The organism is Mycobacterium sp. SP-6446 (assembly GCF_001954045.1).
Taxonomy (GTDB): Bacteria; Actinomycetota; Actinomycetes; order Mycobacteriales; family Mycobacteriaceae; genus Mycobacterium.
Genome location: NZ_MBEM01000264.1, coordinates 1 through 48738 on the forward strand (window position 1 = coordinate 1; position 48738 = coordinate 48738).

Below are 48738 nucleotides of genomic sequence, written 5' to 3' on the forward strand. Positions count from 1 at the left end.
GCGGCCCGCAGCGCGCCCCGGGTCCCGAGAGCAATCCGGGTCATCGCATGCGCACCCAGGTGAACAATCCACCGATCCACGCCGCCAGCGGCAGGGCCGCGATGATCGCGGCTATCTCGACCCACTCGGCGATCATCCGCACCAGCGGGGTGAACCGGGTGATCGGCACCAGCAGCGCTGCGAGCAGACCGGCACCGCCGAACGCGGCCAGCACCAGTGCGCCCCACAGCACGGAGTACTCCGATGCGGCGGGCTCGTGCACAACGTATTTGACGACGCCCGCGCACGTCGCGGCCGCGGCGCCACACACCAGGGCGATGGCCTGCCGCTTGTCGGCGAACGCGCGTCCGCGGCTGATGAAGATCACCACGAACAGTCCGGCCAGCACCGCGGCCGCCACGCTCTTACCGCGGCCGGGCATCAACGTGGCCCACACCGCGGCGGGCAGCGTCAGCCCGGCCCCGACGCAAATTCCGGTCAGGACGTTATTCGCGCGCGTCGCCGCCGTCGCGATCAGCGCACCGCGCGGGGTGGTGTCCGGATTCACTTCTTCGTCGGCGCCCTCGTCGACGGGCGCCACCGCATCGACCGGGAGGCCGGCGCTGCGACGGAACAGATCGCGCCCCGTGATCGATCCGAAGTACGGTGGCCGGATCCGCGCCACCCACAGGGCGATCGTCGGGGCCATGGTCAGCAGCAACAGCAAGACGACCAGCGTGCACATGCCAAGCCACTGGGCGGGAATCGGCCACCACATCCGTGCCGCGGCTGCCGCCCCACCGAGGACGAGCACCGTCACCACCGTCGCCGCCACATTGGCGTGGCGCCCCGTGACCGTGGCGATGCCACACGTCAGCACCGCGGCCGCCAGGGCCGCGATGAACACATGCGCCGAGCCAAGGCGGCCGGGCGCCCCGAACGCGACGGCTGCCGAGAGCAACGGCAGCGCGAGCCAACCGAGCCCGTCGACCATGTCGGTGCGATCCGGCCACCAACGCCATACGGCCCAGGCGCCGCCGGAGGTCAGCAGACCGGCGGTGCCGGTCACGATGGCGGGCAGCAAGGAGTCGGTCGAAAGCCGTTGGCGCAGGGCCAATCCCAGCACCGTCAAGCAGGCCATCGCGAGGATGATCAAAGCCACGTGGGCGGCGGTTTGGACGGTGACGGGCTCGAACAATCTCTTGCCCATGCGGGCCAGTCCGGTGGATAACGATTCGTACTGCGGCTCGAAGGACTCACCCTCCACCGCGGGGACCAGTGCCAGGGTGGCGCCGTCCTCGACGCCGAGTTCGTCAAGTGTTTTGGTGACGTCCAGTCGCACGCCGTTGGCTTTGTGCAGTTCGTACCCGATGCCGGGTTCGAGTCCGGTCAGGCCGCGGCGCTTGAGCTCGTCGTTAAGGAGCTCGACGACATTGTCGATGAATACCTCGATCGGCACCGAAGCCGGATATACCTGCGAAACGAGGTGTTCTCCACATACGACCGCAACCGCACAACGCGCCGGAAACGACACTTTCGCCATTAGTGCGGCCTGTCGGCATCTGGAATGTATTTGTCGGCCAATGCTGCGGTGATCTCGAATAGCCGCAATCGTGTTTTCTTGTTCAACTCGTGCTGCGTGTCAATTATCCCGCCTTTCGCGAGATATGGGTCGTACGGCATGAATTCGACGGACGCGCCCGATTGCTCGAATCGCTCGGTGAGGTATGCGCGCGCCTCGCGATCGTATTTATCGCGGCTGTCGTTCAGGATGACCATGCTGCGAGACACCAGTTCGTGGTAACCCATCGACCGCAGCAGGTCGATCGCGCGGGTGACCGGCAGCGAGGTGTCAGCCGTCAACCCGGACACGAAGACCAGCGTGTCGCACGAGTCGAGCACCGCCTTCATCACCGGATGTTCCAGATCATCAGAGGTGTCCACAACGATGACGGTGTGCGTGCGGCGCAGCCGCGCCAGCACCCCGGTGAACATCGAAGCCACCAGCGGCCGCGGCTGGTCCGAAGCCCGGTTCCCGGCAAGCACATCGAGCCCAAGGTTGTTCTGTCCCAAGTGCTCTCGGATGTCCGCATAGCCCTGCACGTCGGTGTCGTTGAGCACGGCCGCATAGTCGCCCGGCGGGTTTTCGTCGATGCGCCCGGCCAGCGTCCCGAAGCCGGGAGCCGCGTCGATGGCCACGACGTTTTCGGGCCGGCATTCGCGGAAGACCGCCCCGATGCAGGCGGTCATCGTGGTCTTTCCGACGCCGCCCTTTCCCGACACCACCCCGATGACGTACTGCTTGCGGATGTGGCGCCGGATCCGCTCCACCAATTCGCGATAATGTCTTTCGGCGGGCGATTCGCCGAAGTTAATGGCTCGGAAAGATGCGCGGTATACAAATTTGCGCCAACCGCTACCCGGCGGAATTTTGCGGGGCGCGACCATATCGGAGATACGTAATGTTCCCGATACTGAGTCCGGGTTTTGGTGGCGAGCGGAGGGTGCTTCTCTCCGAGTCGGTCCGCCCTGTTCAGGTGAATTGGATGAGGCCGTCCACGGATTTGTCACGATGCCGATGCTATCATTTTCGCGATACCTCTCGACTAGACAACTTTTCGGTACGAATACCATTCCCGGTCGGCCGGCAGGCGCCGCACCATTTGGTTGATCGCCGAAGCGATGTGGCTCTTGGTACCCGGGGCGATGATGGTCCACTGCTTGCCCGCGGCGGAGACTTGTTCGACGACCAGCCGTCCTTCCGGCGTATCGATGATAGTCACCCCGCCCTGGTCGATGAAGGTCCGTGTGGGCCGGCCGGTGTCCACTCCGGCCTGGATCGCGACGATCGAGGCCTGGGCTGAACGGGCGGGGTCGGCGGCCAGCTCGAGCATGTGCAATTGATCGGGCTCGAGGTCTTGCTTTCTGCAGAATCTGCGCAACTCGTCCAGGCTGGTCGCGGCGGCGCGCATGGCTTCCGCGTCCAGGGTGACGGGCCGCAGCGACGCGGCTGTATTGGAGCCGCACAGCCGCTCGATCTGCGCGTTGAGTGCCGCGTTGGCGCTGCCTTCACTGCTCGTGATTCCCGCGCCGCTGAGCCGGACGATGTCGGCGGACCGTTCCATCGCGACCCACCATTGCGCGAACCTCGCGAGCAGTACCTTCGGCGGATCGTCGTCGTCGGGCAGGCGGAAGTAGATGATCAGTCCGATGTCGCGGCGGGACACGACGGTCAGCCATTCCAGCACCGTGCTGTCCACGGCACCCGTTTCGTCGATCACCCCGGCGGCGAGCAGTTCGGCGGCCACCGGGTGCTGTAACGCCATGTGCTTGCGCTCGACGCTGGGCAGGTGCGGCCGCAACCCCAGCTCGGGCGCCAGCACCTCTATACCGCTGAGGACCTGAAGGGCCCACAGCCCGTCCAATGTGGTGGTTAACACGGTGTTCCCTTGACGCAGACCCCAGGGGCGCACGCTCCGCGTACGCCCCCAGCAACTGCGCGGCTAACTGCTGAAGAAGCCGCCTATGCGAGGTTGAAGAAGCTGCCTATGTGCTGATCGGCGCCGATCGCGTCGTTATGCACGTTGGTCACGGTCTGGCCGTGCAGGCTGACGGTCTGGATGAGGCCTTCGAGCCCGTGCAGCATCTGTTGCTGCGCGTCGAAGAAGGACGTCGCACCGTGGCCCTGGAAGAAATCGGCGAGCGCCTGGGTGAGATGGAGGACATCGTCGTGGATCTCCATCAGCTGGGCAGCCTGGGTCCCGATGTCGCCGGCCAGGCCGCTGACTGCGGCGTGGTTGTAGACGATGTGATCTGTCATGTCGGTACTTCCTTACTTGAAAAGCGCCTGGAGATAGGGGCGATCGAGGGTGGACTTAGGTTGACTGCGCGCCCGCACCGAACAGGCCCGCGAGGTTGTGCGCCGAATCGGCTTCGTGGCTTTCCATGAACGTCGCGGACTGGCCGAGGCCGTGCGCCAACCGGTTACCGCCGTTCATCGCCTGCTGCAGATCGTGGCTGATCTGACCGGCGGTGTTCAGGGAAGTCGATCCGGCCTGCCCGGACCACCCCGTGGCGCTGACGATGTTCTCGTGGCCGCTTAAGTACTGATTGACAATGGCGGCTGCCTCTTGCAGTCGCGATTCGATTCGTTGCTGTGTGCTACGCAGGAGCTCCGGCGTAACAATGAGGCTGCTTGGCATGCGTTTCTCCCTCGATGTTCTATGCTCCCGAGCCGGGATATGGGTAGAAGTTTAGACAGGTATGGGCCGCTGTCACTTCAGTTCGTTTAATTCATCCACAGGTTCTGAGCTGGGCGTTTGCCCAAACGCCAGTAACGCCATGTCAGAAGCGGCGAGCAGATAGCTTTGCCGCGCTGCCAATGATCGTCAAAGGCCAGTGGCCCCGTCGGCCCGGCCGTCGGCATCCGAATCGGTCAGCCGGACGTTCCAGTGTCCGTCGCCGTCGGTGTCCACATACCCCGTAGCGCCGTTCTCGCCGGCGCACAGCACGCGATCCGCGACACCGTTTCCGTCGGTATCGAGTAATCGATCGTCGGGGCGCCCGTGCCCGTCGAAATCGACCAGCGGACCACCGGTGTGTTCCACGCCGTCGAGCGAGTACCAACGCAGCTGGCCGCCACGGTCTACGGCTACCGCCCACGTCCCCGATCCGTCGTCGGTGAAGTAACTCTCCGGGACACCGTCGTTGTCGACGTCGAGGACGGCGTGATCGGCGATCCCGTCGCCGTCGAAATCGGCCAACGCGTCGTCGCGCATCCCGTCACCGTCGAAATCCAGGCCAAAGGCATCGAGGCGACCGTCGCTGTCGAGGTCGAGGTCGGGCTGGCCGTGCCAGATGGCCGCTGCGCCCTGATCTCCGGCTAGGCAATAATCCATGCCTTGTCGGACGCCCGGCCTGCGCTACGGGTTCCGCCGCGATCGCCACCAGGCCAGCAGCTCGGCGGATGCCTCCTCGGTGGTCAACGGGCCGCGTTCCAGCCGCAGCTCTTTCAGGAACCGCCACGCCTCCCCGACCTGCGGGCCCGCCGGGATGTCGAGCAACTCCATGATCTGATTGCCGTCGAGATCGGGGCGCACCCGCGCGAGGTCCTCCTGGGCCGCCAGCTCGGCGATCCGCGACTCTAGCCGGTCGTAGCTGGCCTGCAGGCGCGCGGCCCGTCGCTTGTTGCGGGTCGTGCAGTCGGCCCGGACGAGCTTGTGCAACCGCGGCAGCAGCGGCCCCGCGTCGGTGACGTAGCGGCGCACCGCGGAGTCCGTCCACTTGCCGTCGCCGTAGCCGTGGAATCGCAGATGCAGATACACCAGCTGCGAAACGTCGTCGACCATCTGTTTGGAGTACTTCAGCGCCCGCAGCCGCTTCCGGGCCATCTTCGCGCCGACCACCTCATGATGATGGAAACTGACGCCACCGTTCGCCTCGTGCCGCCGCGTGGCCGGTTTACCGATGTCATGCAGCAAGGCGGCCCAGCGCAGCACCAGATCCGGGCCGCCCTCGGGGCGTGGGCCTTCCAGTGCGATCGCCTGTTGCAGCACGGTCAACGAATGCTGGTAGACGTCCTTGTGCTGGTGATGTTCGTCGATGGCCATCTGCATGCCGCCGACCTCGGGCAGCACCACCTCGCCCATCCCGGTCTGCACCAGCAGGTCGATACCGCCGACCGGGTCGTCGCCGAGTAGCAGCTTGTCCAACTCGGCGGCGACCCGCTCGGCGCTGATCCGGTCCAGCTGCGGTGCCATCTCTTCGATCGCCGTCCGCACCCGCGGCGCGACGGTGAAGCCGAGTTGCGACACGAACCGCGCGGCGCGCAGCATCCGCAGCGGGTCGTCGCCGAAGGACACCGACGGAGCCGACGGCGTGTCCAGCACGCGAGCGCGCAGCGCCGCCAAACCGCCTAGCGGGTCGAGAAATTCACCCGGCCCGGACGGCGTGACGCGCACGGCCATCGCGTTCACCGTGAAATCGCGGCGCACTAGATCGTCGTCGAGCCGGTCGCCGAACCGCACCTCGGGATTGCGCGACACCTGGTCGTAGCTGTCCGCGCGGAACGTCGTGATCTCGAGGCGATAATCGCCCTTGCCGACTCCGACCGTTCCGAACGCGATGCCGGTGTCCCACACGCTGTCCGCCAACGGCCGCACGATCTGTTCCACCTGTTCCGGACGCGCGTCGGTGGTGAAGTCGAGGTCCGGCGAGCTCAATCGGCCCAGCAACGCGTCCCGCACCGAACCGCCGACCAGATACAACTCGTGGCCCGCGTCGGCGAAGGCCGACCCGAGCTCGCGCAACACGGGGGCGTGCCGGTTCAGCGCGACCGCCGCGGCGGTCAGCAGATCGGCATCGGCTTGGGACACGTTCGATCAGCGTAGTCGGGCCAGAGCCCAGGCCTCGCCCGCGGCGAGTATGTCCGGAGGCCCAGCTCGTGCCAGCTACTATCGCTTGGGTGTCGGATGGCGAACAAGCCAAACCACGTCGGCGCCGGGGACGACGCCGACGCCGCGGCGCTGCCGGCTCGGCCGAGAACCTTACGAACGGCCAAGCGGCCGGTGACGCGCCGGTGACCAAACCACGCCGATCGCGCTCGTCGCGCGGCGTGCCGGACCGGCTGCGCACCGTGCACGAAACATCCGCCGGCGGGTTGGTCATCGACGGCCTCGACGGCCCGCGCGACAGCCAGGTCGCCGCCCTTATCGGTCGCATCGATCGACGCGGACGGATGCTGTGGTCGCTGCCCAAGGGCCACATCGAGCAGGGCGAGACCGCCGAACAGACCGCCATTCGTGAGGTTGCCGAGGAGACGGGAATACGGGGCAGCGTGCTGGCCGCGCTGGGACGCATCGACTACTGGTTCGTCACCGATGGCCGCCGGGTGCACAAGACCGTGCACCACTATTTAATGCGCTTCTCCGGTGGCGAGCTGTCGGACGAGGACCTCGAGGTCGCCGAAGTGGCCTGGGTGCCGATGCGGGAACTGCCGTCGAGGCTGGCCTACGCCGACGAGCGTCGGTTGGCCGAGGTCGCCGACGAACTGATCGACAAGTTGCAGAGCGACGGTCCCGCCGCGCTTCCGCCGCTGCCGCCCAGCTCGCCGCGGCGCCGCCCGCAGACGCATTCGCGCACCCGGCATTCCGACAAACCTGCCGGCCGGAAGAACGGTCACGGGCCGGGGCCGTGATTGTGCCGCGACTCTGCTGGACGGGCCTGGTGCGTATTGCCGCCGTGGTCGGCATGGTGGCCGGTTTTGCGGTACTGCTCAACGGGCCCGTCATCGCGCCGCGCGCGGCCGCCGGCGAACCCGGGTCGACGCCGTTTGTCCGTATCCGCATCGACCAGGTGACCCCGGACGTGGTCACGACGACGAGTCAACCGGTCGTCACGGTCAGCGGCATGGTGATCAATATCGGCGACCGCCCGGTCCGCGACGTCATGGTCCGACTCGAGCACGCCGCGCCCGTCGCCGCCTCGGCGGGCTTACGCACCACCCTGGACGGTGGCACCGACCAATACCAGCCGGCAGCGGATTTCCTGACGGTCGCACCGGAACTACAGCGCGGTCAACAAGCCGCCTTCACCCTGTCCGTCCCGCTGCGGTCGTTGAGCAAGCCATCGTTGGGCATCGATCAGCCTGGGATCTACCCAATCCTGGTCAATGCCAACGGAACTCCTGACTACGGCACCCCCGCCCGGCTCGACAACGCGCGCTTCCTGCTGCCGGTGATCGGTGTGCCGCCCGACCAAGCCGACGACCTGGGCTCAGCCGTTGCGCCCGATACGTCGAAACCCGTGTGGATCACGATGCTGTGGCCGCTGGCCGATCGGCCCCGGTTGGCTCCGGGCGCGCCCGGCGGCACCATTCCGGTCCGGCTCGTCGACGACGACTTGGCCACCTCGCTGGCCACCGGTGGTCGGCTGGACATCCTGCTCTCGGCGGCCGAGGGCGCCACAAGCCACGACGTCGACCCCGACGGCGCGGTCGGACGCGCGCTGTGCTTGGCGGTCGACCCGGATCTGCTGGTCACCGTCAACGCGATGACGAGCGGCTACGTCGTGTCGAACTCGCCCGACCTTGCCGCGCAACAACCCGGTAGCCCCACCCACCCGGGGTCCGGTCAGGCCGCTGCGACGGTGTGGATGAACCGGTTACGCGCGCTGGCCCACCGCACCTGCGTCACCCCGCTGCCCTACGCGCAAGCCGACCTCGACGCCTTGCAGCGCGTCAACGATCAGGGGCTGAGCGGGATCGCCACCAACGGCGTCGGCGACATCGTCGACCACATTCTCGACGTCCCCTCCGCCCGCGGGGCCACCCTGCTGCCCGACGGCCCGCTGACCAACCGAGCGGTCGACTTGCTCAGCGCCAACGACAACACGGTCGCTATCGCGGCGGCCGACCTGGCCGCCCAGGACTCCGCCAGCGACTCGCCCACGACGGCCGACACGAAACCCCGTCGGTTGTCTCCTCAGGTGGTGCTCGCGCCGTTCGACCCGGCCGTCGGCGCCGCGCTGGCCGCGGCGGGGACCGACCCGACCGTGCCTACCTATCTGGACTCGTCGCTGACGGTCCGTCTCGCGCACGACTCGGAGACCGCCCGGCGCCAGGACGCGCTGGGTTCCATGTTCTGGCACTCCTTGCAGCACGACGCCGCGCCGCGCACCCAGATCCTGGTTCCGCCGGCGACATGGCACCTGCAGGCCGACGACGCGCAGGTGATCCTGACCGCGCTGGCTACCACGATCCATTCCGGCCTGGCGATACCGCGACCACTTCCCGCGCTGATTGCCGAGGCCGCGGCCCACAACGAGGCGCCGGCGCCGACGGACGCCTACCTCTCGGCCCGCGGCCGCTTCGGCGACGACGTGACCGCCGACATCGGCCACCAGGTCGGCAGGCTGTGGGGGCTGACATCGGCGCTAACCACCGACGAGCGCAGCGGCCTGACCGGCATCCAGTACACCGCTCCCCTGCGCGAGGACATGCTGCGCGCGCTCAGCGAAGCCGAACCGCCGGACACCCGCAACGGGCTGGCCGCACAGCGCCTAGCGGTGGTGGGCAAAACCATCAACGACCTGTTCGGTGCCGTCACGATCGTCAACCCCGGCGGCTCCTACACCCTCGCCACCGAGCACAGCCCCCTCCCGCTGGCGCTGCACAACGGCCTCGCCGTCCCCATCCGGGTTCGCCTACACGTCGACGCCCCGCCCGGAATGAACGTCTCCGACGTCGGCCAGATCGAACTGCCGCCGGGATACCTGCCGCTGCGGGTGCCCATCGAAGTGAACTTCACCCAGCGGGTCGCCGTCGATGTGGCGCTGCGGACGCCGGACGGCCTGCGGCTGGGCGAGCCGGTGCGCTTGTCCGTGCACTCCAACGCCTACGGGAAGGTGCTGTTCGCGATCACGCTGAGCGCGGCGGCGATCCTGGTGCTGCTGGCCGGGCGCCGGCTGTGGCACCGATTCCGCGGCCAGCCCGACCGCGCCGACCTGGATAGGCCCGACCCTCCCGACCACCGACCCGCCCGTTCGCGAGACGAGGTCCCCGATCGGGTCGATCAAGAGCACCGGGTATGAAACCCGCCTACCGGCGACCCCAGCCGCGGCCGCAACCTCGGCCGGGCACCCGGGGGCCCGCCTCGCCGCCGACCGGGCCACTGCCTCCGGTGCCGGAGCTGGCACGGCGACGACCCGAACTGTCCGACGCCGCCCTGGTGTCGCGCTCCTGGGCGATGGCGTTCGCCACGCTGATCAGCCGGATCACCGGATTCGCCCGCATCGTCCTGCTGGCCGCCATCCTCGGCGCCGCACTGTCCAGTGCCTTCTCGGTGGCCAACCAGCTGCCGAACCTGGTCGCGGCGCTGGTGCTGGAGGCGACGTTCACGGCGATCTTCGTTCCGGTGCTGGCCCGTGCCGAGCAAGACGACCCCGACGGCGGCGCGGCGTTCGTGCGGCGCCTGGTTACGTTGACCACCGCGCTGCTGCTGTTTGCGACGGCGCTGTCGGTGGTCGCCGCACCGCTGCTGGTCCGCCTGATGCTCGGCCGCGCTCCTCAGGTCAACGAACCCCTGACGACCGCCTTCGCCTACCTGCTGCTGCCGCAGGTGCTCGCCTACGGCCTCACCTCGGTATTCATGGCAATCCTCAACACCCGCAACGTGTTTGGGCCGACGGCCTGGGCGCCCGTCGTCAACAACGTTGTCGCGCTCGCAACCCTGGGTGTGTATCTGGCGGTCCCCGGCGAACTTTCGGTCGATCCCGTTCGGATGGGCAACGCCAAGCTGCTGGTGCTCGGCGTCGGCACCACCGCCGGCGTGTTCGCGCAGACGGCGGTCCTGCTGATCGCGCTGCGGCGCGAGCGCGTCAGCCTGCGCCCGCTGTGGGGAATCGACCAGCGGCTCAAGCGATTCGGTGCGATGGCCGCCGCGATGGTGCTCTACGTGCTGATCAGCCAGCTCGGCCTGGTCGTCGGCAACCAAATAGCCAGCACCGCAGCCGCTTCCGGACCGGCGATTTACAACTACACCTGGCTCGTGCTGATGCTGCCGTTCGGCATGATCGGCGTGACGGTGCTGACCGTGGTGACGCCGCGGCTGAGCCGCAACGCCGCCGCCGACGACACCCGGGCGGTGCTGGCCGACCTGTCCCTGGCCACCCGACTGACACTGATCACGCTGATCCCGATCGTGGCATTCATGACCGTCGGCGGGCCGGCGATCGGCAGCGCCCTGTTCGCCTACGGGCATTTCGGCGGGGTCGACGCGGGATACCTGGGGGCCGCGATCGCGTTGTCGGCATTCACGTTAATCCCTTACGGACTGGTGCTTTTGCAGCTGCGCGTGTTCTACGCGCGCGAACAGCCGTGGACACCGATCGTGATCATCCTCGTCATCACGGCCGTCAAGATCGTCGGCTCGGTACTGGCCCCGCACCTCACCGGCGACCCCAAGCTGGTGGCCGGTTTCCTCGGGTTGGCCAACGGCATCGGTTTTCTCGCCGGCGCGGTCGTCGGCTACCACTTGTTGCGGCGCGCGCTGCTGCCCCGCGGCGGCCACCCGGTCGGCGTCCGGGAAGTGCGCACGGTCCTGGTGACGGTTGCCGCGTCGCTGCTGGCCGCGCTGATTGCGCATGTAGCCGACCGGCTGCTGGGGCTGAGCGACCTGACGGCCCGCGGGGGCGCCGCCGGTTCGCTGCTGCGACTACTGGTGCTGGCGACCATCATGTTGCCGATCATGGCCACGGTCATGGTCCGCGCGCAGGTCCCCGAGGCCCAGGCGGCGCTGGGCGCCGTCAGTCGCCGGATCCGGGCCCGCCGCGGGCGCTGGGAGCAACCGCCGGCGCGTCGCACGGCGGCTGTACCGGATCGATCGTCTCACCGTCGGCCGGTCACGTACCCTGAGCAGAGGAATTCGTCCCCGCCGGGGGTAGGTGCGGTCCAGGAGCCGATCCGGCGCAGGCCTCCGGAGCGGGCCGACAGCGTCCGGATAGCGAAAGGACCGGAGGTGACCGACCGCCCAGTAGACAGCGCCGCATCCGGCCCCGCGTCAGGCGGCAAGCTACCGCGTCCTGTTGCCGACGACTTCGAGCCCGACATTCCGGCCGCCGATATTCCGGCCAAGCCCGATTCCGCGGCGCCGCGGCCGTCCGACCAGCGCAACGGCGATCTCAACGGCGAAGCCGCGCGCGGGCCGATCCCCTTCGACGCGCCCCGCGAGCGCGGCGCGGACTCGTCGGCGTCCACCGACGACGTCCACCTGGTGCCCGGCGCTCGCATCGCCGGTGGCCGCTACCGGCTCCTCGTCTTCCACGGCGGGGCGCCGCCCCTGCAGTTCTGGCAGGCGCTCGACACCGCGCTGGACCGGCAGGTGGCGCTCACATTCGTCGATCCAGACGGCGCCCTGCCGCATGACGTGCTGCAGGAGGTCCTCGCCCGCACGCTGCGGCTGAGCCGGATCGACAAGCCCGGTGTCGCCCGAGTGCTCGACGTCGTGCACACCGGATTCGGTGGCTTGGTGGTCGCGGAGTGGATTCGCGGCGGCTCGCTGCAGGAGGTGGCCGACACCGCGCCGTCGCCGATCGGCGCCATCCGGGCGATGCAGTCGCTGGCCGCCGCCGCGGACGCGGCCCACCGCGCCGGGGTCGCCCTGTCGATCGATCACCCCAGCCGGGTGCGCGTCAGCATCGAGGGCGACGTTGTGCTGGCCTACCCGGCCACCATGCCCGACGCCAATCCGCAGGACGACATCCGCGGAATCGGCGCCGCGCTGTACGCCCTGCTGGTCAATCGTTGGCCGCTGCCGGAGCACGGGGTCCGCAGCGGACTGGCCCCGGCCGATCGCGATTCCTCGGGCCTGCCCGTCGAACCCACGGTCATCGACCGCGACATTCCCTTCCAGATCTCGGCGGTCGCGGTTCGCGCGGTTCAGGAAGACGGCGGAATCCGCAGTGCGTCAACACTTTTGAACCTGTTACAGCAGGCGACCGCGGTAGCGGACCGCACCGAGGTGCTCGGGCCCGTCGACGACTCACCCCTAGCGCCGAGCCTCCGCGAACCCGCCGGTCCGCTGGATGAGGCCACGTTTGCGCGGCGACGCCGCAACGTGCTGATCGGGGTGGGCGCCGGCGTCGTGGTCCTGGTGGTGGCGCTGTTGGTGCTGGCGTCGGTGGTGAGCAAGATCTTCGGCAACGTCGGCGGCGGCCTCAACAAGGACGAGCTCGGACTCAACGGGCCGTCGTCGTCGACCAGCTCGTCGGCCCCCAGCTCCGCTCCGGCGGGCGCCGTCGTCAAACCCACCAGGGCGTCCGTCTACTCCCCTGACGGTGATGCCGACAATGCGGGTACGGCCGGGCAGGCGATCGATGGCGACCCCACCACCGCATGGGCTACCGAGGTCTACACCGACGCCGTTCCGTTCCCCAGCTTCAAGCAGGGCGAAGGTTTGATGCTGCAGCTGCCCAGCCCCACCGTCGTCGGGCAAGTCACGATCGACACTCCGAGCAGCGGGACCAAAGTCGAGATCCGGGCGTCGTCCACCCAGACGCCGTCGAAGCTGGAGGACACCACCGTGCTCGCCCCGGCCTTCACGCTCAAACCCGGCCACAACGTCATCCCGGTCAAGGCCGGGTCGCCGACGTCGAATCTGCTGGTTTGGATTTCCACGCTGGGAACCACCAACGGCAAGAGCCAAGCCGGGTTCTTCGAAATCACGGTTCAAGCCGCATCCTGACGGCGCTCACAGATCTGGCGTGCGGTGAAGTGCCGCGCCATCACCGATTGGTTACTGTCCGGCCGTGGGCGTGGGGGGAGAGGTCGAGCGCGAACGCAGCGACGCCGAGCTGCTCGCCGCCCACGTTGCCGGTGACCGCTACGCGTTCAGCGAGCTGTTCCACCGTCACCGTCGCCAGCTGCACCGCCTGGCCCGGCTGACCACCCGCACCCCCGAGGACGCCGAAGACGCGCTGCAGGACGCCATGCTCTCGGCCCATCGCGGCGCAGGTTCGTTCCGGCATGACGCCGCGGTCGGCAGCTGGCTGCATCGCATCGTGGTCAACGCCTGCCTGGACCGGCTGCGGCGCACGAAGACGCAGCGGACCGTGCCGCTCGAGGATGTCTACCCGGTCGCCGATCGCAGCGTGCAGGTCGAAACGGCGATGTTGGTGCAACGCGCCCTGGGCCGGCTCCCGATCGAACAACGGGCCGCGATCGTGGCCGTCGACATGGTGGGCTGCTCGGTCGCCGACACCGCCCGGCTGCTCGGCATCCCCGCGGGCACCGTCAAGAGCCGATGCGCCCGCGGCCGGGTTCGCCTCGCCGAGCTGCTCGGCTACCTCAACACCGGCGCCCACGCCGCACCCGAGGCTCCAGCCGGTCAGGCCTGACGCTTCCGCGGGCCGCGTGTGGCCATCGGTCCGTGCATGACGGACACTGGGACGGATGGGTGAAGCCGAGAACGATCCCGCGGATCATGGTGCGGCGGCAGCAGATCCACCGCTGACGGTCGAGCGGCTCGCCGACTTGCAGGCCGGCCTGCTGGACGACGACGCCGCCGCCCGGGTACGCGGACAAGTCCGCGCCAACCCGGAGGCTGAGAACGTCCTTCGTGCGCTGAATCAGGTGCGCCGCGATGTCGCCGACGCCGGTGCCGACCCGGCGGGGGCGCCCGACGCTCCCCCGGAGGTCGTCGCCAGGATCACCGCGGCGTTGAGGGCGGCCGACCCACGCGGCGCCCCCGCGGCACACTCCGCCCGGCCTCGACCGCGCCCCGGCCGGGTCGCCGCGGGCGTGGCCGGTTTGTGCGCGGTGCTGGCCGCGATCGGCATCGGCACGGCGGCGCTGATCAACGCGCCCACGCCGATACCGAGCACGGCGGTCACCGCCGAGCACATCACGGTGTCGACGCCACCGATGGTGGTGCCGTTGTCGCAGGACGAGATCCTCGGCCTGCTTGACCGCAGACCCGAGTACGGCCCGCTCACCGACCCGTCTCGTCGCGCGTCCTGCCTGAGCGGGCTGGGCTATCCGGCTTCCACCCAGGTGCTGGGCGCGCGACCGATCGACATCAACGCCCGGCCCGGCGTTCTTCTCGTGCTGCCCGGCGATACGCCCAACAACCTGGCGGTCTTCGCGGTGGCACTGAATTGCAGTGCGGCCGATACCGGCCTGCTGGCCAACACGCAAGTCGCCCGCCCTTAGTGTGATGCCACGTGTTGCGCGCCCCAGCGGGAACAGCAATGCCTACGCTGGCGTTCGACACAACGACGCCCTGTATCCCGAAAGGCCCGCATGACCGCCGCCCCGTCCGCTCCTGACCCCATCCACGACGTGATTGTCATCGGTTCCGGTCCCGCCGGGTATACCGCGGCCCTGTATGCCGCCCGCGCGCAGCTGGCACCACTGGTCTTCGAGGGGACCTCGTTCGGCGGCGCGTTGATGACCACCACCGACGTGGAGAACTATCCCGGGTTCCGCGACGGGATCACCGGCCCGGAATTGATGGACGAGATGCGCGAGCAGGCGCTGCGCTTCGGCGCGGACCTGCGGATGGAGGACGTCGAGTCGGTGTCGCTGGAGGGGCCGGTCAAGTCGGTCGTCACGGCGGAGGGGGAAACCCACCGCGCCCGGGCCGTCATTCTGGCGATGGGCGCCGCGGCGCGCTACCTACAGGTGCCCGGCGAGCAGGAGTTGCTGGGCCGCGGGGTGAGTTCCTGTGCCACCTGCGACGGCTTCTTCTTCCGAGACCAGCACATCGCCGTCATCGGTGGCGGCGACTCGGCGATGGAGGAAGCCCTCTTTCTCACCCGGTTCGCCACCAGCGTGACGCTTGTGCACCGCCGCGACGAGTTCCGGGCATCGAAAATCATGCTGAACCGCGCCCGCAACAACGACAAGATCAAGTTCGTCACCAATCACACCGTCGCGGCGGTGGAGGGCGACACCACGGTGACCGGATTGCGGCTGCGCCACACCGTAAGTGGTGAAGAAACCACGCTCCCGGTGACCGGCGTCTTCGTCGCGATCGGCCACGAGCCCCGTTCGGGGTTGGTGCGCGACGTCGTCGACGTCGACCCCGACGGGTACGTGCTCGTCAAGGGGCGCACCACCAGCACGTCACTGGAGGGTGTGTTCGCGGCCGGTGACCTGGTGGACCGCACGTATCGGCAGGCGGTCACCGCCGCCGGTAGCGGTTGCGCCGCGGCGATCGATGCCGAGCGGTGGCTGGCCGAGCACGAAGGGTCAGATGCGGCCGGCGAGACACAGCAGCTGACCGTAGGAACACATTGATGGGAGCATCACGATGACCGAAAACGCCGGCGGCACAATAGAAGTCTCTGACTCGTCCTTCTCCACCGAAGTGTTGTCCAGCAATAAGCCTGTGCTGGTTGACTTTTGGGCAACTTGGTGCGGACCGTGCAAGATGGTCGCGCCCGTCCTCGAAGAGATTGCGGCCGAGCGCGCCGAACACATCACCGTCGCCAAGCTCGACGTCGACGCGAACCCGGAAACGGCTCGCGACTTCCAAGTGGTGTCCATCCCTACGATGATCCTGTTCAAGGACGGTCAGCCGGTCAAACGTATCGTCGGCGCTAAGGGCAAGGCCGCCTTGCTGCGTGAGCTTTCCGACGCGGTTCCCAACCTCGCCTGAACCCCTATCCATCTCGCGGCACGAGGCCGCCGCTCAGCCTGGGGTTTTCCGGAAATCGAGAAGGATCTGCGACAATACCGGTTAGCTCTAACCCGTATTTCCAGCCTGTCAGTCCGTCCCGGAGGGCCCTTGGTATGCCGAGTCCGCGCCGCGAAAACGGCGACGCGCTGCGCTGTGGTGACCGCAGCGCTGCTGTGACCGAAATCCGGGCGGCGCTGGCTGCGCTGAACCTGCTGGACAACTCCGAGGAAGACCTGACCACCGGCAGGCATGTGGCCCTCGAACTGTTCGATTCCGAGCTCGACCAGGCCGTACGTGCCTTCCAGCAGCACCGCGGACTGCTGGTGGACGGCATTGTCGGCGAGGCCACCTATCGGGCGTTGAAAGAGGCGTCCTACCGGCTCGGCGCGCGGACGCTGTACCACCAATTCGGCGCCCCCCTCTACGGGGACGATGTCGCGACCCTGCAGGCTCGGCTACAGGACCTCGGCTTCTATACCGGCCTGGTCGACGGCTACTTCGGTTTGCAGACGCACAACGCGTTGATGTCGTACCAACGCGAGTACGGGCTCGCCGCCGACGGCATCTGCGGTCCGGAAACGTTACGCTCCTTGTACTTTCTAAGTTCCCGGGTCAGCGGCGGCTCGCCCCACGCGATTCGCGAGGAAGAGCTGGTGCGCCGATCGGGACCCAAACTCTCGGGCAAGCGCATCATCATCGATCCGGGCCGCGGCGGCGCGGATCACGGCCTGATCTGCCATGGTCCGAACGGGCCTATCAGCGAAGCAGATGTGTTGTGGGACTTGGCAAGCCGGCTTGAGGGCCGGATGACCGCCATCGGCATGGAGACCTTCCTGTCCCGGCCGACCAATCGCAGCCCGTCGGATGCCGAACGTGCCGCGACGGCCAACAGCGTCGGCGCGGACCTGATGATCAGCCTGCGCTGCGAGGCCCAGCGCAGCCCTTCCGCCAACGGCGTCGCGTCGTTTCATTTCGGCAACTCGCATGGCTCTGTCTCGACCATCGGCCGCAATCTCGCCGACTTCATTCAGCGAGAAGTGGTGGCCCGCACCGGTTTACGGGATTGCCGCACACATGGCCGGACATGGGATCTGCTCCGGCTGACCCGGATGCCGACCGTTCAGGTCGACGTCGGCTACATCACCAATCCACGAGACCGGGACATGCTGGTCTCGACGCACACTCGCGACGCGATCGCCGAAGGTATCCTCGCCGCGGTCAAGCGGCTGTATCTGCTGGGCAAGAACGATAGGCCCACCGGCACATTCACCTTCGCCGAGCTGCTGGCTCACGAATTGTCGGTGGAACGCACGACCCGGCTCGGCGGTTCCTAACCGTTCCGGGACGCCCGCTACGTATTCGTAGCCGTCGACCCGGCCCCGACCGGCTGCTCCAGCTGCGCATTCGCCAGCAGGCGCTCCAGCGCCGCCTCCACCTCGGCCTTCCAACCCAGGCCCTTGTCGAGCTCGAGCCGCAACCGGGGGAAGTACGTATGTGGTGCGACCACAACGAAACCCACGTCTTTCAAGAACTCCGCGTCGATGATGCAGTGCTCGACGGTGCAGTCACCGAGGGCTTCCAGCACTGGACGCACACCGGGATCGACCGTGCGCGGGTCCTGTAACTCCGATGCCGCCGGAGTGCGGCCAAAAGCTTCCAGCGCCCGTACTCCGCGGCGCACCAGCTCGTCGATGACGCGGGCCAACAGGCTGTGCGGCAGGTCGTTTGCGGCCTGCCCGGGTTCGATCCCCATGGACGTCAGCAACACCGCGTCCGCCGATACCGGAGCGGTGGGAAACCGCTGTGCCCGCGGAACCGCTCGCGGCGGTGCGTAGAGGACATAGCCGAGGCATGGCGGCTCGGCGTGGCTGCGTTCGTCGGGGACCGCCGTCGCGACCTGACCGCACGAGCCCCACTCCAGCATCACCATCGACAACCAGGCTTCCTTTTCGAATTCCGGATCGGCGAGGTGGTCCTGGTTACCGAGAGTGGCGGGGTCGACCTCCCAGAAGACGCAGCGGCGCGCATGCTTCGGAAGATGCTCGAAGGCTTCGAGCCGCAGCGGTGTGATTCGAGCAGACACTAGCCTCCTGGCTACCGTGCGTACCGCAAGCCCGGATATCCCCAGGCTGACATGCACCGGCAACCCCTCCAGGATAGGAGAGTTTGCCGTCGCGGGGCCAGTGTTCGCGCAGCCTCGTGACTGGCGCCGCCGTGGGCGCCGCCCAGCGGGGTGCGTCGGTCCGCTGAATTCCGAAATTCGTTGTGGCCCAGTGGTTCTCCCGCACAGCGCCGGGCCCGCGGCGGCTGGATTCGCGCCGGAAACCCGGCCAGTGTCACAGTGACGTAATTACACCGTATGGCTGATCATGGGCTGGGCGGGGTCATCACGCCGATGATCCGCTGCAGGTCTTCCACCGAGGCGAACTCTACGACGATCCGCCCCTTGCGTTTGCCAAGGCTGACCGTCACGCGCGTATCGAAGGTATTCGACAGCCGGTCAGCAACGTCCTGCAGGCCGGGCATCTGAATGGGTTTGCGCCGCGGGGGCGCGGGCTTATGCCCCTCCCCGCGATTGGCCAGCGTGACCGCTTCCTCGGTGGCGCGCACCGACAGACCCTCCGCGACGATCCGGCTGGCCAGCTCTTCCTGCGCCTCGGGGCCGGCCTCGAGAGACAGCAGCGCCCGGGCATGGCCGGCGGACAGCACCCCGGCCGCCACGCGCCGCTGGACCGCGATCGGCAGTTTGAGCAAGCGGATCATGTTGGTGATCAGCGGCCGCGATCGGCCGATGCGGGTCGCCAGTTCGTCGTGGGTGACATCGAACTCGTCGAGCAGCTGTTGGTAGGCCGCCGCCTCTTCCAAGGGGTTCAGCTGCACCCGATGGATGTTCTCCAGCAAGGCATCGCGCAGCAGGGTGTCATCCGCGGTCTCGCGCACGATGGCCGGGATGGTGGCCAGGCCCGCCTCCTGGGCCGCCCGCCAGCGCCGCTCCCCCATCACGATCTGGTAGCGCGCGCCGCTCGTCGCCCCGGGCACCGCCCGCACGACGATGGGCTGCAAGAGTCCGAACTCACGGATGGAGTGCACGAGTTCGGACAGCGCCTCCTCGTCGAAGACCTGCCGTGGCTGGCGTGGATTGGCCTCGATGTCGGCCGGCGCGATCTCGCGATACACCGCCCCCACTCCGGCGGCGTCCGGCGCCGGTCCGCCGATCAACACGTCGGCGGCCGCATCCCCCATCCGTGGGCCGAGCGTCGCGGGGCCCGAGTCGCCTTCGGCCGGACCGGTGGGAATCAGCGAAGCCAGGCCTCGGCCAAGGCCGCCCTTCCTGCGTAACGGCTGCGTCATGATCGTCCCTTCGCCGATGGTTGTCAGTCGCGTAGCGCGAGTTCGCGACTCGCGTCGAGATAGCTCATCGCCCCGCGCGAGCCGGGGTCGTAGTCGATGATCGTCATGCTGTAGCCGGGCGCCTCCGAGACCTTGACGCTGCGCGGGATCACCGTGCGCAGCACCTTGCTTCCGAAGTACCGGCGCACCTCCTCGGCCACCTGGTCGGCGAGCTTGGTCCGCCCGTCGTACATCGTGAGGATCACGGTGGTCACGTCGAGTCGGGGATTCAAATGGGCCTTCACCATCTCGATGTTGCGCATCAGCTGTGACACACCCTCGAGCGCGTAGTACTCGCACTGAATCGGGATCATCACCTCTGGCGCAGCGACGAGCGCGTTGATGGTCAACAACCCCAGCGATGGCGGGCAGTCGACAAAGACGTAGTCGAAGTCGAACTGGTCGAGCGCGGCCAAAGCGTTACGCAATCGGTTCTCGCGCGCAACCATGCTCACCAATTCAATCTCGGCACCGGCCAGGTCGATCGTGGACGGGACGCAGAACAGGCGCTCGCTGTGCGGGCTGCGGCGCAGCGCGTCGTGCAGGGAGACCTCGCCGAGGAGGACTTCGTACGACGACGGCGTGCCGGCCTGCCGGTCGGTGATTCCGAGCGCCGTGCTCGCATTGCCCTGCGGGTCGAGGTCGATGACAAGTGTCTTGAGCCCCTGCACGGCGAGCGCGGCGGCAAGGTTCACCGCCGTGGTGGTTTTACCGACGCCGCCCTTTTGGTTCGCGACGGTGAAGACCCGCCGGTGATCCGGCCGGCGCAACGGTGGGTAAGTGGTGTGGAGGACCCGCATGGCACGCTCGGCGGCGGCGCCGATCGGGGTGTCGTATTCCTCCGATGTTTCACGTGAAACATGCGGCACCGCGTCCGCCGGGTCGTCGTACTCGGGGGCGCTCGCCTGCCCGGGTGCCACATCCGCCGGGGGCGGGGGCGCGGGCCAGTCTCGCGGAGAACTCATCGATGTCCCCTGTTCCCCATTCGTGCCGACCCCTGCCGCGGCTGGCTTGCGCGTCGCGCCAAGACCACGGTTGCGGGCGGACGCAAATAGTTCGCGCCACATGTGACCACCCTGGCATCAACGGCGCCCGACGCCGCCATCACACGCCGGTGCGCCCGGAGTTCGTCCCGGGCGCGCTCACCCTTGATGGCCACCATCCGGCCGCCCGGCCGTAGCAACGGCATACTCCACTTCGTCAACTTGTCCAGAGCTGCAACCGCTCGCGACACAGCCGCGTCCCTCCCCCCGTACCGTTCCCGCACCCAAGGTTCCTCGGCCCGGCCGCGCACCACCTCGACGGCCAACCCTAGTTCGGCCACCGCCTCATTGAGAAACTCGCTCCGCCGCAGCAGCGGTTCGAGAAGTACGACCTGAAGGTCGGGTCGCGCAATCGCCAACGGGATCCCCGGCAGCCCGGCACCGCTACCGATGTCTACGACGCGCTCTCCCGGATCCAGGAGTTCTCCGACGGCCACACTGTTCAGCAGATGGCGGTCCCACACCCGGTCGACCTCGCGTGGCCCGAGGAGGCCGCGTTCCACCCCTGCGGACGCCAACAGTTCGGCGTACCTCTGCGCAATAGATATATGTGGCCCGAAGATCGCGGCGGCCAGGTCCGGCGTCGGTGTCGATTCGCCAGGGGTCGTCGGCGCGGCAGGATCGAGCATCCGCTCGCAACGGCCGACATGTTTCACGTGAAACATCCCTCTGGTCTTCGTGCCGCCGCGGCCCAAGATGCCGCGGCGAACTACACCGCTGTAACTCCTAGTCGAGCAGCACCACGACGCGGCGCGACGGCTCCGCGCCCTCGCTCTCGCTGTGCACCCCGGGGACCGCCGCGACGGCGTCGTGGACGATCTTCCGCTCGAACGGCGTCATCGGTGCGAGCTCCTCGCGCTCGCCGCTGTCCAGCACGCGCCGCGCGACCTTGTCGCCCAGCGCGGCCAGCTCCTCGCGGCGGCGGCGGCGCCAGCTCGCGATGTCGAGCATGAGTCGGCTCCGCACACCGGTTTTCTGGTGCACCGCCAGCCGGGTGAGCTCCTGCAGGGCGTCGAGCACCTCGCCGGTGCGGCCCACCAACTTGTTTAGGTCGTCGCTCCCGTCGATGCTCACCACCGCGCGGTTGCCCTCGACGTCCAGATCGATGTCGCCGTCGAAGTCCAATAGGTCCAGCAGCTCCTCGAGGTAGTCGCCGGCGATCTCCCCCTCGGCGACCAACCGCTCCTCCAAGTCGTCGCCTTCGTCGGCGGCCCCTTCCGCCGGCGCCCCGTTCTCGTTGACGTCCTCGACCGACGGTTCGACGTCAACGTCGGGCTCGGTGATGTGTGCGTCCGTCATGCCTTTCTCTCCCTCATCCACGGGTCCCGTTAATGGCTCGCCTGTCCGAGCGGTCCCCTCGCGTGTGGCACCCTGGTCAGCGTTTGCGTTTCTTTGGTCGCGCTCCCGGCCGCGGGGTGCGGTTGCCTGGAGCGTTGTTGCGTGCGGCGGGCTTGGGCTTGTCCGCCTGTTCCGTTGTCGCGGTTTGCCGATCTTCGGAGCCGTCAGCGTCCGCCTTCGGCGCGGCCGGTTCCGCGTCGTCATCGCCGACCGTCGCCGAGCCGTTACCCGTCGCCGGGGTCGGCTTCGGATTGCGCTTGGGCTTGGCTCCCGGCGCTGGCGCGTTGGCTGCTCGGCGCTTGATGACTTCCTGCTTCTTGGCCTCGTCCTCTTTCTCGATCATGCCGAACACGTAGTGCTGCTGGCCGAAGGTCCAGATGTTGTTCGAGAACCAATACAGGATGATCGCGAGCGGAAGGAACGGCCCACCGACGACCACGCCGAGCGGAAACACATACAGCGCAAGCTTGTTCATCATCGCGGTCTGCGGGTTGGCCGCCGCCTCGGGGCTCTGGCGCGCGATGGATGCCCGGCTGTTGAAGTAGGTTGCGATGCCGGCGAGGATCATCACCGGGACGCCGACGGCCACCACCGCGGGACGACTGAAATCGGTGAAGGCCTCCATACCGGTGCGCTGTGTCATGGACGCACCGATCGGCGCACCAAACAGGTTGGCGTCCAGGAAGTGCTGCACCTCGAGCGGGCTGAACATGTAGTTGCCGGTAAGCCGGTTCTGGATCACCGACAGGTGCGGCTGACCGAATCCACCCTGAGTTCGGTTGAACGACCGCAGCACGTGATACAGCCCCAGGAACACGGGGATCTGCGCCAGCATCGGCAAGCAGCCCAGGATCGGATTGAAGCCGTGCTCGCGCTGCAGCTTCTGCATCTCGAGCGCCATCCGCTGACGGTCCTTGCCGTACTTCTTTTGCAGCGCCTTGATCTGTGGTTGCAGCTCCTGCATCTGCCGGGTGGTGCGGATCTGACGCACGAACGGCTTGTACAGCAAGGCTCGCAGGGTGAACACCAAGAACATCACCGCCAGGGCCCAGGCGAAGAAATTCGACGGACCCAGCAGCGCCGCGAACAACTTGTACCAAACCCACATGATCCACGACACCGGGTAGTAGATGATGTCGAGGCTGAAAAAATCAAACAAAAGATTCGCTCTCCCCTCGCGCCCCTGGCGCATCCCAGACGTCGCTGGCGTCATCGAAGTTCGCCCGGCATCCGCGGCGCTCCGGTATCGGGTCCCATCCTCCCTGATGCCATGGCCCGCACTTGGCGAGCCTGACCGCCGCCAACCAGCTGCCGCGAATCAAGCCGTACTCGGTGAGTGCATCGACCGCGTACTGGCTACACGTCGGAACGAAACGACAAGTCGGCGGTCGCAGCGGCGAAACCATGTGCCGGTACAGCTGGATGAGAAAGATCAACCCCCGCGCGGCGGCCCTGCCCGAACCGCCGACTACCGCGCGCGCCCGCGCCGTCCGATTCACCGGCGCGTCCCCGCCAGCTCACAACCGCGTCGCAGAGCGCTTCGCAGCTGCTGCTTCAGCCGCGCCGACGACGCGTGCCGACTACTCGGCAGCGCCCGGACCACCACCAGATCGGATTGATCGAGATCGCCCAGCAGGCTTCGGGCGGCATGGCGCAACCGGCGGGCGACGCGGTGGCGGTCCACCGCCGACCCCACCGCCTTGCCGATGATCAGCCCCAGCCGCGGGCCACTATTGCTGTCGGTGCGCCGGAGGTAGACGACGACATCGGACTGCACCAGACGCGCCCCGCATTTGACGGTCGCGTCGAACTCCGTCGACCGCCTCATACGGTTGCGTGCGGGAAGCACCGCCAAAACCTGACGTTGCGATCAGGCAGACAGCGCGCGGCGGCCCTTACGGCGCCGGTTGGACACGATCGAACGCCCCGCACGGGTCCGCATTCGCAAGCGGAAGCCATGCACGCGGGCTCGGCGCCGGTTGTTCGGCTGGAAGGTCCGCTTGCCCTTGGCCACGGCGTTCTCCTCGTTGTGTCTCGCTCAAAGCTTTCCCAGCCATCCGACCGCTCACGATTCGCAACCGCGGGAGTTCGTGTGTCGGTCGAAGCTGGTCTCGCTACTGGCCGGCGCGGTCCCCAGGCAGGTTCGCCTAGGTCGCAGCCGTATCGCCGACTTTCGGGCGACTGTTTGAGGGTACTGATGCGCCTTCGCTGGGTCAAACTTGGCCTGCCCCAACGGACCCACACCCAACCCGCATGAAAACATTCGTTCTCGGCGACCCGGTCCCGACCAAAACCGCACCGGATCGAAGCACGCCCCAAAGAACTTTAAATAACCCGATTGGAATGCAGCAGAACGGTTGGCAGCCGCACGGAAAACTGTTAGCTTCGGGCATGCCGTTTCAGCGTGAGACGGCGCTCGACAACGAAGCGAGGATGGCGGATCAACTAGCTGCCTAGGCGACCTGCGTGGGGTTGCCACCAGCATGGAGATCGCGGGCCGTCGCCGGAAGGCTGTGGCTCGTTTACGCTCATCCTGTCCACACCTGTGTATAACTATGTGGACAGCTGCTTTGTCGCCAAGCTGGCAGTTCCTCGACGTCGGACCAGGGAGATACGTCGTTGACCGATGACCCCGGTTCAACTTTCACGACAGTGTGGAACGCGGTCGTCTCTGAACTCAACGGCGAATCCACCGCCGACGGCGGCGCCGCCAATCGCACGACGCTTGTTGCCCCCTTGACCCCTCAGCAAAGGGCGTGGCTGAATCTGGTCCAACCACTGACCATCGTCGAGGGGTTTGCTCTGCTGTCGGTGCCGAGCAGTTTCGTCCAGAACGAGATCGAACGTCATCTGCGCGAACCCATCACCGACGCCCTGAGTCGCCGGCTCGGCCAGCAAGTCCAACTCGGGGTGCGCATCGCCCCGCCAGCGGAAGACGGCGACGACACCGTCCTCTCTCAAACCGACATCTTCGTCGACGACGCCGACCTCGAAACGTCAACTGACATCGACGAGGCTGACGAAAACGGTGAAGCCGTCATCGACGACGAACAGGGTTGGCCCAACTACTTCACCGAGCGTCCCCACATCATCGACCCGGCCATCGCAGGCGGAACCAGCCTCAACCGCCGGTACACGTTCGACACCTTCGTCATCGGTGCGTCCAACCGCTTCGCGCACGCGGCCGCGCTCGCGATCGCCGAAGCCCCGGCCCGCGCGTACAACCCACTGTTCATCTGGGGCGAATCCGGCCTCGGCAAGACACATCTGCTGCACGCGGCCGGCAATTACGCCCAGCGGTTGTTCCCGGGTATGCGGGTCAAGTACGTCTCCACCGAGGAATTCACCAACGACTTCATCAACTCGCTTCGCGACGACCGCAAGGTCGCGTTCAAGCGCAGCTATCGCGACGTCGACGTGCTGCTCGTCGATGACATCCAGTTCATCGAGGGCAAGGAAGGTATCCAGGAGGAGTTCTTCCACACCTTCAACACGCTGCACAACGCCAACAAGCAGATCGTCATCTCCTCCGACCGACCACCCAAACAACTCGCCACCCTCGAAGACCGGCTGAGGACCCGGTTCGAGTGGGGCCTGATCACCGACGTGCAGCCCCCGGAGCTGGAAACCCGCATCGCAATCCTGCGCAAAAAAGCCCAGATGGAACGCCTCGCGGTGCCCGACGACGTGCTCGAGCTCATCGCCAGCAGCATCGAACGCAACATCCGCGAACTGGAAGGCGCCCTGATCCGGGTGACGGCATTCGCGTCGCTGAACAAGACTCCGATCGACAAGTCACTGGCCGAGATCGTCCTTCGCGACTTGATCGCCGACGCGAGCACCATGCAAATCAGCGCGGCGACCATCATGGCCGCCACCGCCGAATACTTCGACACCACCGTCGAGGAGCTCCGCGGCCCGGGCAAGACCCGAGCGCTGGCTCAATCACGACAAATCGCGATGTATCTATGCCGCGAACTCACCGACCTCTCGTTGCCCAAGATCGGCCAGGCATTCGGCCGCGATCACACCACCGTGATGTATGCCCAGCGAAAGATCTTGTCCGAGATGGCCGAGCGACGCGAGGTGTTCGATCACGTCAAGGAACTCACCACGCGCATCCGTCAGCGGTCCAAGCGCTGATTCCGGCCGCTTCCGGCATCTTTTTTCAAAAAACTTCTCGCACCCCTGTAACACCAGCCACACCCAGGAGTTGTGCGCAGCGCTGTGTACAAACCCGTCAAAGACCGGTAGACCGATGGGGTCTCGGTGCACACCCGTCGTTCATCCCCACCGGCCCAACACACGCCACACAGTTGTCAACGCTGTCATCCACACCCCGGCTCTCGTCCTAGCTGCCTGAAGACCAGGCTGTCCCCAGAATCCACACCCCTTATTACTGTTACTGAGTTATCTCCGTTGTTTCTTCTTTGAAGTACAGCGCTGGGGAGGCTTCGTTACGCTGGGCTCGCAAGGCTCGCGGTGACCGGGCTTGTCGGGCTTTGCGATTAGCTTTCAAGATGGCCTCCGAAGATCTACGGTTGTTCTTCGACTGCTAGCGACGGGCGGCTAGCCAACCTTGGTTTCGAACACTCGGCAGGTGAAGGGACGCTATGGACGCGGCGACGACAACAGCTGGCCTCACCGATCTGAAGTTTCGTGTGGTGCGAGAGTCTTTCGCCGACGCGGTGTCATGGGTGGCGAAGAACCTGCCGACAAGACCTGCCGTGCCGGTACTTTCGGGCGTGTTGTTGACCGGCTCGGATGAGGGCCTGACAATCTCGGGATTCGACTACGAAGTGTCCGCCGAGGCGCAGGTTGCAGCCGAAATAGCTTCTCCTGGAAGCGTTTTGGTGTCTGGGCGGTTGCTGTCTGACATTACCCGGGCGTTGCCGGACAAACCGGTGGACTTCTACGTGGACGGTAATCGCGTCGCGTTGACATGCGGAAATGCCAGGTTTTCGCTGCCGACGATGGCGGTTGAGGATTACCCGACGCTGCCCGCGCTGCCGGACGATACCGGGAGCCTGCCGTCGGAGCTGTTCGCCGAGGCGATCGGTCAGGTTGCCATCGCCGCCGGCCGGGATGACACGCTGCCCATGCTGACGGGGATTCGGGTCGAGATCTCGGGTGAAACTGTAGTTTTGGCCGCGACCGACAGGTTCCGGCTGGCGGTTCGCGAGCTGACGTGGACGGCGTTGTCGCCCGATGTCGAGGCCGCGGTGCTGGTCCCGGCGAGAACGTTGTCCGAGGCCGCCAAAGCCGGCATCGACGGCTCGGACGTTCGCTTGTCGTTGGGTGCCGGGTCGGGCGTCGGAAAAGACGGACTGCTGGGTATCAGCGGTAACGGCAAGCGCAGCACCACCCGCCTGCTGGACGCGGAGTTCCCAAAGTTTCGTCAGCTGTTACCGGCCGAGCACACGGCGGTCGCCACCATCAACGTGGCCGAGCTAACCGAAGCGATCAAGCTGGTCGCGCTGGTCGCTGACCGGGGCGCGCAGGTGCGCATGGAATTCGCCGACGGCATGCTGCGACTTTCCGCGGGCGCCGACGATGTCGGCCGGGCAGAAGAAGACCTCGCCGTCGACTTCGCCGGGGAGCCGTTGACGATTGCGTTCAACCCGACCTACCTGACGGATGGGCTCGGGTCGGTCCATGCCGACCGGGTGTCGTTCGGTTTCACGACGCCAGGCAAGCCGGCGTTGTTGCGGCCGGCGTTCGATGACGACAGCCATCCGACGGGCAACGGTCCCTTCCCCGCCTTGCCGACGGATTACGTGTACCTGTTGATGCCAGTGCGGCTGCCCGGGTAGGTGTACATCCGGCATTTGGGACTGCGTGATTTCCGGTCCTGGGCGCAGGCCGACCTCGAATTGGAACCGGGCCGGACGGTGTTCGTCGGACCCAATGGGTTCGGAAAGACGAATCTCATTGAGGCGCTGTGGTATTCAAGTACGTTGGGTTCGCACCGGGTGGGTACCGACGCGCCGTTGATCCGGGCGGGCAATACGCGCGCGATAGTTTCGACCATCGTCGTCAACGAGGGCCGGGAATGCGCGGTCGATCTGGAAATCGCGGCGGGGCGGGCCAACAAGGCCAGGCTGAACCGCTCCCCCGTGCGCAGCACACGCGAGGTGGTCGGGGTATTGCGGGCGGTGCTTTTCGCCCCGGAAGACCTGGCGTTGGTCCGCGGCGATCCGGCGGACCGCCGGCGCTACCTCGATGATCTGGCGACGGTGCGCCGCCCGGCGATCGCCGCCGTGCGGGCGGACTACGACAAAGTGTTGCGCCAGCGCACGGCGCTGTTGAAGTCGTTGTCCGGCGCACGACATCGCGGGGGCGCGGTGGACACTCTCGATGTGTGGGACGGCCGCTTGGCCGAGCACGGCGCGGAACTGATGGCCGCCCGCATCGAGCTGGTCAATCAGTTGGCGCCCGAGGTGGAAAAGGCCTACCAGTTACTGGCGCCGGGATCGCGGCAAGCCTCGATCGGCTACCGCGCGAGCATGGATGGCGGGGGCGACGAGGGTGCCGACCGCGAGTTCCTGGAAGCCGCGTTGTTGGCTGCGCTGGCGGCACGCCGCGACGCGGAGTTGGAACGCGGAATGTGTCTTGTCGGCCCACATCGCGACGACATGGAGTTGCGACTCGGCGACCAGCCCGCAAAAGGCTTTGCCAGCCACGGGGAGTCGTGGTCGTTCGCCGTTGCGCTGCGCTTGGCGGCCTACGAGTTGCTGCGGGCCGACGGGAGCGAACCGGTGTTGTTGCTCGACGACGTGTTCGCCGAACTCGATGCGACGCGGCGCCGCGCCTTGGCTTCGGTGGCCGAAGCGGCAGAACAAGTATTGGTAACCGCGGCGGTCCTCGAAGATATACCGGCCGAGTGGGACGCTAAGCGGGTGCACATCGATCTGCGCGATGAGGACGGCGGGCGCGTTTCGGTGGTGCAAGGATGACCGGCCCCGGCGGCGGATCGACTCCCGACCGCGGCACACCGCCCGGCGAACTGACCGGCATCGACCTGGTGCGACGAACCCTCGAGGAAGCCCGCGCGGCCGCCCGTGCGCAGGGAAAAGACGCCGGCCGCGGGCGCGGCGCGCTGCCTCCGCCGCGCCGCGTCGCGGGACAGCGGCGAAGCTGGTCGGGCCCCGGGCCCGACGCGCGTGACCCCCAACCGTTGGGCAGGCTGGCGCGCGATCTGGCCAAAAAGAGGGGCTGGTCGACCCACGTCGCCGAGGGCACGGTGCTTGGCCACTGGTCGTCGGTGGTGGGACACCAGATCGCCGACCACGCAACCCCGACCACCCTGAACGACGGGGTGCTCAGCGTGGCGGCGGAATCGACCGCCTGGGCGACCCAATTGCGGATGATCCAGGCGCAGATCCTGGCCAAGATCGCCGCCGCGGTTGGCAACGGCGTAGTGACATCGCTGAAAATCACGGGGCCGGCCGCACCCTCGTGGCGGAAGGGCCCGCGGCACATCGCCGGCCGAGGCCCCCGGGACACCTACGGTTGACCGAACGGGCGACCCGCTTCAGCGCCGCCATGACGGCGGAAACCGGCTTGTCAAGCGTCCTGACGCAGCCTTCAGCGAAAAATTCCGCACACGGCGCAGATAGCTGTGCAGAAACACCCTCACAGAATCGGTCCTGGCGCCCCTTATCGGTAGACTGACGGAGAACCAGCGCAAAGTCCCGGAGACTACCCGCGCGCAACCCCAAGGAGAGCCTTCCGCCCGTGGCTGCCCAAAAGAAGAAACCGAAAGAATACGGCGCCGACTCGATCACCGTCCTGGAAGGGTTGGAAGCAGTCCGCAAACGCCCCGGCATGTACATCGGCTCCACCGGGGAGCGCGGATTGCACCACCTGATCTGGGAGGTCGTCGACAACGCTGTCGATGAGGCGATGGCGGGTTACGCGACGGAAGTCGACGTGAAGATTTTGGAGAACGGCGGCGTCCAGGTCACGGACAACGGCCGCGGTATCCCGGTGGGCATGCACGCCACCGGCATGCCCACGGTCGATGTGGTGATGACTCAACTGCATGCTGGCGGAAAGTTCGGCGGCGACGACAGCGCCTACGCGGTGTCCGGTGGTTTGCACGGCGTGGGTGTGTCGGTGGTCAATGCATTGTCCACCCGACTCGAGGTCGAGATCTGCACCGACGGCTACGAGTGGTTCCAGCATTACGACCGCTCTATCCCCGGCACGCTGAAGCAGGGCGACAAAACCAAGAAGACCGGTACGACGGTCCGCTTCTGGGCCGACCCCGGCATCTTCGAGACGACGGACTACGACTTCGAGACCGTCGCCCGCCGGCTGCAGGAAATGGCGTTCCTCAACAAGGGACTGACCATCCACCTGACCGATGAGCGGGTGAGCAACGAAGAGGTGGTCGACGAAGTCGTCAGCGACACCGCCGAAGCGCCGAAGTCCGCCGAGGAGAAGGCCGCGGAATCCGTTGCGCCGCATAAAGTCAAGCACCGCACCTTTCATTACCCGGGCGGTTTGGTCGACTACGTCAAGCACATCAACCGCACCAAGAACCCGATCCACTCGAGCATCGTCGACTTCTCAGACAAGGGGCCCGGCCACGAGGTCGAAATCGCGATGCAGTGGAACGCCGGTTATTCGGAGTCGGTCCACACCTTCGCCAACACCATCAACACCCACGAGGGCGGTACCCACGAGGAAGGGTTCCGCGCCGCGCTGACGTCGGTGGTGAACAAATACGCCAAAGAGAAGAAACTGCTGAAAGACAAAGACCCCAATCTCACCGGCGACGACATCCGCGAGGGCTTGGCCGCGGTGATCTCGGTCAAGGTCAGCGAACCGCAATTCGAGGGCCAAACCAAGACCAAACTGGGCAACACCGAAGTCAAGTCGTTTGTGCAGAAAGCATGCAACGACAAGCTCTCGCACTGGTTCGAAGCCAACCCCAGTGACGCCAAGACGGTCGTGAACAAGGCGGTGTCTTCGGCGCAAGCTCGCATCGCGGCACGCAAGGCGCGAGAGTTGGTGCGCCGCAAGAGCGCCACGGATCTCGGCGGCCTACCGGGCAAGCTCGCCGACTGCCGCTCCACCGACCCGCGCAAGTCCGAACTGTATGTCGTGGAAGGCGATTCGGCCGGCGGCTCGGCGAAGAGCGGCCGCGACTCGATGTTCCAGGCGATCCTTCCGTTGCGCGGCAAGATCATCAACGTCGAGAAGGCCCGCATCGACCGGGTGCTGAAGAACACCGAAGTCCAGGCGATCATCACCGCGCTGGGTACCGGGATTCACGACGAGTTCGACATCACCAAGCTGCGCTACCACAAGATCGTGCTGATGGCCGACGCCGACGTCGACGGCCAGCACATCTCCACGCTGCTGTTGACCCTGTTGTTCCGGTTCATGCGCCCGCTCATCGAAAACGGGCATGTGTTCCTGGCGCAGCCGCCGTTGTACAAGCTGAAGTGGCAGCGCAGCGATCCCGAGTTCGCCTACTCCGATCGCGAGCGCGACGGCCTGCTCGAGGCGGGGCAGAAGGCCGGCAAGAAGATCAACAAGGACGACGGCATCCAGCGCTACAAGGGTCTGGGTGAAATGGACGCCAAGGAATTGTGGGAGACCACGATGGACCCGACTGTGCGGGTGCTGCGTCAGGTCACCCTGGATGACGCGGCGGCCGCCGATGAGTTGTTCTCCATTCTGATGGGCGAGGACGTCGATGCTCGCCGAAGCTTTATCACCCGCAACGCCAAGGACGTTCGCTTCCTGGATGTCTGACGAATCAGGCACGCCAACTAACACGAGGAACCGATGACTGATACGACGCTGCCACCCGGCGAGGGGCCCGCCGACCGGGTCGAGCCGGTAGACATTCAGCAGGAGATGCAGCGCAGCTACATCGATTACGCGATGAGCGTGATCGTGGGCCGCGCGCTACCCGAGGTGCGCGACGGTCTCAAGCCGGTGCACCGCCGGGTGCTGTACGCGATGTACGACTCGGGGTTCCGCCCGGATCGCAGCCATGCGAAGTCGGCGCGGTCGGTCGCCGAGACGATGGGTAACTATCACCCGCATGGCGACGCCTCGATCTACGACACGCTGGTGCGTATGGCGCAGCCGTGGTCGCTGCGCTATCCGCTGGTCGACGGGCAGGGCAACTTCGGCTCGCCGGGCAACGACCCGCCGGCTGCGATGCGGTACACCGAGGCGCGGCTGACCCCGCTGGCGATGGAGATGCTGCGCGAAATCGACGAGGAGACAGTCGATTTCATTCCAAACTACGACGGCCGGGTGCAGGAGCCGACGGTACTGCCCAGCCGGTTCCCCAACCTGCTGGCCAACGGTTCGGGCGGCATCGCGGTGGGCATGGCGACCAACATTCCGCCGCACAACCTGCGCGAGCTCGCCGACGCCGTGTTCTGGTGCCTGGAGAACCACGAGGCCGACGAAGAGGCGACGCTGGCCGCCGTCATGGAGCGGGTCAAGGGGCCCGACTTCCCGACATCCGGACTGATCGTGGGCTCCCAGGGCATCGCCGACGCGTACAAGACCGGGCGCGGTTCGATCCGGATGCGCGGCGTCGTGGAAGTCGAAGAGGCCAGGGGCCGAACGTCTTTGGTCATCACCGAATTGCCGTATCAGGTCAACCACGACAACTTCATCACCTCGATCGCCGAGCAGGTCCGCGACGGCAAGCTCGCCGGCATCTCCAACATCGAGGACCAATCCAGCGACCGGGTGGGCTTGCGCATCGTCATCGAGCTCAAGCGCGACGCCGTGGCGAAGGTGGTGCTGAACAACCTCTACAAGCACACCCAGCTGCAGACCAGCTTCGGCGCCAACATGCTGGCGATCGTCGACGGCGTGCCGCGCACGCTTCGGCTCGACCAGTTGATCCGCCACTACGTCGCGCACCAACTCGACGTCATCGTGCGGCGCACCACCTACCGGTTGCGCAAGGCCAACGAACGCGCACACATCTTGCGCGGCCTGGTCAAGGCGCTCGACGCGCTGGACGAAGTCATCGCGTTGATCCGGGCGTCGGAAACGGTCGACATCGCCCGGGCTGGGCTGATCGAGCTGCTGGACATCGACGACATCCAGGCCCAGGCGATCCTGGACATGCAGCTGCGGCGCCTGGCCGCCTTGGAGCGTCAGCGCATCGTCGACGATCTGGCCAAGATCGAGGCCGAGATCGCCGACCTGGAAGACATCCTGGCCAAGCCGGAGCGCCAGCGCACGATCGTCCACGACGAACTTGGCGAGATCGTCGAAAAGTACGGCGACGACCGTCGCACCCGCATCGTCGCGGCCGACGGCGAAGTCAGCGACGAGGACCTGATCGCCCGCGAGGACGTCGTCGTCACCATCACCGAGACCGGCTACGCCAAGCGCACGAAGACCGACCTGTACCGCAGCCAGAAGCGCGGCGGGAAGGGCGTGCAGGGCGCCGGGCTGAAGCAGGACGACATCGTCGCGCACTTCTTCGTGTCGTCGACGCACGACTGGATCCTGTTCTTCACCACCCAGGGGCGGGTGTATCGGGCCAAGGCATACGAGTTGCCGGAGGCGTCCCGCACGGCGCGCGGTCAGCACGTGGCCAACCTGCTGGCCTTCCAGCCGGAGGAACGCATAGCCCAGGTCATCCAGATCAAGAGCTACGAAGACGCACCGTATCTGGTGCTGGCCACCAAGAACGGGCTGGTGAAGAAGTCCAAGCTGACCGACTTCGACTCCAACCGCTCAGGTGGGATCGTGGCCATCAACCTGCGCGACAACGACGAGCTGGTCGGAGCGGTGCTGTGCTCGGCCGAAGAGGATCTGTTGCTGGTCTCGGCCAACGGCCAGTCCATCCGGTTCTCGGCCACTGACGAGGCGTTGCGGCCGATGGGCCGCGCCACGTCGGGCGTGCAGGGGATGCGGTTCAACGAGGATGACCGGCTGCTGTCGCTGAATGTCGTTCAAGAAGGCATGTTCCTGCTGGTGGCCACCGCAGGCGGCTATGCCAAACGGACCGCGATCGAGGAGTACCCGGTGCAGGGCCGCGGCGGCAAGGGCGTGCTGACCGTTCAGTACGACCGGCGGCGTGGCAGGCTGGTTGGGGCGCTGATCGTCGACGACGAGAGCGAGCTGTACGCGATCACGTCGGGCGGGGGTGTCATCCGCACGGCCGCGCGTCAGGTCCGCAAGGCGGGGCGGCAGACCAAGGGCGTTCGGTTGATGAACCTGGGTGAGGGTGACACTCTGTTAGCCATTGCACGCAACGCCGAAGAAAGCGCCGAGGAAGAAATCGGGGAGATCGACGGCGTCGAGGAGTCGGACGGCTAATAGACTCGGCCCGACCGCACAGACGACAGCCAGCGCCGGGCGGCCTTGGTACACACGTAAGGAGCCGGGGTGACTTCACCGAACGAGCCGGGGGCCCCCAACAAGGGTGACGGCCTGAACGGGGACGGTTCGGTCGAGCGAGCCGGTGTACACCGCGCGACGCCCGCCCAGGCTGGCCGCGTGCCGGATGCCGCAGACGTGCCGCCACGGGGTCGCGGCGCCGGCCGGCCCCCCCAGCCGCATCGCCAGCCGGAGCCCCACGCCGAGCCGCGGCCGTCGGGCCCGCCCTCCGGGGTGGATGCCCGGCTGAACCGTTTCATCTCCGGCACCGCGGCACCGGGGGCGTCGGCGCATCCGAAGAGCCCGCCGCAGGACTTCGATGCCCCGCCGGCGCGCGGCGACGGTCCGCCCGCCGAGGCCTACGCCAGCGAGTTGCCCGATCTGTCCGGCCCGATACCGCGGGCCTCCCAACGCAAGCCCGCGCCCGAACGCCCCGCGGAGACGTCGACCGCGGCGGGATCGGCGCGCTCGGCGACCGACGAAGCCAGGGAAAGCCGCGAAAACCGGGTGCACGTGTCGCGGCGAACCCGGGGGCCGGTTCGGGCCAGCATGCAGATCCGCCGGATCGACCCGTGGAGCACGCTGAAGGTGTCGCTGTTGCTTTCGGTGGCGCTGTTCTTCGTCTGGATGATCGCGGTCGCGTTCCTGTACCTGGTGCTTGGCGGCATGGGCGTGTGGTCCAAGCTCAACAGCAACGTCGGTGACCTACTGAACAACACCAGCGGCAGCAGCGGCGAGCTGGTCTCCAGCGGGACGATCTTCGGCGGCGCCGTCTTGATCGGCTTGGTCAATATCGTGCTGCTGACCGCCATGGCCACCATCGCCGCGTTCGTCTACAACCTGACGACCGACCTGATTGGCGGCATCGAAGTAACGCTGGCCGACCGCGACTAGCGTCGATTCCCGGGATTTTGGGGGTGGGGCGGCGATTGCGGTAATCTCGTCGCTCGGCCGTACGCGCGTACGGGCCTATAGCTCAGGCGGTTAGAGCGCTTCGCTGATAACGAAGAGGTCGGAGGTTCGAGTCCTCCTAGGCCCACAACCATGTGCTCGTCCAGACGTTACGTACGACTCGCAGTGCCGCTGGCATTGATCGCCGCGGTGGCGGCGGTGGTGTGGTCACGACGTGGGGTCGAGGTCTGGCACATGGCCCCGGTTGATGCGCCCGCAGCCGATCATCCAGAGGGGCCTTAGCTCAGTTGGTAGAGCACTGCCTTTGCAAGGCAGGTGTCAGGGGTTCGATTCCCCTAGGCTCCACGGCGTCATCCGCCTGACGGGGGCCGCCGCATGATCGTGCCGGGGATCGGCGGTCCGTAGCCCTTCTCATTGGGCTTGTCCCGCTGGGCCTTTCGTGCTCCCGGCGGCATCGGCGGGACGAACATCGGAACTAGTGGGGCGCCCTCGGCTGTTGTTGCGGCCGCCAACGGTGCCTGTGCGGCAGCCAGCTGGATCGGCGAAGTGACCGCTGAAGGCGGGACCACAAGGTTGCCGACGTACATTCCCCTGCCCAGAGACGCGGTGACCGAAGCCTGCACTGCACCGGTCGTAGCGGCGGGTGGGGCAAAGTAATTGGGAGCCCCTCCCACCGCCTCGGGTCCGGTGAGGTTGTAGGCAATGGCCAGGTTACGGGGGGTGGGGGACAGGATGTCCGGGTACTGACCGGGCATGAAATCGTGACCGCCGGTGAATGAACTGATGAGGTTGAACGGGAACCCGCTCTGGACGATGCTGGCTTCCTGGTTAATCAAGGCCGAGATGGTGGCGTTTTCGAAAATTGGGTCCGTGGGGAGGTTGATGGGATCGGCGACGGCTTGTGCGGCGGCTTGCGTAGTGGCTTGTGTAGTGGCGGTGGCGACCGCCGCACGCTGCGTTGCCCCGCCGGCCGGGTTGGTGGTGGTGGGTGGAGGCGTGAACGGCTGTAGCGCCATGGTCTGCAGGCTGGTGGCCTGATAGCCGAGCATGGCGGTCGTGTTGTCCGCCCACATCTGCAGATACTGGAGCTCGGTGGCTGCGATTGCGGGGAAATTGATGCCGAAGTAGTTGGTCGCGATCAGCTGAGCAAGCAGCGTGCGGTTGGCGGTGACCACGCTGGGATGCACGATGGCTGTCTGGGTGGCGACGAACGAGCCGGCCATGCTGGTAGCCGCCATCGACAGTTGAGCGGCCTCGGCCGCGGTGGTTTGCATCCAGCTGACGTAGGGGATGGTGGACAGGGTCATCGCCGTCGCTGCTGGTCCCTGCCAGGGAATGCTCGCCACGGTCGCGGCGTAGTCGGCGGCGGTCTGTCCCAGCTCGATCGCCAGCTCGCGCCACGCGTTCGCGGCGGCGAGCCACGATTCGGGCCCCGGCCCTGAATGAATCAGCGCCGATGTGACCTCGGGAGGAGCCCAGAAATCCACGCCTATCCTGTCAATGCTCGCAGTTCGTTCCTCCAACATAGGCTAATCAATGCCTGGGGCACTGTTGGTGGTTTATCACGCGGCCCGTCCAGGTTATTTGAAGATTCGGCAAACTTTTCGGCTGCCGCTCGGCGCCTGCGCCAACCGCTGGATAGACAACCTCGGCTAACCGCCGTGCTGCACCTCCAGGTTGATAGACCCAAAAGCGGTGACGCGCAGGGTGATTGGTGTCGGCGTTTGGCGATCACCCGGCAGCCGGTGGTCTAGCCATCACGGTGGGCTTGAATCCGTAGGCCGGCGGGATTCGCCCGTAACCCTTGCCGCCGAGTTGCCCGAACGCGGGCGCCATCGGCAGGGCATTCACTCCCTCGGCCCCGGCGGGGACAACCGTGGCGTTGAGGGCCCCAGTACCCGGGTTGGTTACCGCGCTCACCGGTGCCCAGCTTGGTGGCACCGACAACGCGCCCAGAGGAAGCGCTCTTCCCACCCCCGCCGCCACGCCACCGGTGTTCGCGGCGGCGTTGCCGGCCGCCTGCGCCGCCCCCTCGACAGCCTTGGCCGCGGGAGCGAGACCCTTGGCGAAGGTACTCATGGCGGTAATGCCGTTGCTTATCTGTCCGAAGGACTGCGTCGACTGAATCATCGACTGCGCGGTCGACACGTAGGGGACCACGTACTTGCTGTACAGCATGACCATGTCATCGAGCGGGGTATTGGCGGAAATAATTTTGTCGATCTCCGCCCCGTTGAAAGCCAGCTGGGCCGCCGGGTTAGGCGCAGAGTCCAAGCCCGCCAACGCTTCTCGCGCCGGACCATCGGCGGTTGCGGAAACCGCGGCGGCTTGGCGCGGCAGCCCGGACGAATCGGCCACCTCCGGCGGCTCGTCGAAATCGGTCAACGTCGACGCCGCCGCCGAGGAACTCGCATAGGCGTACATCGCGGCCGCGTCCTGAGCCCACATCTCGAAATACTCCGCCTCCGCGGCGGCGATCGCCGGAGCGTTTTGTCCTAAGAAGTTCGTCGCGAGCAATGCCGCCAACAGGGCACGGTTCGCCGCGATCACGGGCGGAGGCACGGTCATCGCGAACGCCGCGTCATGCGCGGCCGCCGCGGCCGTCGCCTGGCCGGCAGCCAACTCGGAATGCTCGGCGCTGCTCTGCAGCCACGCCACGTACGGAGTCGCGGCCGCCAGGAACGACGCCGATGCCGGACCCAGCCACGGTCCGCCGGTCAGCGCAGAAATGATCGACCGAAACGCGGCCGCGGCCGAGTGCAACTCGGCGGCGAGCCCGCCCCAGCCCGTTGCGGCCGCCAGCAACGAAGTCGCGCCCGGACCGGTGTACATGCGCCCGGAGTTGATCTCGGGCGGCAGCAACCCGTAGTCCATTCGGTTCTCCCCCGTTCCTTGGGCCGTTCAGCCCGCCGACGCCGCGTTCGCAGCCTCGGTTGACGCGTAGGAAGCCGCGCTTGCCGATAGCGTGGCCACCATCAACTGATGAATCGCGGCCGCCCGGGCGCTCAACTCCTGATACCGCTGCGCATGCGCGGCGAACCGGGCGGCGGTCAGTGCGGATACCTCGTCGGCGGCGGCGGGAACGACGCCGGCGGTCGGGCCGGCAGCCGCCGCATTTCCCGCATTCCATGCGGCGCCAATCGACTGAAGATTCGCGGCAGCGTTGGCCAATTTCTCCGGATAAGCCGTTACGAAGGACATCCGTTCTCCCTTTCAAGATTCTGTCGTTGCCACCGGACGATATAAACAGCACGCTAGGCATTGGCGGCGGCAGGGCCGCACGAAATGGGGCTTGACCAGTGCCTTTCAGCAAGACTCGCGCGGATTCTAATTGCCGAATTCCAAATGGGACACTGCGCGCTGCGGGAAATTTGCATTTCACTGGATATTTCCCGGTATTCAATTAGAACGAAGGCGCGGCGGACAGCGAAATTTGAGCCCGCTATGAAATAGCCCGCCCAAAAGAGTATTTGTCAGCGTGAATGTATGAATTCGATGGGGATCCGCGCCTTCAGGGGCGCGGCTGCACGTCGACACTGGGCGGCCGCGGCGACGGCTCGGTGCGCCGGCGCGCGGAGCGCCTGGCGATACTGAAGGCGGCAGCGCCGCCGGCCAACACCCCGATGACAACCCCCGCGATCAACAGCGGGCGCTTGCCGCGGCGCCGTTGGGACCGGCGCGCGTCCTGCAGGGCCTGCGGCAGATTCGCGACCACTTGCTGCGCGGCGGCCAGCTCTTGGGCGAGAGTTTCTTGCGCCGCACCGATTTCGCGAGCCAGCCGGCCCTCCTGGTAACGGCGACGCAATCCCGATGCGGTCGATTGCGCGGACTGGACCCCCAGCCCGACGACCCCTCGCGTGAGGTCCACCGGTCCCAAGGCCGAGTAGGCCAGGCCGCGGGCCAAACGCTCACGGGGTGTCAACCGGTGGTCCGCCTGCGCGCTCATCCGCTGCCTTTCTTGCCGTCGGTGGAACCTACAGACTGCCACCAAAACGATGCCCGCGGCACCACCGCGACCATGCCATGTTCGGCGCAGCGCGCTTCGGTCGATCGACACCGGGTGCGGGCATGCGCGCGGGTGATGGCAGACTGTGACCTCGTGACTAACAGCCCCTTTCAGACTGCTACCGCCACGCTGCATACCAACCGCGGAGACATCAAGATCGCTCTGTTCGGAAACCATGCGCCCAAGACCGTCGCGAATTTCGTTGGCCTGGCGCAGGGCACGAAGGAGTACTCGACGCAGAACGCCTCGGGTAGCCCCTCCGGGCCCTTCTACGACGGCGCGGTCTTCCACCGAGTGATCAATGGATTCATGATCCAGGGCGGCGACCCGACCGGTACCGGCCGTGGCGGCCCGGGCTACAAGTTCGCCGACGAGTTCCACCCCGAGTTGCAATTCGACAAGCCCTACCTGTTGGCGATGGCCAATGCGGGGCCGGGCACCAATGGCTCGCAGTTCTTCATCACCGTCGACAAGACGCCGCACCTGAACCGGCGGCACACGATCTTCGGCGAAGTGACCGATCCCGAATCGCAGAAGGTCGTCGACACGATCGCGACGACGGCCACCGACGGCAACGACCGTCCCACCGAACCGGTCGTGATCGAGTCGATCACTATCTCCTGAGGCCGACGGCTAGTTGTCCCTGGGTCCGGCATAGCCGGCTTCGGTAAGTGCGTCGAGCACGTCCAGAGGTTCGGTCCCGAGGTCCCAACGGGAGAAGACGACCAAGCCCCCGTCGACCGTTTCGACCTCAAGCAACCGCATTTTGCGTGCCATGCGGCGAAACTCGGTGATCCGGATGATCTTGATGTCGGAGCGCTGCAATTGCTGCGTTCGGAACCAGCCTCGGATCACCAGGCCGTCGGGCGTGATTGCCAGCTTCGGCCGCGCGCGCCACGTTGCGCCCGCAAACAAGATCAGACCCGCGGCGGCAATCCCTGTCATAACCCGGCCGGGGGCGTCTGTGACCACGGTCACACTCGCGATAGCCATCAGCACGCCGGCAACGCCGCAACCAGCGATTCCTCCCGCAGGAGGCTCCCATTTAGTTTGCTGCACGAGGCCTCCACCCCCTCCCACCACTGCCTATGCGGTTATCCACAAGCGCTATCAACAGTGGGGATAAATCACACGCGTGTGATTGGGTGGTCACAACGTTGCTGGCTCAGTAACGCAGCGACCCCAAGATGAATTCATTCCGGATTTGATCTTGGTCAGTGCCAACGCATTGTGAGCAACAAGCCGGTGATCATGAAAGCGAACGCGATCGCGTAGTTCCACGGCCCCAATTGCGCCATCCAGTGCAGCGCCGCCGGGGCTTGGCTGCCGACCGCGGCTAATTGAAACACCATCAGCCACACCAAGCCGATCAGCATGAGGCCGACGAACAGCGCGACGAACCACACACTCGACGGTCCGACCTTCACCTTCACCGGGGTGCGGCTCACCGCGCTGACGGTGAAATCGTTCTTCTTGCGGACCTTGGACTTGGGCATGACTACCTCGGGGATATCTCGGAACTACCTCAACGACACGGTGAGCGGGACGGGTGCAACGATAACGACTGATGCTGCACGCATAACTTGGCTACGAGACTAACCCACCTGGCGCGTTCGCCAGGAAATGGAGAGCCGATGAGCGATACGCGCCGCTCCCCGTGGCGCTTCGGTGTGCCATTGGTCTGCCTGCTGGCGGGGTTGCTGCTGGCCGCCACCCATGGCGTGTCCGGCGGCTCTGAGATCCGCCGCAGCGACGCCCCGCGTCTGGTCGACTTGGTCCGCGAGGCGCAGTCGTCGGTGAATCATCTCAAGGCGGAACGCGACGAGCTGGCGGGCAAGATCGACTCGATGCACGGCAAGTCTTCGAATGCCGCGTTGGCCGCGATGCTGCGGCGATCCGCCGAGCTGGCCGGTGAGGCGGGGATGGATCCCGTGCACGGCCCGGGTCTGGTCGTGACGCTGCAGGACGCCCAACGTGACGCCAATGGCCGGTTCCCCCGCGACGCCTCCCCCGACGACCTGGTGGTGCACCAGCAAGACATCCAGGCCGTGCTGAACGCGTTGTGGAGCGCCGGCGCCGAGGCGATCCAGATGCAAGACCAGCGCATCATCGGTACTTCGGTGCCCCGCTGCGTCGGAAATACGCTCCTGCTCAACGGCCGTACCTACAGCCCGCCCTATACGATCACCGCGATCGGCAACGCCACGGCGATGCAGGCCGCGCTGGCCGCGGCTCCCCTGGTGACCCTGTACAAGCAGTACGTGGTCCGATTCGGGCTGGGCTATCGCGAAGAGGTCAAGCCGGACGTGCAGATCGCCGGCCACACCGAACCGGTCCGGATGCATTTCGCGCAGCCGGCCGGCCCGGTCGGGTATTGAGCGAACGGTACCCTGACACGATGCGGATCCTGGTTGTCGACAACTACGACAGCTTCGTGTTCAACCTGGTGCAGTACCTCGGACAGCTCGGCGTCGAGGCGCAGGTGTGGCGGAACGACGATGCGCGGTTGTCCAAGGAGTCCGCGGTCACCACCGAGTTCGACGGCGTTCTGCTGAGCCCGGGCCCGGGCACCCCGGAACGGGCGGGTGCGTCGGTGGGCCTCGTCCGCGCGTGCGCGGCGGCGCACACGCCATTGCTCGGAGTCTGCCTGGGACACCAGGCAATCGGCGTCGCATTCGGTGCCACCGTCGACCGCGCGCCGGAATTGCTGCACGGCAAGACCAGCAGCGTTTACCACACCAATGCCGGTGTCCTGCAAGGGCTTCCGGATCCGTTCACCGCGACTCGGTACCACTCGCTGACGATTCTGCCTGACTCGTTGCCGCCGGTGCTGGAGGTCACGGCGCGGACCCGCAGCGGCGTCATCATGGCCGTCCGGCACACCGAGTTGCCGATCCACGGTGTCCAGTTCCATCCCGAGTCGATCCTGACCGAGGGCGGCCACCGCATGCTGGCCAACTGGCTCGCCTATTGCGGGTGGGCGCGCAACGACACGCTGGTCCGCAGGTTGGAGAACGAGGTGCGCGCCGCGGTTCGGCCGCAGTTGCCGGCGGATCCCGCCGCTACTGGCCGAACTTCAGCGTGACGACCCCGTCGCGGTTGCAGCCGGCCCCGGCGGGCGGATTCTGGTAGACCACCCGGTGGGCCTGGGAACCGCCGGCGTCGACGTCGGGCCCTTTGTCCAGGAACCCCGTCCAGCCCAGCGCGCGTAGCCGTGGTTCCGCGTCGGTCCAGAACATGCCGGACAGGTCGGGCATGACGAACTGGTTGCCCTTGGACACCTGCAGTTCGATGACGGAATCGACCGGAACCGTCTGGCCCTTAGGCGGATTGGTGCCGACCACTTCGCCCGCCGGGCGGGGGCTGTCGACGGAGGCCTGGCTGAACTTGGTGAAGCCGTACACGTTGAGGTTCTTTTGCGCCGCGTCCACCGTCTGGCCGGCGACGTCGGGCAACTGCTTGGTCTCCGGCCCCGAGCCGACGATGATCGTGACCACGTTGGTGATCGCCGAGGTCTGGTTGGCCGGGGGGTTGGTCCCGATGACCTTGCCGATGAGGTCCGGCGTCGACGGCGAGTTGGCCTGCTTGAACTTGCTGAAACCGGCGGCGGTCAGCTTCTTCACCGCGTCGGAGTAGCTCAGCGAGGAGACATCCGGTAGTTCGCGTTGCTCGGGACCGGTGGAGACGTTGATGGTGATCTCGTCACCCGCGCTCACCGAGGCATTGGCGCCGGGGTCGGTGCTGATGACGTGGTCGGGCGGGATCGTCGAGTCGGGCTTCTGCAGGGTGCGTGTTTTGAACCCGCGATTCTGCAGCGCCGCGATCGCATCGGCGGACACTTGACCCCGCATGTCGGGCACCTGAACGTCGCGGGTGCTGCCGCCAAAGGTGTTGAAGGCGATGACGACAACGATCGTCAGCACCGCCAGCACCGCGACCGCGACGACCCAGCGACCGATCGAACCCCCCACCCGATCGTCGTCGGCACGGTCCAGCGCCTGGCGAGGTAGTGGGTCGGTCCGCGGGCCGCCGAGGTTGGGGCCCGTCGACGTCAGCAACGAACTCCGGTCGGCGTCGGTGAGGACCTTGGGCGCCTCGGGCGGCTCGCCGTTGTGCACGCGAACCAGGTCGGCGCGCATCTCCGCGGCGGTCTGATAGCGGTTGTCGGGGTTCTTGGCCAATGCCTTGAGGACGACGGCGTCGAGGTCGGCGGAGATGCCCTCGTGTCGCGCCGACGGCGGAATCGGGTCCTCGCGCACGTGCTGGTAGGCGACCGAGACGGGCGAGTCTCCCGTGAAAGGTGGCTCGCCGGTGAGGATTTCGTACAGCACACAACCCAGCGAGTACACGTCGGATCGGGCGTCGACGGTATCGCCGCGCGCTTGCTCGGGTGAGAGGTATTGGGCCGTCCCGATCACGGCGGCGGTCTGGGTGACACTGTTGCTGTCGGCGATCGCGCGCGCGATGCCGAAGTCCATCACCTTGACCGCGTTGGTCGTGCTGATCATGATGTTCGCCGGCTTGACGTCGCGGTGAATGATGCCGTTTTGATGGCTGAAGTTCAGCGCCTGGCAGGCGTCGGCGATGATCTCGATCGCGCGGCGCGGCGGGAGCGGTCCGTCGGTGTGCACGATGTCGCGCAGGGTGACCCCGTCGACGTACTCCATGACGATGTAGGGCAGCGGGCCCGCGGCGGTCTCCGCCTCGCCGGTGTCGTACACCGCGACGATCGACGGGTGATTCAGCGCCGCGGCGTTCTGCGCCTCCCGCCGGAAGCGCAGATAGAAGCTGGGGTCACGGGCCAGGTCGGCGCGCAGCACCTTGACCGCGACGTCGCGGTGCAGGCGAACGTCGCGGGCCAGGTGAACCTCGGACATACCCCCGAAACCGAGGATGTCACCGAGTTCGTAGCGGTCGGACAGGTGCTGCGGGGTTGTCATTGCGGTATCTCGTACTGGGCCGGCGACGCGCTGGGTGTAAAGGGGATTCCCCAGCCGGGTTCGGGCGGCCCGCTCCGCATTCCAGAATTACCTATCGTCGGTCGATCCGTCCAATTAGGCCGCAGGCTGGGGCCCGCACCGGTCGGGGTCTTCGTCGCCGGCGGGGTCCCGGTGTCGGTGACGGTCGGGGCGGGTGTCTGCTGCTGCTCGTTTTCCGTGCGGGAATTGATGACGATGAGCACCGCGATGATGATCGCCAGCGCTCCGAGCACCCCGGCCGCCCACAGCAGCGCGCGCTGACCCGATGAGAACGTTCGCCGGGGCGCGGGCGTCCGGTGGCCGCCCGTCGACGGCCGGGATCGGCGCGGCGGCGGAGTCCGGCCCGTGACGGTGGCCGCCCTGGTCGCCGCACCGGAGGAGATCGCGACCGGCGAGGCCCGACCGGGCGGCGGTGACTGGCTCGGCCGGGGCGGGCGTCGTCCCGCCCGTACGGCAGCGACGGCGTCGGCGAACGGTCCCCCACTGCGGTAGCGCATACCGGGGTTCTTGACCAACGTGATCTCGATGAGTTCTCGCACGTTGGGCGGAAGCTCGGACGGAAGCGGCGGCGGGGGTTCCTTGATGTGCTTCATCGCCACGGTCAGGGCGCCGTCACCGGTGAACGGTCGCTTGCCCGAAACCACTTCGTACCCAACGACTCCCAGCGAGTACACGTCGCTGGCGGGCGTGGCGTCGTGGCCCAGCGCCTGTTCGGGCGCGATGTATTGCGCGGTGCCCATCACCATGCCGGTCTGGGTCACCGGCGCGGCGTCGACGGCCTTGGCAATACCGAAGTCGGTGATCTTCACCTGCCCGGTGGGGGTGATCAAGATGTTGCCCGGCTTGACGTCGCGGTGCACCAGGCCGGCGGCGTGCGCGACCTGCAGAGCGCGGCCCGTCTGCTCGAGCATGTCCAGCGCGTGCCGCAGCGACAACCGCCCGGTGCGTTTGAGCACCGAATTCAACGGTTCGCCGTTGACCAGCTCCATCACCAGATAAGCGGTGCGGCCCTCCCCGTCCATCTGGCTCTCGCCGTAGTCGTGGACGCTCGCGATTCCGGGATGGTTGAGCATCGCGGTGGTGCGCGCCTCCGCGCGGAACCGCTCGATGAACTCGGGATCCTGGGAGAACTCGCCCTTGAGCACCTTGACCGCAACGCGCCGGCCCAGCCGGCTGTCGACCGCCTCCCACACCTGGCCCATGCCACCGGTGGCGATCAGGCGCTGCAGGCGGTACCTGCCAGACAGCGTCACACCAACTCGCGGGCTCATGGTCCTCCCTGCAGCGCGGCCTCGATGACTGCGCGCCCGATCGGTGCTGCGAGTGCACCGCCGGTCGCGGACAGGCGGTCGGCGCCGTTCTCCACTAGTACCGCCACGGCCACCTTGGGTGATTGCGCGGGCGCGAACGCGATATACCACGCGTGCGGCGGAGTGTTCCGCGGGTCGGTGCCATGCTCTGCGGTACCAGTTTTGGATGCGATCTGCACGCCGGGAATGGCCCCTTTCTGTTGTGCGACCTTCTCGGCGCCGACCATCAGCTCTGTTAGCTTAGCGGCGACCTGCGGCGACACGGCGCGGCGCTGTTGATACGGCGCGGTGGTACTGATGTTGGCCAGGTCCGGACCCTTGAGGCTATCGATCAAGTAGGGCTGCATCGTCACGCCGTTGTTCGCGATGGTCGCGGCGACCTCCGCGTTCTCCAGCGGCGTCAGCGCGACGTCCTTCTGACCGATGCTCGACATCCCCAGCGCGGCGGCGTCCGGGATTATGCCGACCGTCGACTCCGCGACCTGGAGCGGGATGACACTCGGAGTGCTGTCCAGGCCGAAGGAACGGGCCATGCTGCGCAGGGCGTCGGCGCCGGTGAGCATTCCCAACTGGACGAATGCGGTGTTGCATGACAGGGCGAAGGCCTCGCTGAGCGGCACGGTCGGCGCGCTGCCGTTGCCGCATGGCTTCCCTCCGTAGTTCTCCAGCGTGGCGGTGCTGTCCGGCAACGGAATCGTCGGCGCCGCGGTCAACTGCTCGGAGTCGGTAGCCCCGGCCTGCAGGGCCGCGGCGGTGGTGATCACCTTGAACGTCGAACCGGGCGGGTAGGTCTCGGAGATGGCCCGGTTGGTCAGCGGACTGTCTAGGTCGTCGCGGAGCCGCTGCCACGCCTGCGCCTGCACCTCCGGGTCATGCGACGCCAGCAGGTTGGGGTCATAGGACGGTGACGACACCATGGCCAAAATCTTGCCGGTCGACGGTTCGAGCGCGACGACGGCTCCCTTGCACGGCGGTCCACCGCAGCCCTGCTGCATCGCATCCCAGCCGGCCTGCTGGACGTGCGGGTTGATAGTGGTGTCGACGTTGCCGCCGCGCGGATCGCGACCGGTGAAGAAGTCGGCCAGCCGCCGCCCGAACAGCCGCTCGTCGGACCCATTGAGCAGCGGGTCCTCGGCTCGCTCCAGGCCCGAGCTGGAATAGCGCAGTGAGTAGAAGCCGGTGATCGGTGCGTACACAGCGGGATTGGGGTACACCCGCAGGAATCGGAAATGGCTGTCGGTGGCCACCGAATAAGCCAGCAGCTGGCCGCCCGCGATGATCTGGCCGCGCTGACGCGAGTACTCGTCGAGCAGGACGCGCTGATTGCGCGGGTCGGCGCGCAACCCGTCGGCGGCGAAGACCTGCGTCATGGTGGCGTTGAGCAGCAGCAGCACGATCAACGCCATCACGGTCACTGAGATCCGACGCAGCGAGGCGTTCATACCCGCTCGATCACTTCGGTGCCGGCCGCCGCGATGGGCGACTTGTTGTGGGCACGGGTGCGCAATGGACGCCGGGCGCTGTGCGAGATGCGCGCCAGAATCCCCAGCAGCACATAGTTCGCCAGCAGCGATGAGCCGCCGTATGACATCCACGGGGTGGTCAGCCCGGTCAGTGGAATGAGCTGGGTTACCCCACCGACCACGATGAACAGCTGAATGGCCAGCGTCGACGCCAGGCCGGCGGCCAACAGCTTGCCGAAGCTTTCCCGTGTCGCGATCGCGGTGCGCAGGCCGCGGACGAGGACGATCGTGTAGAGCATCAGGATGCTGGCGAGCCCGACCAGTCCGAGTTCCTCGCCGAACGCGGCGATGATGAAATCGGTGGACGCCGCCGGCACGGTGTCGGGTTGACCGTTGCCCAGCCCGGTGCCGAAGATGCCACCCGTAGCAAAGCTGAATAACGATTGCACGATCTGATAGCCGTGGCCGTCGGGGTCGGCGAAGGGGTCCCACCACGTCTGCACGCGAACCCGGACATGCTCGAAAATGAAGTACGCCACAACGCTTCCCGCCGCGAACAGCACCAAGCCGATGACGACCCAACCGAATCGCTGGGTGGCGAGGTACACCACCACCAGGAACGACGCATAGAGCAGCAGCGAAGTACCGAGATCTTTCTCGAAGACCATCACACCTATCGAGATCACCCATGCCGCCAGCAGCGGTGCGAGGTCGCGCGCACGGGGCACGTTCATGCCCATGAAATGCCGGCCGACGCTGGTGAACAGGCCGCGCTTGGCAACCAGCACCGCGGAGAAGAAGATCAGCAGCAGAATCTTGGAGAACTCGGCGGGCTGAATTGAGAAGCCCGGGAAGCGAATCCAGATCTTGGCGCCGTTCTCCTCGGACAGCGATGCCGGCAGCAGCGCGGGGATAACCAAGAAGACCAGGCCCGCGAACCCGCAGACGTAGCCGTAGCGCGCGAGTTGTCGATGGTCCTTCAAAAAGGTGACCACGAGCGCGAACGCGGCCACCCCGACCAGCGTCCACAGCATCTGTTGGGTTGCGCTGGGGTGATGGCGACCGCTCAGCTCGTTGTTGACGATGTCCAGCCGGTGGATCATCACCAAGCCAAGTCCGTTGAGCAACGCCACAATTGGCAGCAATAGCGGGTCGGTGTAGGGCGCGAAACGCCTAACGGCAAGATGCGCGCTCCCGAACACGACCAGAAAAACCAGCCCGTAGGTGGTCAGGTCCCAGCGCAGGCCCCGCTGTTGGTTCGCCTCGACGATCAGCAGCGCGGCGACGGTGATCACGGCGGCGAAGCACAACAACAGCAGTTCGGCGTTGCGTCGAGTGGGTAGCGGAGGCGTGACCGCAACCGGTGGCTGGACCTGGGTGGTCATGCGGCCGCCCGGCAGTCGATGCCCGGCTGAGGTGGGGGTGGCGGGAGTGTTGTGACCGTCTGGGAAATGCTCGGGGGCGAGGTGGTCGCGGGCGCTGCCGGCGAAGTGGTCGCGGGGGCGCTGGTGGGAGTCGGGCTGCTAGGTGAGGTGCCGCTGGAGGTGGTGGGTGCTGTGGCGCTTGGTTCTGGCGCCCCGCTGGTGGCTGGGCCGCCGGGCGGAGAGGTGGCGCGAGGCGGCGGGCAGGCCGGCAGCAGGGAGTTGGCGGACAACTCGCGCAACTGCCCGATGGCGTCGTCGAGAGTGCCGCCCGGCAGCCCCGCCTGAACCTGGGCGCGCTCCGCGGGACGCAGGTCCTGCAATCGCATCAGGTGACAGTCGAG

The 48738-nt window shown here is 66.8% G+C and carries 44 protein-coding genes, 2 tRNA genes and 1 pseudogene; 20 read left to right on the forward strand and 27 right to left on the reverse strand.

Annotated features, from left to right (window positions below; all coding sequences use genetic code 11):
* Positions 1–40: 40 nt before the first annotated feature.
* From eccD to A5736_RS24325, 7 genes are all read right to left on the reverse strand, one after another.
* On the reverse strand, positions 41–1522 hold the full coding sequence (eccD, locus tag A5736_RS24295) for a type VII secretion integral membrane protein EccD (protein WP_076249065.1): 1482 nt from the start codon (positions 1520–1522) through the stop codon (positions 41–43).
* Complete coding sequence (locus A5736_RS24300; RefSeq protein ID WP_076129087.1) at positions 1522–2550, reverse strand: MinD/ParA family protein; 1029 nt, start codon at positions 2548–2550, stop codon at positions 1522–1524. The genes eccD and A5736_RS24300 overlap by 1 nt, the downstream gene beginning before the upstream one ends.
* A 35-nt stretch (positions 2551–2585) precedes the next feature.
* The gene (locus A5736_RS24305) at positions 2586–3419 is read right to left on the reverse strand and encodes an ESX secretion-associated protein EspG (protein ID WP_076249066.1); all 834 of its coding nucleotides are present in this window, start codon (positions 3417–3419) and stop codon (positions 2586–2588) included.
* Positions 3420–3502: 83 nt separating this feature from the next.
* Positions 3503–3799, reverse strand: coding sequence for a WXG100 family type VII secretion target (locus A5736_RS24310; RefSeq protein ID WP_076249067.1), 297 nt, complete (start codon positions 3797–3799; stop codon positions 3503–3505).
* A gap of 55 nt (positions 3800–3854) precedes the next feature.
* A complete protein-coding gene (locus A5736_RS24315) occupies positions 3855–4181 on the reverse strand; it encodes a WXG100 family type VII secretion target (RefSeq protein WP_076129082.1) in 327 nt (108 codons plus the stop codon).
* Positions 4182–4367: 186 nt separating this feature from the next.
* Positions 4368–4877 (reverse strand): pullulanase, encoded by a 510-nt coding sequence (locus A5736_RS24320; protein WP_076249068.1) that lies wholly within the window; start codon positions 4875–4877, stop codon positions 4368–4370.
* A 24-nt stretch (positions 4878–4901) separates the two neighbouring features.
* Positions 4902–6353, reverse strand: a complete 1452-nt coding sequence (locus A5736_RS24325; protein WP_076249069.1) for a CCA tRNA nucleotidyltransferase — start codon at positions 6351–6353, stop codon at positions 4902–4904.
* 89 nt (positions 6354–6442) lie between these two features.
* Between A5736_RS24325 and A5736_RS24330 the strand changes: the two genes are divergently transcribed.
* The 8 genes from A5736_RS24330 (at position 6443) to A5736_RS24365 (ending at position 17488) form a co-directional block, all read left to right on the forward strand.
* Positions 6443–7174 carry an NUDIX hydrolase gene (locus A5736_RS24330; RefSeq protein ID WP_083667706.1) on the forward strand — a complete coding sequence of 244 codons (732 nt, stop codon included), beginning with the start codon at positions 6443–6445 and terminating at the stop codon, positions 7172–7174.
* A complete protein-coding gene (locus A5736_RS24335) occupies positions 7171–9567 on the forward strand; it encodes a hypothetical protein (protein WP_139333539.1) in 2397 nt (798 codons plus the stop codon). The genes A5736_RS24330 and A5736_RS24335 overlap by 4 nt, the downstream gene beginning before the upstream one ends.
* Positions 9564–13217, forward strand: coding sequence for a murein biosynthesis integral membrane protein MurJ (locus tag A5736_RS24340; protein ID WP_076249071.1), 3654 nt, complete (start codon positions 9564–9566; stop codon positions 13215–13217). Before A5736_RS24335 ends, A5736_RS24340 begins: the two co-directional genes overlap by 4 nt.
* A gap of 64 nt (positions 13218–13281) precedes the next feature.
* The gene (sigM, locus tag A5736_RS24345) at positions 13282–13869 is read left to right on the forward strand and encodes an RNA polymerase sigma factor SigM (RefSeq protein WP_076249072.1); all 588 of its coding nucleotides are present in this window, start codon (positions 13282–13284) and stop codon (positions 13867–13869) included.
* A gap of 55 nt (positions 13870–13924) precedes the next feature.
* Positions 13925–14683 carry a hypothetical protein gene (locus A5736_RS24350; protein ID WP_076249073.1) on the forward strand — a complete coding sequence of 253 codons (759 nt, stop codon included), beginning with the start codon at positions 13925–13927 and terminating at the stop codon, positions 14681–14683.
* A 90-nt stretch (positions 14684–14773) separates the two neighbouring features.
* Entirely contained in the window at positions 14774–15772 is a 999-nt protein-coding gene (trxB, locus tag A5736_RS24355; RefSeq protein WP_076249074.1) for a thioredoxin-disulfide reductase, read from the forward strand.
* A 13-nt stretch (positions 15773–15785) separates the two neighbouring features.
* Positions 15786–16133 (forward strand): thioredoxin, encoded by a 348-nt coding sequence (gene trxA / locus A5736_RS24360; RefSeq protein ID WP_076249075.1) that lies wholly within the window; start codon positions 15786–15788, stop codon positions 16131–16133.
* Between the two features lie 134 nt (positions 16134–16267).
* Positions 16268–17488, forward strand: a complete 1221-nt coding sequence (locus tag A5736_RS24365; RefSeq protein ID WP_076129067.1) for an N-acetylmuramoyl-L-alanine amidase — start codon at positions 16268–16270, stop codon at positions 17486–17488.
* A 17-nt stretch (positions 17489–17505) separates the two neighbouring features.
* Here the strand turns inward: A5736_RS24365 and A5736_RS24370 are convergent, their stop codons facing one another.
* From A5736_RS24370 to rpmH, 9 genes are all read right to left on the reverse strand, one after another.
* On the reverse strand, positions 17506–18237 hold the full coding sequence (locus A5736_RS24370; RefSeq protein ID WP_076249076.1) for an acetyltransferase: 732 nt from the start codon (positions 18235–18237) through the stop codon (positions 17506–17508).
* A 284-nt stretch (positions 18238–18521) separates the two neighbouring features.
* Entirely contained in the window at positions 18522–19505 is a 984-nt protein-coding gene (locus A5736_RS24375; protein WP_076249077.1) for a ParB/RepB/Spo0J family partition protein, read from the reverse strand.
* Positions 19506–19528: 23 nt separating this feature from the next.
* Positions 19529–20509, reverse strand: coding sequence for a ParA family protein (locus A5736_RS24380; RefSeq protein ID WP_076249078.1), 981 nt, complete (start codon positions 20507–20509; stop codon positions 19529–19531).
* Positions 20506–21216, reverse strand: a complete 711-nt coding sequence (gene rsmG / locus A5736_RS24385) for a 16S rRNA (guanine(527)-N(7))-methyltransferase RsmG (RefSeq protein ID WP_254848447.1) — start codon at positions 21214–21216, stop codon at positions 20506–20508. The genes A5736_RS24380 and rsmG overlap by 4 nt, the downstream gene beginning before the upstream one ends.
* A gap of 97 nt (positions 21217–21313) precedes the next feature.
* On the reverse strand, positions 21314–21886 hold the full coding sequence (locus tag A5736_RS24390) for a R3H domain-containing nucleic acid-binding protein (RefSeq protein ID WP_076249079.1): 573 nt from the start codon (positions 21884–21886) through the stop codon (positions 21314–21316).
* 76 nt (positions 21887–21962) lie between these two features.
* Positions 21963–23117: a membrane protein insertase YidC gene (yidC, locus tag A5736_RS24395; RefSeq protein ID WP_076129057.1), complete on the reverse strand. Its 1155-nt coding sequence runs from the start codon at positions 23115–23117 to the stop codon at positions 21963–21965.
* Positions 23077–23424 carry a membrane protein insertion efficiency factor YidD gene (gene yidD / locus A5736_RS24400; RefSeq protein ID WP_076129055.1) on the reverse strand — a complete coding sequence of 116 codons (348 nt, stop codon included), beginning with the start codon at positions 23422–23424 and terminating at the stop codon, positions 23077–23079. Before yidD ends, yidC begins: the two co-directional genes overlap by 41 nt.
* Complete coding sequence (rnpA, locus tag A5736_RS24405) at positions 23421–23774, reverse strand: ribonuclease P protein component (RefSeq protein ID WP_076249080.1); 354 nt, start codon at positions 23772–23774, stop codon at positions 23421–23423. The genes yidD and rnpA overlap by 4 nt, the downstream gene beginning before the upstream one ends.
* A gap of 21 nt (positions 23775–23795) precedes the next feature.
* Positions 23796–23939 (reverse strand): 50S ribosomal protein L34, encoded by a 144-nt coding sequence (rpmH, locus tag A5736_RS24410; RefSeq protein WP_076060026.1) that lies wholly within the window; start codon positions 23937–23939, stop codon positions 23796–23798.
* Positions 23940–24544: 605 nt separating this feature from the next.
* Here rpmH and dnaA point away from each other — a divergent pair.
* From dnaA to A5736_RS24455, 9 genes are all read left to right on the forward strand, one after another.
* On the forward strand, positions 24545–26068 hold the full coding sequence (gene dnaA, locus A5736_RS24415) for a chromosomal replication initiator protein DnaA (protein WP_076249081.1): 1524 nt from the start codon (positions 24545–24547) through the stop codon (positions 26066–26068).
* 470 nt (positions 26069–26538) lie between these two features.
* Positions 26539–27738, forward strand: a complete 1200-nt coding sequence (gene dnaN / locus A5736_RS24420) for a DNA polymerase III subunit beta (protein WP_076129050.1) — start codon at positions 26539–26541, stop codon at positions 27736–27738.
* Positions 27739–28881, forward strand: a complete 1143-nt coding sequence (gene recF, locus A5736_RS24425; RefSeq protein ID WP_076249082.1) for a DNA replication/repair protein RecF — start codon at positions 27739–27741, stop codon at positions 28879–28881.
* Positions 28878–29441, forward strand: a complete 564-nt coding sequence (locus A5736_RS24430; RefSeq protein WP_076249083.1) for a DUF721 family protein — start codon at positions 28878–28880, stop codon at positions 29439–29441. Before recF ends, A5736_RS24430 begins: the two co-directional genes overlap by 4 nt.
* Before the next feature lie 221 nt (positions 29442–29662).
* Positions 29663–31693, forward strand: coding sequence for a DNA topoisomerase (ATP-hydrolyzing) subunit B (gyrB, locus tag A5736_RS24435; RefSeq protein ID WP_076129045.1), 2031 nt, complete (start codon positions 29663–29665; stop codon positions 31691–31693).
* Between the two features lie 33 nt (positions 31694–31726).
* Positions 31727–34243, forward strand: a complete 2517-nt coding sequence (gene gyrA / locus A5736_RS24440) for a DNA gyrase subunit A (RefSeq protein WP_076129043.1) — start codon at positions 31727–31729, stop codon at positions 34241–34243.
* Between the two features lie 69 nt (positions 34244–34312).
* Entirely contained in the window at positions 34313–35197 is an 885-nt protein-coding gene (locus A5736_RS24445; protein WP_076249084.1) for a DUF3566 domain-containing protein, read from the forward strand.
* Between the two features lie 71 nt (positions 35198–35268).
* Positions 35269–35342, forward strand: a tRNA-Ile gene (locus A5736_RS24450).
* Between the two features lie 145 nt (positions 35343–35487).
* A tRNA-Ala gene (locus tag A5736_RS24455) sits at positions 35488–35560 on the forward strand.
* Between the two features lie 5 nt (positions 35561–35565).
* On the opposite strand, the gene A5736_RS24460 is transcribed toward A5736_RS24455, so the two are convergent.
* The 4 genes from A5736_RS24460 to cwsA form a co-directional block, all read right to left on the reverse strand.
* Positions 35566–36702, reverse strand: a complete 1137-nt coding sequence (locus A5736_RS24460) for a PPE family protein (protein ID WP_076249085.1) — start codon at positions 36700–36702, stop codon at positions 35566–35568.
* A gap of 244 nt (positions 36703–36946) precedes the next feature.
* A complete protein-coding gene (locus A5736_RS24465) occupies positions 36947–38089 on the reverse strand; it encodes a PPE family protein (protein WP_076249086.1) in 1143 nt (380 codons plus the stop codon).
* Between the two features lie 27 nt (positions 38090–38116).
* The gene (locus tag A5736_RS24470; RefSeq protein WP_076249087.1) at positions 38117–38416 is read right to left on the reverse strand and encodes a PE family protein; all 300 of its coding nucleotides are present in this window, start codon (positions 38414–38416) and stop codon (positions 38117–38119) included.
* A gap of 310 nt (positions 38417–38726) precedes the next feature.
* Positions 38727–39161 carry a cell wall synthesis protein CwsA gene (cwsA, locus tag A5736_RS24475; protein WP_076249088.1) on the reverse strand — a complete coding sequence of 145 codons (435 nt, stop codon included), beginning with the start codon at positions 39159–39161 and terminating at the stop codon, positions 38727–38729.
* A 135-nt stretch (positions 39162–39296) separates the two neighbouring features.
* Here cwsA and A5736_RS24480 point away from each other — a divergent pair, with 135 nt between their 5' ends.
* On the forward strand, positions 39297–39845 hold the full coding sequence (locus A5736_RS24480; RefSeq protein WP_076129030.1) for a peptidylprolyl isomerase: 549 nt from the start codon (positions 39297–39299) through the stop codon (positions 39843–39845).
* Positions 39846–39854: 9 nt separating this feature from the next.
* Here the strand turns inward: A5736_RS24480 and A5736_RS24485 are convergent, their stop codons facing one another.
* Together A5736_RS24485 and crgA are read right to left on the reverse strand one after the other, a co-directional pair.
* On the reverse strand, positions 39855–40280 hold the full coding sequence (locus tag A5736_RS24485) for a PH domain-containing protein (protein ID WP_076129096.1): 426 nt from the start codon (positions 40278–40280) through the stop codon (positions 39855–39857).
* A gap of 155 nt (positions 40281–40435) precedes the next feature.
* Positions 40436–40717: a cell division protein CrgA gene (gene crgA, locus A5736_RS24490; protein ID WP_076060007.1), complete on the reverse strand. Its 282-nt coding sequence runs from the start codon at positions 40715–40717 to the stop codon at positions 40436–40438.
* Between the two features lie 138 nt (positions 40718–40855).
* Here crgA and A5736_RS24495 point away from each other — a divergent pair, with 138 nt between their 5' ends.
* Together A5736_RS24495 and A5736_RS24500 are read left to right on the forward strand one after the other, a co-directional pair.
* Positions 40856–41599 (forward strand): DUF881 domain-containing protein, encoded by a 744-nt coding sequence (locus A5736_RS24495; protein WP_076129028.1) that lies wholly within the window; start codon positions 40856–40858, stop codon positions 41597–41599.
* Between the two features lie 20 nt (positions 41600–41619).
* Positions 41620–42306, forward strand: a complete 687-nt coding sequence (locus A5736_RS24500; protein WP_076249089.1) for an aminodeoxychorismate/anthranilate synthase component II — start codon at positions 41620–41622, stop codon at positions 42304–42306.
* Here the strand turns inward: A5736_RS24500 and pknB are convergent.
* From pknB to A5736_RS26600, 5 genes and pseudogenes are all read right to left on the reverse strand, one after another.
* Positions 42284–44161: a Stk1 family PASTA domain-containing Ser/Thr kinase gene (pknB, locus tag A5736_RS24505; protein ID WP_076129024.1), complete on the reverse strand. Its 1878-nt coding sequence runs from the start codon at positions 44159–44161 to the stop codon at positions 42284–42286. The genes A5736_RS24500 and pknB overlap by 23 nt on opposite strands.
* Positions 44158–45471 carry a serine/threonine-protein kinase gene (locus A5736_RS24510; RefSeq protein ID WP_076129022.1) on the reverse strand — a complete coding sequence of 438 codons (1314 nt, stop codon included), beginning with the start codon at positions 45469–45471 and terminating at the stop codon, positions 44158–44160. The genes pknB and A5736_RS24510 overlap by 4 nt, the downstream gene beginning before the upstream one ends.
* A complete protein-coding gene (gene pbpA / locus A5736_RS24515; protein WP_076129020.1) occupies positions 45468–46952 on the reverse strand; it encodes a D,D-transpeptidase PbpA in 1485 nt (494 codons plus the stop codon). Before pbpA ends, A5736_RS24510 begins: the two co-directional genes overlap by 4 nt.
* A complete protein-coding gene (locus A5736_RS24520) occupies positions 46949–48358 on the reverse strand; it encodes an FtsW/RodA/SpoVE family cell cycle protein (RefSeq protein ID WP_076249090.1) in 1410 nt (469 codons plus the stop codon). The genes pbpA and A5736_RS24520 overlap by 4 nt, the downstream gene beginning before the upstream one ends.
* A pseudogene (locus A5736_RS26600) lies at positions 48355–48738 on the reverse strand (serine/threonine protein phosphatase); the annotation flags it as partial. The pseudogene A5736_RS26600 and the gene A5736_RS24520, both read right to left, overlap by 4 nt.

Excerpts from the sequence above, each read along its gene's own strand:
- A5736_RS24465 (WP_076249086.1), bottom strand. The coding sequence starts at position 38,089 with ATGGACTACGGGTTGCTGCCGCCCGAGATCAACTCCGGGCGCATGTAC.
- trxA (WP_076249075.1), top strand. The coding sequence starts at position 15,786 with ATGACCGAAAACGCCGGCGGCACAATAGAAGTCTCTGACTCGTCCTTC.
- gyrA (WP_076129043.1), top strand. The coding sequence starts at position 31,727 with ATGACTGATACGACGCTGCCACCCGGCGAGGGGCCCGCCGACCGGGTC.
- A5736_RS24380 (WP_076249078.1), bottom strand. The coding sequence starts at position 20,509 with ATGAGTTCTCCGCGAGACTGGCCCGCGCCCCCGCCCCCGGCGGATGTG.
- A5736_RS24430 (WP_076249083.1), top strand. The coding sequence starts at position 28,878 with ATGACCGGCCCCGGCGGCGGATCGACTCCCGACCGCGGCACACCGCCC.
- rsmG (WP_254848447.1), bottom strand. The coding sequence starts at position 21,216 with ATGCTCGATCCTGCCGCGCCGACGACCCCTGGCGAATCGACACCGACG.
- A5736_RS24390 (WP_076249079.1), bottom strand. The coding sequence starts at position 21,886 with ATGACGGACGCACACATCACCGAGCCCGACGTTGACGTCGAACCGTCG.
- yidC (WP_076129057.1), bottom strand. The coding sequence starts at position 23,117 with ATGCGCCAGGGGCGCGAGGGGAGAGCGAATCTTTTGTTTGATTTTTTC.
- A5736_RS24350 (WP_076249073.1), top strand. The coding sequence starts at position 13,925 with ATGGGTGAAGCCGAGAACGATCCCGCGGATCATGGTGCGGCGGCAGCA.
- A5736_RS24495 (WP_076129028.1), top strand. The coding sequence starts at position 40,856 with ATGAGCGATACGCGCCGCTCCCCGTGGCGCTTCGGTGTGCCATTGGTC.
- A5736_RS24470 (WP_076249087.1), bottom strand. The coding sequence starts at position 38,416 with ATGTCCTTCGTAACGGCTTATCCGGAGAAATTGGCCAACGCTGCCGCG.
- A5736_RS24520 (WP_076249090.1), bottom strand. The coding sequence starts at position 48,358 with ATGACCACCCAGGTCCAGCCACCGGTTGCGGTCACGCCTCCGCTACCC.
- crgA (WP_076060007.1), bottom strand. The coding sequence starts at position 40,717 with ATGCCCAAGTCCAAGGTCCGCAAGAAGAACGATTTCACCGTCAGCGCG.
- A5736_RS24315 (WP_076129082.1), bottom strand. The coding sequence starts at position 4,181 with ATGCCAAGCAGCCTCATTGTTACGCCGGAGCTCCTGCGTAGCACACAG.
- pbpA (WP_076129020.1), bottom strand. The coding sequence starts at position 46,952 with ATGAACGCCTCGCTGCGTCGGATCTCAGTGACCGTGATGGCGTTGATC.
- eccD (WP_076249065.1), bottom strand. The coding sequence starts at position 1,522 with ATGGCGAAAGTGTCGTTTCCGGCGCGTTGTGCGGTTGCGGTCGTATGT.
- A5736_RS24340 (WP_076249071.1), top strand. The coding sequence starts at position 9,564 with ATGAAACCCGCCTACCGGCGACCCCAGCCGCGGCCGCAACCTCGGCCG.
- A5736_RS24375 (WP_076249077.1), bottom strand. The coding sequence starts at position 19,505 with ATGACGCAGCCGTTACGCAGGAAGGGCGGCCTTGGCCGAGGCCTGGCT.
- A5736_RS24310 (WP_076249067.1), bottom strand. The coding sequence starts at position 3,799 with ATGACAGATCACATCGTCTACAACCACGCCGCAGTCAGCGGCCTGGCC.
- dnaN (WP_076129050.1), top strand. The coding sequence starts at position 26,539 with ATGGACGCGGCGACGACAACAGCTGGCCTCACCGATCTGAAGTTTCGT.
- cwsA (WP_076249088.1), bottom strand. The coding sequence starts at position 39,161 with ATGAGCGCGCAGGCGGACCACCGGTTGACACCCCGTGAGCGTTTGGCC.
- trxB (WP_076249074.1), top strand. The coding sequence starts at position 14,774 with ATGACCGCCGCCCCGTCCGCTCCTGACCCCATCCACGACGTGATTGTC.
- A5736_RS24500 (WP_076249089.1), top strand. The coding sequence starts at position 41,620 with ATGCGGATCCTGGTTGTCGACAACTACGACAGCTTCGTGTTCAACCTG.
- A5736_RS24365 (WP_076129067.1), top strand. The coding sequence starts at position 16,268 with ATGCCGAGTCCGCGCCGCGAAAACGGCGACGCGCTGCGCTGTGGTGAC.
- A5736_RS24480 (WP_076129030.1), top strand. The coding sequence starts at position 39,297 with ATGGCAGACTGTGACCTCGTGACTAACAGCCCCTTTCAGACTGCTACC.
- A5736_RS24510 (WP_076129022.1), bottom strand. The coding sequence starts at position 45,471 with ATGAGCCCGCGAGTTGGTGTGACGCTGTCTGGCAGGTACCGCCTGCAG.
- A5736_RS24320 (WP_076249068.1), bottom strand. The coding sequence starts at position 4,877 with ATGGATTATTGCCTAGCCGGAGATCAGGGCGCAGCGGCCATCTGGCAC.
- pknB (WP_076129024.1), bottom strand. The coding sequence starts at position 44,161 with ATGACAACCCCGCAGCACCTGTCCGACCGCTACGAACTCGGTGACATC.